Genomic DNA, 46,327 nt, shown 5'->3' with positions numbered 1-46,327 from the left:
ATGCAAATGCAGCTTTGCTTAGTCCTGATCCTTGCCACTTGGTGAACAGCTTGTAATATTCGTCGTTGCTAATCTTTTTCATGACGCAAGATTACAACCCAAACAGAAATCAGAAAATATGGGGTTTATCGGACGGATACGAATTTGGAGGTCATTTTAAATTGACATATCTGTGTGCTAAAGTTAAGGCATGGTAACAAAAGCCTGCTTCATTCGATTGAAGCAGGCTTTTTTGATGATTTACCTTTTTGCAATTGGAGCAGCTATACAGCTTTCAGGGATATCAAAAGCATCGGTAAGTGCCAGTGCATTCTTCCTCACATCCCAGCAAAGTTGATTGACTTCTTTACGAATCGCTTTTGTTTTGATACCTTCCATGTAGCCTTGCTCAAGATACCACCCTCTATTTTTTTCTATGGTGTGCAACGCAAACAATTGACAAAGTTGCTCCAAAGCTTTTTGAGTGCCTTGATCTTTTGTTTCCATCACTACTTTTTGAAATTCTTCCAAAATTACCCTTTCGATGTAGGCTTGGCCAACATTGACCAAATGATGCTGCACCACATTGAAGGCATCAAATGAATCCATTCCTTGATCAATGTGTCTTTTTATACGTTGTGCGGCGCTTGATAAGATGGCTCTTTCTCGATACTTGAATGCACTCAGATGAAAATCCATGTCCAATAGGTGTGTTTGATCTGTACTTCTTACAATCAGCGGATTTTTTTCAGTGATAGTCGTTTTTGCTTGATTAGCTACGTAATTGAAAATTGTGAACATATTGATGTCACTAAACTCCTGTCTAAACTCAGTCAGTCTATTTTTAGCAACTAACTGCATCAAGACTACATTGTCTCCCTCAAAAGTTGTGTAGACATCTGTGTCGTTTTTGAGTGCATCAATTCTGTTTTCGGATAAGTACCCTTTGCCACCGCAAGCTTCCCTGCATTCCTGCAAGGTGGCTGTTGTAAACCAGGTTGTATAGGCTTTCAATCCAGCAGCTAAGGCTTCTATTTCTTGTGCATCTTCTTCAGATCTATCCAGAAATCTCTGCGTAAGGTAGCGTAAGGCAAAATGAAGTGCATAAGTGGTAGCTAAAGGCGGCATAAGCCTGCGTTGGTGCATTCTATAGTTTAGAATAGGTACTTCCTCACCGCCCTCTGGACCAAATTGTTTACGTTTTTCCCCATGTCGGATGGCGATGGTTAAGCCAGTTTTGGAAGCTGAAAGAGCAGACCTAGGAATACCAATTCTACCTCCGACCAAAGTTCCAAGCATGGTAAAAAACCTCCTATTATCAGAACTGATTGGACTTTCAAATTCCCCAGTTTCATTAACTGAGGAAAATCTATCTAGCATGTTTTCTTTAGGGATTTTGACTTGGTCAAAATAGATCACACCATTATCTACACCATTTAGCCCCATTTTTCTTCCACAATCCTCAATTCTTACTCCCGATATCAGGTTTCCTTTACTGTCACGTAAAGGAACAATAAAGGCATTGACACCAAAGTCTTCTCCATCAATGATCAGTTTGGCGAATACGGTGGCCATTTGACCATGCATAGCTGCATTGCCAATATATTCCTTCCTAGCATCTGGATTGGGAGTATGAATGGTGAAGGTTTTTGATTGGTGATTGTAGGTAGCTGTTGTTTCAAGCCCTCTGACATTGGAACCGTGTCCTGTTTCTGTCATTGCAAAGCAGCCAGGTAACTTCAAGCTTCCTACATCTTTGAGATATTTTTGATGGTGTTTTTCTGTACCAAGGAAGAACACACTCATGCCCCACAGCCCAAATTGGACTCCAAATTTGATGACCATACTCAAATCGTGGTAGGAAAGCGTTTCCATTATGGTGAAATATCCTTCCATATCATCCTTTCCATTAGCAAATTTTGGGAAAGCCCATGCGCCAAAGCCCTGTTTCGCCAATTCCTGACACCACAATAAAGTTTGCTCTCGTTGCGCTGTCAAACTTTCAAATTCTTGGAAAGCAAATGAAGGATCCGAAATGACAGTCTTGACCCTTTTGATTAAATCTACCTGTCTTCCATCCAAAATCTTGGTCATTTCCTTGACCTCAAAATTTTGCTCTGCATGATGTGAAGTGGTGATAGTTTGATGGCCAGCTTGGAAACTGTACCTGGCTTCTTTACCCAAGAGACCTAGTAACTCTTCCGTTTTCTCAAAACTTTGAATTGTCTTCGGGATGAAGGAGATATCACTAGCATATTTTGTTGCTAGAGATACCCCAATTTCTGTTAAACTTGTTTCAGAATTGAGCTGAAGAGATTTGATTTCTTTTCTCCATGCTTTCAGCTCTTTAGGCTTTGGAGGATTCTGTGGATCTAATTGCTGAAGCAACCAAGTCTTCTCTTTTTTCTTTAGCCAATTTTGCTTGTTGACTAAGGTTTCCATTTCTTTGATCTCAGTCGGTGTAAGTACACTATCAGCCCATAAGGTGTAGTATATTGGGAGGAAAATTAAAAGTTTTGGGTTTTCCTGAAGAAAATCTGAATGTAGCATAGGAATGTAGTTGGTTCTATTAAATATACTGAAAAATACGTTCAAAGTTGTCTAGGAGTTAATTCATTCTTTTTATAAACAATCAATGGTCAATTGGGTGATAACCTATAATTTTGAGCCAAGATAAACTGAATCAGCATCGTGCCAGATAAATTTATAGCTTTTCAACATGCCATCGAGAGTTACGAAACTCCGGAGATTTTTAACTATCCATTTTATTATGAACCTTCACCTATAGCCAAACTAGCAGCGATTCAACTGCAAGATTATTTGACGCATCAACAGGATTGGAAACATAATTTTGGATTTGATCCAGATGACGAAAGCTTAGCAATTGGTAAGATGTTTGGCGTATTGGTGGTCAAAAAGCCAAATGGGGAGATTGGTTTTCTAGCTGCGTTTTCAGGAAAGTTGGCAGATAGCAATCATCATCAATATTTTGTTCCTCCTGTTTTCGATATGTTGGCAGAAGATGGCTTTTTCAAACAAGAGGAAGCAGTCTTGAATGCCCTAAATACAAAAATTGAGGAAATTGAACTTGACAAAGACTTTTTAGATGCTCTGGATAAATTGAAGCAGCTGAAAATGCAAGCAAATGATGAAATCTTTGCTGGTAGAGATCAAGTGAAGCAGGCACAAAAGAGAAGGAAGGCCCTCCGTACGGAAGCTTCAAAAACACTATCATCCGAGGAATACGAAACCTTGATGGAAGTACAGCGAGAAGAAAGTCTACGCATGCAGTATTTTCAAAGGGTTTTGGAAAAAGAATGGTTGGACAAGATCACTTTAAAGGAAAAGGAAATAGAACCACGTCAAGAATTGATCGCAAGATTGAAATCAGAGAGGAAAGAAAGGTCACAGCAATTACAAGATCAACTTTTTGATCAGTATAAGTTTTTGAATGCGAATCAAAAATGGAAAAGTTTGAAGCAGATATTTAAAGAAGAATTAAATCTCCCCATTCCTGCTGCGGCAGGTGAATGTGCTGCACCTAAGTTACTCCATTATGCTTTCAAACATAGTTTACAACCAATAGCCTTGGCTGAATTTTGGTGGGGGAGACCGCCTAAGTCTGAGGTGAGAAAGCATGGAGAATTTTACCCTGCTTGTAGGTCTAAGTGTGAGCCTATTTTGGGGCATATGCTGCAAGGCTTGCAAGTAGAAGAAAACCCCATGCTTAAAAATCCTGCTGAAGGTAAGCAATTGGAGATCATCTATGAAGATGATGCTTTGATGGTCATCAATAAGCCAGCGGAATTTCTATCTGTACCAGGTAAGCATATCAGCGACTCTGTTCAAAAACGGATTAATGCGCTTCATCCAGGTGCTGTGCTTGTGCATAGACTGGATCAGAGCACTTCAGGGATTATTCTGGTAGCTAAAACAAAAGTAGCCCATACACAGCTCCAAGCACAATTTATCAAAAGAACAGTTACAAAACGTTACATCGCTTTGCTGAATGGCATTGTTTCACCTAAGCAGGGGTTGATTGATTTACCTTTAAGGGTAGATTTAGACAATAGACCCAGACAAATGGTATGTTATCAATATGGTAAATCTGCAAAAACAAAATTTGAAGTAATAGAGATTATAAACGGGCAAACAAGGATTTCCTTTTTTCCAATCACAGGTCGGACGCACCAACTCCGAGTCCACGCAGCACATCCAAGTGGATTGGGAACACCGATCGTTGGTGATGATTTGTATGGGCAAAAAAGCAATAGGCTTCATCTTCATGCAGCTTACCTAGAGTTCACGCACCCCAATTCCAAAGAGCGAGTGAGTTTCCAAGTGGAATCTCCTTTCTGAATTTATCTTCTATTATCCATTAATGTAAAAATCCCTTTTGAATGGGCTTTTATTCCTTATTTTTAACACCTAATCTTAAACGTTAACTATGAAATTCATAAAAATTTATTTGAGTTTGCTCTTGAGCGGAATCATGGGGATTGCTTCTGCCCAAGATGCACCAAATTGGCTGAGGCACTCAGCTATCTCTCCCGATGGTTCCAAGATTGCCTTTACATACAAAGGAGATCTTTATACTGTTCCAACCAATGGGGGAAAAGCTACACAGTTGACCTTCCACGAAGCTCATGACTTCATGCCAGTGTGGAGTAAGGATAGTCAGAAGATTGCATTTGCATCAGACCGATATGGCAATTTTGATGTTTTTATCATGGATGCAGAAGGCGGTTCGGCAAGCAGGTTGACTTATCACTCCAATGACGAAATGCCATATACCTTTTCATCAGATGGCAATCATGTGATTTTTGGGGGAGTCAGACAAGATTTAGCTGAGCATAGACAATACCCTACGGGCTCACAACCCGAATTGTACCAAGTACCTGCCAAGGGTGGTCGCGTAGATCAGGTATGGACGCTACCAGCAGAGTATGTAAAAGTAAGTGCTGATGGCAAGAAGATGATCTACCACGACAAAAAAGGTGGAGAAAATGAATGGAGAAAAAGACATCAGTCTGCAATTACGAGAGATATCTGGGTTTATGATAGTGAAAGCAATACCCATAAAATGTTGACTAGTTTTGGTGGTGAAGACAGAAACCCAGTTTTTGCTCCAGGAGATAAGGATATTTATTACCTCTCTGAAGAAAATGGAAGTTTCAATGTTTTCAAAATGAACTTGGAGAATCCAGCTCAGAAAAAGGCATTGACTGAATTAAAGGATTTTCCAGTGAGATTTTTATCTATTGCAGACAATGGATTGCTATCATTCTCCTATGATGGAGAATTATACACGATGAAGGAAGGTGAGAGTCCTAAGAAGGTTGAAGTAGCTATCAAAACACAGCCAATCAGTAATTCAGACAGCTTTATATCTATCAATGGTGGAGTTAGAGAAATGTCCATCTCACCTGATGGAAAGGAAATTGCCTTTATCGCTCGAGGGGAAGTTTTTGTAACTTCAGTAGATGGTGCATTGACCAAGCGAATTACAAGTACACCAGAGCAGGAACAATTTGTTCAGTTTGCGCCAGACGGTAAGTCCATTGTCTATGCTAGTGAGCGAGATGGCAAGTGGACGATTTATCAAGCCAAGAAAGTTAGAGATAAAGAAGAACCATTTTTCTTTGCGAGTACATTGATCAAAGAAGAGGTCTTGGTGTCAAATGAATTTGATAATTATCAGCCTCAGATTTCTCCTGATGGAAAAAAGTTAGCTTATATCGAAGGCAGAAGGAGCTTGAAAGTAATGGATTTGGCTGATAAATCTACTGTGACCTTGATGGGTCCTGAGCATTTGATGCATATGAGGGATGGTGATCAGTATTTCAATTGGAGTCCAGATAGTAAGTGGTTGCTAGCATCATATAGACCCACCATGGCCAATGGTGAAATCGTATTGTTAGATGCCACAGGTAAGAAACCAATGGAAAACCTGACCAAGAGTGGTTATGGGGATAGAAGTGCCAAATGGGTAAACGGTGGCAAGCAGATGCTGTGGTTCTCTAATAGAGATGGTCTGAAAGGTTTCGCCACAAGCGGAGGTGCACAAAATGATGTTTATACCTTGTTTTTCACCAAAGATGCCTTTGAGAAGTTCAGCCTGAGCAAAGAAGACTATGACCTGATGAAGGAAGTAGAAAAAGCCAATAAAAAAGGTGATGATAAAAAGGATGAGAAGAAAGACGACAAAAAAGTCGAGGATCTGAAATTCGATTGGGAAGACCTCGTAGACCGTAAGGCTAGACTTACCATACATTCATCTTCATTAGGAGATGCAGTATTGGACAAAGATGGTGAGAAGTTATATTATTTGGCGAGATTTGAAAAAGGCATGAACCTATGGAGTACAGACCTGCGCACCAAGGAGACCAAAATGGAGTTGAAGCTTGATGCTGGAGGTGGAAGCTTGGAATGGGATAAAGAGATGAAAAACCTTTACCTGCTCAGTGGTGGAACCATCGCTAAAATCACTAATAACGGCACCAAAAGAGAAGCGATCAGAATTGCAGGTGAAATGAGCATGGATACCGAAGCAGAACGAGCTCATCTTTTTGAACATATCAAGATCAGAACCAAAGGGGTGTTCTACACACCTGATATGCATGGAGTAGATTGGGATGCGCTTACAGCATCCTATGAAAAATATCTCCCTCACATCGGAAATGGATACGAGTTTGCAGAGATGCTTTCCGAATTGATAGGTGAGTTGAATGTATCCCATGCAGGAGCTAGATACAATAGAAGTGTACCTCAATCTGATGCCACTGCATCCTTGGGGATTTTCACAGATTACGCACATAAGGGAGATGGCATCAAGATTACAGAGATCATCAAAGGCTCGCCACTTGATAAGTCAGACTTAAATATCAAAGCTGGAATGATCATCGAAAAAATCGATGGCGAAACAATATCTGCTGATAAGGACGTTGCCCAATACTTCAATAGAAAGGCTAATAAGTTTACTTTATTGGAAGTAGTGGATCCTAGCAACAATAACCGCCAGCAAATAACTGTAAAGCCAATTTCTTTGGGTGAAGAAAACAGGTTATTATACACTCGATGGGTTAAAAAGAATCAAGAAGAAGTGGAGAAGCTTTCAGACGGTAAGTTAGGCTATGTCCATATTCCTGGTATGTCTGATGGACCTTATAGAAACACCTATGAAGAAATGATGGGCAAATTCCACGATAAGGAAGGTGTGATCGTAGATACCAGATTCAATGGTGGTGGCGATTTGGTTGCGGATTTGGCCATGTTCTTTACTGGAGAGAAATTCATTACTTATGCCACTGAAGATAGAGAAGTAGGATACGAGCCTACTTTCAGATGGACTAAGCCAACATTAGCCATGTTCAATGAAGCAAATTATTCAGATGGACATTGTTTCGCTTGTGGTTATACTGATTTGAATATTGGAAAAACAGTAGGAATGCCTACTCCAGGAACATGTTCTTTTGCTGGTTGGGAATCGTTACCTGATGGGACAAGATGGGGTGTAGTGCCTATTTCTGCCAAAAACAAAGCTGGAGAGTGGATGGAAAATAACGAAACTGCCCCTCAGTTTCAAGTAAAAAACATGCCTGGTCAAATAGATAAAGGTGTAGATCAACAATTGGAAAAAGCAGTTGAAGAGTTGCTAAAGGATGTGAAATAAGATGTTTATAATCAATTGTATATGTGATCAGATTTCAATTATTGAATGAATCAAAAAAAAGCCTGATCCACGGATCAGGCTTTTTTATATCATTTCTCAAAAAGTCAATTTGGATTACCTCAAGAAGTTTTCTCAAGTCTATATTTAGAAGCCAATTCACCTTCAATTCTATTACCATCTATATCTAGATGGAAAAGTACATTTTCACCAACAAAGTACTGATTTGGAACATCTTCTTCATTGAGCGTGATGGTGTTGCCATCATCATTCCAAGTAAAGGTGCCACCGCTTTCTATAACTTTTTGATCACCTTTTCCTAGGTATATTACTTTTTTGACATAGGAGTTACCGCTTCCTAATTCTATAATTGTTTCTATACCTTCACAATCTGCACAAGGGAGCACGCCTTTGTAAATCCCCATAAAATCTAATGAATTCATTGCAGTATGATGGTCGATAAAGTCTTCAGGCATTTCACCTGTTTCAAACATTTCGTCATCTATCACAAGATTTTCTGTCTCTTTAGACTTTTGGCAAGCCGTTACGATTAAAGCTAGTAACAAAGCCAATCCGAAATTTAAGAATTGCTTTTTCATAGTTTTTTTATTGTATAAAAAGGTTGTTTGTTATAATCGGTAATTTAATCAATTTTCTTTGGAAAATGTGAATGCTCAATTTCCCTGTTTTTGATCAGTTAGTTATTATTAATCGGATTTTTAAACCTTTCAGCATTTGTTTTAAACCAATAACATAAAGGTAAAGTAAGTGGACATTCTATTTGACTAGTGGTTTGAGTAAGGATGGTGGAAAATCTAATTTTGTAATTGATTCAAACCTAATTCAAAACCTAGAGTTTATCATTCATTCAATTAACAAAATGCTTAAAAGTACTTTTCTCCTTCTCGGCTTTCTTCTATTGCTCTCGTTTACGAGTATCGCACAATCTATCAGTGGTAGGGTAGTCGATAAAAACACCAAAGAGACGCTGCCTGGCGCTTACGTTTTCATCAAATCTGAGTTCAATGAGACTATCGCCTCTACATTCACAGATGGAAATGGTGTGTTTACCTTCAAGAAACCTACAATTAATACTTTCAACATTGAAGTGACTTTTGTTGGGTACACCAAATTCACAAAGAAAATTGACAGTTTAGAAAACAATAATCTTGGTGATATTGAGATATCTGAAGATGGGGAATTGTTAGAGACTTTTGAAATCAAGGCACAGATTCTGACTGGTGAAGTCAAAGGCGATACTGTGGCATTCAATGCCAATGCATTCAAAACACGCCCTCAAGCCAATGCTGATGAATTGATTAGAAAAATGCCTGGTGTGGTCATGCGAGGTGGCACGATTGAAGTTCAAGGGGAAGTAGTCGGAAGGGTATTGGTAGACGGAGAACCTTTCTTTGGGGACAATCCTGCAATGGCTATGGCCAACCTCCCGGTGGAAATCATAGATAAAATTGAATTTCTAGACCAAAGAAGTGACCAAGCTATCCTTACAGGATTCGATGATGGAAATACGATAAAAACCATCAATATCATTACCAAAAAAGAAGTGAAGTCTGGAATGTTTGGAAGAATATCAGGTGGATACGGTACTGATAATAATTACATTGGAAGTGGTGCTTTAAACTTCTTCAATGGTACAAGGCGTACAACAGTTCTTGGTCTTACTAATAATATCAATCAGCAAAATTTCTCTTCTGACGATCTTTCGGGGGCATTTGGAGAAGACGGTGGACAAGCTGGAGGTGGCGGTAGAGGCGGAAATGCACTTCAAACATGGGAGAGGCCAGGTATCACTGTTACCAATGCTCTGGGCGTAAATTTTTCTGATAAATTTGATGAAGGCAAAGCTAAATTTACAGGTTCTTATTTCTTCAATGATAATAGAAATACACTAAATAGAATATCATCTAGAACCTATATACTCCCTAGCGATAGTTTACAATTGTATGACCAAGAGACCAATAATATCAGTAATAGTCGACGCCACAGATTGGACATGAGGGTGGATTATGATATTACTGATAAACATGCGATCATCTGGCGTCCTAGATTCAATTATCAAGAAAGAGACTATATCAATACTACTGTAGCCCAAAACCTTTTTGATAGAGACAATCCAATCAATGAAATTGTTAACACGACTTCAGGTTCTAGTAATTGGTTCAGTTTTGACAATGATTTCACATATAGGTATAAGTTTGCAAAACCGGGAAGAGTACTTTCCACCAGTGCCACTACCAGATTGAATAGTAGTGATAGAGAAAGTAGACTTACTTCTGTCAATAGGGATTTCAGCACCAATCAGATTGACAGCCTGATTCAGAATACCATATTCAATTCTAATAATTTCAATTATAGAGTTAGGTTTGATTACAATGAACCTATTTCTGAAAAATCTCAACTGAGATTACAGTATAGTATTGGAAATGATATAGGAAGAACTGAACAGGATGTAAGGCAAAGAGATGCAGAGTCTATGAACTTTCAATTGGACTCGACCTTATCTAATACCTTTGAAAATACCTATTTGCAGCAACGAAGTGGAATAGGATACCGATTCAATAATGAAAAGTTCAGAATCTTTACATCTGTGGATTACGAGGTTTCAAATTTGGATAGCGATAGGATCTTTCCAGGTTTTGAAAATACCCAAAGAACTTTCAAAAATGTGATTCCAAGAGCAGTGATCAATTTCAATGCTTCTGAAAAAACGAATATCAGACTAGATTATAGAACGAGAACAGATGCACCATCCATAAGACAGTTGCAAGAAGTAATTGATAATAGAAATCCAATCCAGATATTTTCGGGTAATGCCGACCTTGTTCAAGAGTACGAACACAGGCTATTTGCCAGGTTGAGAAAAATAGACACTGAGTCTTCAAGATCGTTCTTTATGTTTGTGTCAGGCTCAACGAGAAATAATTACCTCGGTAATTCTACGCTTGTAGCAGCACGGGATACCTTGATAGATGGGGAAGTACTATTGAGACAAGGGGGACAATTTAACAAGCCCGTCAATTTAGATGGTTATTGGGATGCAAGAACTTACATGTCTTTTGGTTTTCCGTTATCAGCATTGAAAAGTAATATCAATATCAGCACAAGGGTAAATTATTCTAACAGGCCTGGTTTGATCAATGATCAATTAAATATCAACAAAAATTTCGCTGTGGGTCCAGGAGTTGGAATCAGTAGTAATATCAGCGAAAGGGTAGATTTCAACCTATCGACGGAAGGTAGCTTCAATACAATTCGAAGCAGTATTCAGACATCTTTGAATAATAATTTTTATACTCAAAACACAAGACTGGATCTTTATTGGCAGTTTCTTGGTGGTTTATTCATCAGCTCCAATATGAATCATATGGTGTTCCAAGGACTAGGAGATGGTTTTGATAGAACAATCATGCTGATGAATGCTGATATAGGTTATAGGTTTGGGGCCAAGGAACAGCTCGAAGCCAAATTGACCATATTTGATCTTCTCAATCAAAATACTGCCATCTCAAGGGATGTGACCGATGTATTTATCCAAGATCAGAGAACTAATGTGCTAACCAGGTTCGTCATGTTGAGTGTGACTTATAACTTGAGAAGTTTTGGAGGTAGAAACAAAGTAGAGTAGCTATTATTAGCCAATTCGGATATAAAAAGTTAGGCATGTCCGCAATTATACCACTTATCAAATTAAATATGAGCTTTGGTTAGCAGATACTAATAGATATTGGCTTGAAGTCATAGGTTAATTCCACTCTTTAAGTTCCACCGGGAAGAAAGTGGATGATCATGAAATATAAAATGAATGCAAAGCCATTTCCTACCTAACAGGAAATGGCTTTGTGATTTTTTCTCTCACCATTTCTTTAAGTGATTCCCCACAGAGCACCATGCAAGCAATAGCAAGCAGTAAATCCTTGATTACCCTTAAGAATATCATTTGCAACGAAAAACCGTCCCTTATTTCCATAAATGCCAAAATTGCAACTACAATTAGAAAAAAGACAGCTGCTAAGCCAGCTCCAATCGCACCTAGCTTTGGTTGTTTGAAGTGAGTCAAAATAAGACTCCCAATGCACAATCCTAAAAGCATAACAATGCTTCCCATTAATATATTTCCATTTGAACTCAATGCACCCCACAGGTTAATCAAACCGAAATAAATGAAATAGAAGGCTATTCCATATCTCAAAATCATTTTAGCTTTTCTTTCTACGCTGAGTATATTGTCTATCATAGTGTTTGGGGTTTACCAGTCATTTTCTCTTTTGATATGATTCCATTCTGACTTCAGAATGCTGTAATAAATAGTGTCTCTTCTTCTTTCCTTAGTCATCAGTGTATGACTTCTGAGTACACCCTCTTCGATGGCTCCGATGTTTCTTAGCGCTTTTCTTGCTTGTGAATTGAGTACGTCAGTTTTGAATTCTACCCTTTCCATGTAAAGCTTTTCAAATGCGTAAGTAAGCATGATTTGTTTGACTTGGGCATTGATTCCGCTTCCTTGATGTGATTTAGCTAACCATGTCCACCCGATCTCGATTCTGCGATCTCTCAAAGCATAATTGCCAAATGCACTTGAACCCAAAATAGTATTTGTAGCCTTATCTATAATCACAAATTGCAATCTTTCTCTTTTGAAAGCAGGACGAGCCCAGTCGGACAAGGTGTCTATATGGGATAGGTCGTGGGTATAAAATTTCCACATATCAGGCTCTTGAGTCAACTCAAGAAGTTGATTTAAATCATTTTCTAAAAGTGGTCTCAATAACAAATGGTCACTTTCAAGCTTTAAATTAAAGTCAATTTGCATAATTGCTGTTAGGTATAAAGTTCTGTGATAGCCTTATTAAAAAATGAAACTTCCTCCATTGTTCCTGTGCTAATCCTGCACCATTCATTGAATGGAGGAAAAGGTCTGCCTATGATCACTCCTTTTTCTCGCATTTTTTCTGCAAGTTGTACTACATATTGTTTGGCGTCAAAAAACACAAAATTGGCCTGAGAAGGTAAATACTCAAGTCCTAAATGATCAAGTGTAGTTTCAATTGATTTTCTGGCTTCAATATTTTTTTGTAAGCTGAATTGGTAAAACTCATCATCACTCAATGCGGCTTTTGCAGCTTCTATAGCCATGATATTTAGATTGGCTACAACTCGATTCGATAGATCTGCTGCAATCTCAGGCTTGGCGATCAAGTACCCTATTCTGATACCTGCAAGCCCATATATTTTTGATAGGGTTTTGGATACGATGACATTTTTCCCCTTCTTAACTAATTCCACCATGGATGGATAATTGGGATCTTCGATATAATCATAGTAAGCTTCATCGCTGAATATCATAGTCTTATTACTTACTGATTCACAAAAATCCATGACTTGCTGAGCAGGAAGTAGTTTACCAGTTGGATTATTGGGATTGCAGAGAAAGACTAATTTGGTCTTACTACTGATTCTTTTTTCTATTTCCGGAAGGTCAAAATTCATATCCTGATCTAAAGGAACCCAATTGATTGATGCACCCCAGATTTCTGCATATGTCATCAAAGAGAGGAATGTAGGAAGTCCAGAGATAATTTCTCCTCCATTCAGAGCATAGGTAAGGCCAGCTATTTTCAGTCCTTCCGTAGATCCAGCCGTCAGCACAATATGATCTGATGGCACTCCTTCTTTGGCTGCAATCATATCGATCAGAGGTTGATTGTATGCCCATGGGTACCTGCAAGAAAGGTCAAAGCCTTTTTGCATAGCCTCTCGCATTTTTTGAGAAGGGCCATAAGGATTTTCGTTTGATCCTAGACGAATAAGAGGTTCTAGTGGTCTTGGATTAAATTTGCTCTTCTCTTCAGCGGTCAAAGAGCTATATGTGCCTATACCCCCTAAGAATGCCATCCCTGCTGTTAGAGAGGATTTTTTTAACCAATCTCTTCTAGATATATTCATATTCTTTGTTGTTAATTGATCTGTAAAAGGTACTAATATCGCTAACTTTTTCCTAATGCACTTATTTTACTTTTTGATGGAAGTAAAATTAACCAATATAAAGGTTTGTTTTACTAAAATGATTTTTTATAGTCAAAAAAGTTGGTTAAAATTATTAAATACAAAATTTAATTCCTAAATTTTAAAGAAACAACAATGAATTAGAAACGTAAACCCTCAGGCAATGAAAAGATCCATCTTAATGTTACTGCTTTTGACCCTATTGTCAGGAGCAATTTGGGCTCAAGAAACCAGATATTTAGTCTTTGAATTTTTCAAAGTGGAATCGTCAGAAATGTATGATTTTATAGAACATAAGGACTTTATGGAAAAAGTATATCAATCTGCTATCAATGATAAAAAGATCTCCGGATGGGACTTTTGGTCATTACAGTCAGGTGCAGATTCGGGTGAATTTCAATATATCACTATAACTTATTATGATAACCCAGTCTCCATGATGAATGGCTTAAATGAGGAAGATTTGGTCAAGTATGCCATGATTGCTTACCCCCATCTAAATGCTAAAGCGGTAAAGGATAAGTTTTCACTTGCCAACCGTGCTTTTGATCTCAAGCAAAGATCTTACATGCAACAAATTGCCAATAGCAAGGATAGTTTCAAAATGAAAAGGGGGATATTAGCATCTTTTGATTTGATGAAAGCAACGGAGGGAAGATTTCAAGAATATGAAAGGGCAGAAAGAGAAGTGTTTTTACCCATTCATCAGAGCAGAATCGAAAAAGGCTTGATGGGCAGTTGGGTTTTATTGAGAACTGCATTACCCTTTGGAAGTGAAGCAAAGTCCACTCACCTCACCATGAATATGTATAAAGATTATGTGCAGTTTTTCAATGCTCAAGAATATGAAGATATGGAATCAACAGCAGATCAGCGAGCCAAAATTGAACAAGGCCTGAAATCGAGAGATCAAAAATGGGTTTACCTGGCTACGCTAGAAGGGACAGTGAGGTGAATTAATTATCTAAATTAAAATTTAAAAAAAGGGGGCTATATTCAATATAGCCTCTTTTTTTATTTGCCTCTTTGATTTTCAATCAGTTTGGTTACAATCTCATTGATCTGTTCGGGATGATCTTTGACATATTTGATCGCTGCATTTTTCAAGGCATTGAGGTTTTTTGGACTAGCATCATCCATGTCAGGACTGGCCTCATGGAGGTCTGGCTCTACCCTGATAAATCCATTTTGATTATTTCCCGCATCAAATAGCCACTTTAATTGGTGAGATACAGTTTCAGAGTTTCCTGACATCATAATATCGATCAATGGTTTGATCCATTGCACAAGCCCAAATCTTCTAGCTTTCTCGAATGGAAATGATTCTTTTACTGAGCCCGTTCCCAGCGAAATCATCAACATATCTTTGGAGGTAGGATTCTCTATATTCCCAAAAGTACATTTCCTGGCTTCAGCATAAGCACACATGGCTGGGTTATTGGCAAAAACTCCACCATCGATCAGAGGGTATGCGGAGCCAAATCTAGATTTGATTAGAGCCGCTTCAAAATATGTGGGTGCTGCTGCTGTAGCTTGTGCTAAATCTTTGACAAAAAAGTCATGGGATTCATCTTTGCAGGCATAGCCATGTTTGAAAAATTTGGCACTTCTACTTTCTATATCATAGGAAGCAAAGAGACAAGGTTTCATTAATTCACTTAAGTAGACGTTACCAAAATACTTTTCTAAAGCTTGAAGTAAGGCTTTATTAGGGTATTTGGCTTCTTTAATCCCAAATACAGTCCTCAGTTTATGCCCAAATGGCTTTTTAAAAATTGCACCACCATTTTCCATGTAGAGATTGACTACTTCCTCCATGCTGAACTTGGGTCTTGTTGGGTCTGCTTGATCCGGCATCAGCATCCCACAGCCCAAGATACCTCCAGTGCTCGTACCTGCCACAAAATCAAAATAATCAACCAGTCTAGCCTGTGGATTCTGTGTTTTCTCTTGGATCTTTTCTTCTATCAGTTGTAGAATTGTACCTGGTATTACACCTCTGATTCCACCTCCATCAATTGAAAGTATTGCAACTTGTTTCATGCTTTAAAAATTTAAAAGGTTAGAAAATAATACTTTAGACTTTCTTAAAGTTAATGAAATCAGAGACAAATCCGAAAGTAGTAGCTTCTATAAAAGATAAATGCCTAAAATCACAGACAAGGAGGCAATGATGAAAATTACTAAAATTGGCTTCCAAGCATATTGAATCCATTCTTTATAAGAGATCCCTGCAGCTGCTAGTATAGCCATCAGACCCCCATTGCTAGGCGTGACCATGTCCATGATGCCAGCACCATATTGGTAAGCTAAGACAACCACCTGCCGTGACATACCAATCAGATCAGCAAGAGGAGTTAGCAGTGGCATCGTTAATACCGCTTGCCCTGAGGTACTAGGGACAGGAATGTGTAATATGGCTTGAGCGATCATCATTCCAAAAGCAGCCAAACCTAAAGGAAGTCCTTCAAGTGGATTGAATAATGTATAAATGATGGTGTCGATGATTTGACCGTCTTGCATGACTAAATAGATGCTTCTAGCCAACCCAACGATGATTCCTGCAAAAACAAGTTCTGCGAAGCCTTCTGAATAAGCCTTAGCTGTACCATTGATTCCAAGCTTCCCGATGATCCCAACAGCTAAACCCATAGCAAAGAAAATAGCAGACATTTCATTGTAATCCCATTCCCAATTGGTCAGGCCATAAATCATCACTGCAAATGTAAGGGCCACCAATAGCAGTATAATAATATGTGCATTTGAGACTTTGGCTGGTTTATCACTTTTGATTGGTTCCAAATTTTCTTGATCCTTACCAGTTCTGATTACATAAATGATCCAAAATCCCAATGCCAATACCAAGAAAATCATCCTATACAAGCCACCTGAGAACATGGGGACTTCTGCAATGTTTTGAGCGATGATCACGGAAAAAGGGTTTGTAGGACCAAATGACCCACCAATTAAGGCGGCTCCAAGACTTATCGCTACTCCAGCTGTTTTGGTATAACCGATTCGCTGAGTTAAAATCATCAAAACAGGCACCATAGCAATGATCTCTTCCTGAAGCCCGTTGAGTGCACCTGCTGCTGCAAAAAGAACACCTACCAAAGCTAAGAGCCATGCTTTGGCTTTGTCAAATCTAAAGATCAGGCTTTCTAAACCTGACTGAAAAGCACCAGTTTTATCCACTACATAGAATGCGCCACCTATGATTAAAATTAAGACAACTACTTCGGCTCCTTCTATGATCCCCTCAGGTACGCTCAAGAATGTCTTTCCTATATTGACTGGTGTGTTTTCCTTTGGTTGATAGCTGCCTTCCACTACGACTGCTCTTTGAGTCTGCTCGTCCAATACCCGATCATAAGAACCAGCAGGGATGATATAAGTGAGCAATGCTGCTAGACCAACAAAAGCCAGCATAATGATCATAGGATGCGGGAAAGTAAGCTTCATAGGGTAGGGGGATTCAGATTTTTGGTTTTATATAAACTATTTTAAAGTCAAAATTTCCTTAGCCATAATTTGAGTGCCTTCTGTAGCACTAGCACTTATTGATTTTAAATTTGGAATAAAGCTGGTCATAGGAATTTTCACATCGATGATGTATTTAACTGCCTTTTCAGGAGCATATTGAATGAGACTAGCTGCTGGATATACTTGTAAAGAAGTACCAATCACAGCAAAAATATCAGCTTGTAAAGCGTGCTCTATAGCGGGCTCCATCATAGGTACCATTTCTCCAAACCATACAATAAAGGGTCTAAGTTGACTTCCTTTTTCACACTTATCACCGATGTTGATTTCTGTGCCCATCATTTTATAAACAAGTGCAGGATCAAGCGTACTTTGACTTTTAAATAACTCTCCATGGAGGTGAATTATGTTGGTAGAACCGGCACGCTCGTGTAGGTTATCTACATTTTGAGTGATGATTGTAACATCAAAATGTTGCTCAAGCTTAGCTAAGGTTAGATGTGCTTTGTTTGGATTGACTGTTTTTGCTTGTCTTCTGCGTTGATTGTAAAAGTCAAGAACTAGCGCTTTGTTTCTACGCCAGCCTTCAGGAGATGCCACTTCCATCACATCATGTCCTTCCCATAAGCCATTGCTGTCTCTAAAAGTAGCAATACCACTTTCAGCTGATATACCAGCACCAGTTAGGACAACGAGTTTCTTTTTTTGCATCTGGCTAATTTAATTAAATGCATAAAAAAAGCAGGAATTTCTTCCTGCCATTTCATTACTTTTTCTTGGCGAATCTACCTTTTTTCTTTTCAGGTTGATTTTCTATGATTTCTATGGTTTCGGCATAAGTCAATTCGGCTGCTTCTTTATCTTTTGGAATTTTGAAATTGTTTTTTCCAAACTTGATGTATGGCCCCCATCTACCATTGAGTATTTGAATTTCTTCATTTTCTTCAAAGGTTTTGATGTGCTTCTCTGCATCTGCTTTACGCTTTGCTTTGATTAACTCAATCGCCTCCTCTTCGGAAATGCTGAGAGGATCGTGCTCCTTTCCTAAAGATACAAACTTACTATCATGTCTTAAGTAAGGTCCGAATCTACCAATAGCAGCTACAATTTTCTTATCCTCAAATTGCCCCACATCTCTTGGAAGTTTGAAAAGTTCTAATGCGTCTTCAAGGGTGATATTTTCAATAAACTGTCCCCTTTTCAAACTTGCAAATTGTTTTTCTTCGTCTTCTTGTTCCCCAATTTGGGCAAGAGGGCCAAACTTCCCTAGTCTCACGATAACTTTCTTGCCTGTTTTTGGATCTACTCCTAATTCCCGAGCACTATTGACATCTGCACGAGCGACATTGGCAGTTTCTTCTACACGGGTATGGAATGCTCCATAGAAGTTTTGGATCATATCCTCCCAGTTTTGACCACCCTGGGCAATATCATCAAATTCCTTTTCAACCCTTGCGGTAAAAGTAAAATCGATGACATTAGGGAAATGCTCGACCAAGAAGTCATTGACCACCATGGCAATATTTGTAGGAAAAAGCTTATTTTTATCAGCTCCAGCTATTTCTGTTTTGTTCTCTTTTTTGAAGGTACCTTTAGAGATTTTCATCTCTGTATATTTTCTCTCAGTTCCTTCACGAGATTCTTTGATTACATAATTCCGTTTTTGAATCGTGGAAATAGTCGGTGCATAAGTGGATGGTCTTCCTATACCCATTTCCTCCAATTTTTTCACTAAGGATGCTTCAGTATACCTTGGTGCAGGTCTACTGAAGGTTTCTCTTCCTTTCATTTCTACTAGCTCAAGAACTTGTCCAATTTTCAAAGGAGGTAGCAAACCCTTCTCAGTTGATTCATCATCTTCAGGTTCTTCGTCAGTGCTTTCTAAATAGACTTTAAGGAATCCTTCAAATTTGATCACTTCCCCAGTAGCGGTAAGGGTCTGTGGAAGTGTGGAAATACCTATGGTGACATTGGTTTTTTCCAATTCGGCATCAGCCATTTGAGAAGCGATAGCTCTTTTCCAAATGAGTTCATAGAGTCTTTGCTCGTTTCTATCGCCACTGGTATCATGTTTAGAAAAATCAGTAGGTCTGATTGCTTCGTGTGCTTCTTGAGCGCCTTCGCTTTTGGTACTGTATTTTCTTGATTTATGATACTCCGAACCGTAAGCTGAAGTAATTTCATCTTTTGCAGCAGCCATAGCATCTTCCGAGAGATTGGTGCTGTCTGTTCTCATGTAGGTGATTTTCCCAGCTTCATAAAGCTTTTGGGCAACTGACATGGTTTGTGCTACTGAAAAGCTCAACTTTCTACTTGCTTCTTGTTGTAAAGTAGAAGTAGTGAAAGGTGCAGCAGGTGTTTTCTTACCTGGTTTTTTCTCTAGATTTTGAATGTTGAATTCAGCACCTATGCATTTCTTCAGAAAATCCTCGGCCTCTTCTTGCGAATCAAATTTCTTAGGTAATTCAGCTGCAAGTGACTTTCCTTCTACATCAAAAATCGCAGTGATTCTATAGGCTGACTTTGATTTGAACTTTTCAATTTCCCGCTCACGCTCCACAATCAATCTTACGGCTACTGATTGAACCCTTCCAGCAGATAGACCTGCTTTTATTTTTTTCCAAAGTATAGGAGATAATTCAAATCCAACCAAACGATCCAAGATACGTCTTGCCTGTTGGGCATTGACAAGGTCATAGTCAATAGTTCTTGGATTTTCTATTGCTTTGGTAATGGCATTTTTAGTGATTTCTCTGAATACGATTCTTTTGGTATTCTCGTCTTTCAGTTTTAAAACCTCTTTGAGGTGCCAGCTGATAGCTTCTCCTTCGCGGTCATCATCACTCGCTAGGTAGACTGTTTCAGCATTTTTGACCAAGCTTTTGAGTTGTTTGATGACTTCTTTCTTGTCAGGAGTGACTTCATAAGTAGGTTTGAATCTATTTTGAATGTCAATTGCTTTGTCTCCTTTAGGCAAATCCCGCACGTGACCATAGCTTGAAGCTACTTTGAAATCTTTCCCTAAGTACCCCTCAATGGTTTTTGCCTTGGCAGGTGACTCTACAATAACTAGATTTTTTGACATAACTTTTTTTGCATTAAAACAATGGACTCTATATTTCTAGAATCAATTAAAATCTAAAAATAGATTTGATTATCATGTATTCCAAATTATCCAAGATAACATCTTATTTTTGGCATGATTATTTCAGATTTGTAATCATTCTAACAATACAATATCATAATGCAAAGCAATAAAATTTTGGCGGTGTTGAGACATGGAGAGGCGGATTTTAATTTCCCAAGTGATTTTGAAAGACAGCTGAGTTCAAAAGGGAAGTCTCAACTTATAAGATTGAGAGAGTTACTTAAAAAATCAAGTTTGAAACCTGAAAAAATTCTTTCAAGTGCTGCTGTACGGACCACACAAACCACTGAAATCGTCGCTGAGATTTTTGACAATGTAAAAGTAGCGTTTGATAGAAAAATCTATGAAGCAGAGCCTGGAGTGATTTTTGAATCGATTGCAGAGACTGAATCAGATGTCAGTACATTATTACTAGTAGGGCATAATCCAGGCATTAGTGCTTTGGTGTCTGCTATTGCAGATCAAGGATATCTGAGTATGCAACCTGGAATGTTGGTTATCATAGAAGTTCAAGTTGATGATTGGAAGCACCTGGGTATAGGAACAGGTATCGTAAGGGAAGTATTACAGTAATTATAGATTATATTTTGAAATTTAAGCAGGAAATTATTCTACAGGTTTTTCTGTTTAATTATCGTCAGGATTTTGTTTTTTTACGTAACAAATCCATATCACCTCAAATTATTTTATAAACTAAAATTGATAATACATGTCATTAAAACATCAGATTATTGAAAAATTTGATCCTAATGGGATCAGTACATACGAAAATCTTTTTGGATTACCTTTTGACGAAAGCACTGCTGATTTGATTATCATCCCTGTGCCATGGGAAGTGACAGTTTCTTATTCTCCAGGAACTGCTCAAGGTCCTGAAGCTATCATGAATGCCTCTTTGCAGGTAGATTTATTTCAAGATGACATCAAAGATGCATGGAAAATGGGTGTTTACATGCTCCCAATTCCAGAAGAAATCAAGGAAAAAAGCGATAATTTTAGAATTTTGGCAGCAAATTATATCAATTGGCTCAGCCAAGGATCGCCAAAAGAGGATTTGGAAAGATTTGGAGCTGTCCCTGGGCTAGTCAATAAAGCTTCGGAAGAAATGAATGCTTGGGTTTACGAACAAGCAAAAAAGTATAGAGCACAAGGCAAACTTGTAGCTTTATTGGGTGGAGACCACAGTACCCCGCTTGGTTTGATCAAAGCTCTTGCAGAAGAGCACGATAATTTTGGAATTCTCCAGATTGATGCGCACGCAGACTTGAGAATGGCTTATGAAAACTTTGAATTCTCTCACGCTTCAATAGCCTATAATGCCTTAAAACTTCCTCAAATCAGTAAATTGGTGCAGGTAGGTATCAGAGATTATTGCGAGGCTGAAGCGATTATGGCCAAGGAAAACAACAGAATCACAACTTTCTATGATAAGGATATCAAAAAAGAAGGCTACGAAGGGAAAGCATGGAAAATCATCTGTGATGAAATTGTAGACCAATTACCTCAAGAAGTCTACGTGACTATTGATATAGATGGGTTTGACCCTAAGTTATGTCCAAATACTGGCACACCTGTCGCTGGTGGATTTGAATTGGAGCAGATCATGTACCTGATGAAGGAGGTTGTGAAGTCAGGAAGAAAGCTGATCGGCTTTGACTTGGTAGAAGTAGCCCCAGGAGCTGAAGGTGACGAGTGGGATGGCAATGTAGGAGCTAGAGTTCTTTACAGAATGGCTAATCTATATGGCGCTTCTCAAGGTAGGTTGAATTTGAAATAAAATAATTTTAGCAAATAAAAAATCCCTGCTATATGTTATAGTAGGGATTTTTGTAAAGATATTTTTAGGCCAATTACAACTCACTTTTTGGTTTGAACATTGATAATACTTTCCGATGCACCGTTTCCAAATTTGCTCATTTCATTTGGACTAGAATTTTTGACAACTTGAATGTGAATGATATCCTCAATTTTGATATTGTTCAAAACTTCTTTTTAATGTGTTTGACCATCTTCAATCATAAGCAAGTCATTGCTGTCTAATCTTTTGATTTCTTGCACAGGGAAAGCAGTTTTATATTCAAAAGTTTTTTCCTTACTCGCATTTCCAGAATAACCAACGACCACTACTTCATGTGGAAGGTTGTGAGTAGGAGGATTTTTGATATTATCTATTCTGAAAGTAATTGGAAGTAAGACCTCATATTCTCCTGCGACATAAACATTCCAATTGGGAGCTTTTTCAAGGACCCTAAGAACTTCCTCATTCAATTCTTTTGAAATGCCTTTAGAAATCGCTGATTTGATAATATTCCCATCTTTATCCAAAGTTAGTCTGGCAATCACCGAACCCGATTCATTATTTCTTCGAGCTTCAGTTGGGTATTTGATATTTTTTCTCAAATATTCATTGAACTGAGCGGTTGGCTTTGGTACAATTCCACTGGTACTTTTTTCTAAATCAAAACGAATTGGCAACCTCAATCTGCTTTCTACCGCTTCACCATCTTTTTCGCCAGGCTTCCATTTTGGTGAGTTTTCTACTAGTCTGAGTGCCTCTTCATCGCAATATGCTCCTATACCTCTTAGAATTTCTGGCTCTTTGATGTTACCATCCTTATCTACAATAAAGGTAAGGTAAACCACACCCTCAACCCCTTTGATTTTTGCTTCTTGGGGATATTTGAGGTTGTTTTTGAGATAGGTATTCCAAGCATCCATACCACCTTGAGGTTCTGCTTGTTGATCTACCATATCTGCAGGGATTGTACTTGGCTTGTTATCGTTACTTGAACTTTGCTTGAATCTAATTGGCAAGCGCATTCTCACATTGACTTCTCTTCCCCTCTGTTTGCCTGGTGTCCAATCTGCGCCGTTGGCAACTACCCTCAAAGCTTCTTGATCTATACTAGGAGAGACACCTCTAATAATTTCTGGTTGTTCGATTTTCCCTTCTTTGGTAACAACAAATACTACATATGCTGTACCTTCTATGCCAGCCCTTTTTGCATCTTCTGGGTATTCAAGATTTGCTCTCAGGTATTCATTCCATCCTTCCATGCCTCCTGGAGGAACAGGTGCATTTTCTACTACATCAAAGATTTCGTCTCCATTGTAAGTTCTTGCACTTTGTCCAATTGGAACTTCTATAACCTGAGGGAAATTGTGAAGCGATTCTTGAATTTGATTATCAGCTGAATACGTGATAGCAAAACTAGCAGCATGCACAAGATCCACTTTCTTACCATCAATTTCACCTGCTGTCCATTTTGGAGCATTTGCAGATTGAATAGCTTCCAGTAATTTTTCATCAACACCTCCACCAAAACTTTGCTTGATGACAGGATTAGTGATTTTCCCATCTTTTGAAAGGATAAATTCTATTTGAATTGATGACCGGATATTCAGCTCCCTGTCCTTTTCAGACATTTCTTTGCTGATGACATCTAAAACGAATTTGGACCAAGCAGTAGCATCTTCTGGCGCTGGCCGTTTTTTCGCTACATACGAATAAGGGATCTCACCATAGTTTTTACTGATAGTAGAGTTCCTTCTGAGCGTGTTGATGAGACTCCTGACTTTCAGATACTCTTCATCTGAAGTGATGTCTGCAAAATCATATACCAATTCACCAAGTTGAGCAGTGAGTTGATCACCTTTAAGCGGCCCTATCAGCTCATAATGCTTTGGATTGTTGATTTTTTTAACTTTGATTGCTATTTCAATTGAGTCTTGAGAAGCAATCAGTTGCTCTTTGATGAATTCGATCTTTTCAGTATTGCTACTGAGAAGGAATCCAACACCTACCTTTGTCTTCATGGAAATCAATGCCATCAACATTACAGTCAATGGTATTACCATGGTCAATTTAAACCAATTTGGTTTTGCAGTTTTCTTAATCATTAGAATTCTTTTAAGGGTTGTTGATCTGATGAAATAATTACCAATAGGAAGATCCATTCCCTTAAATGCAATTTTTGCGATTAACTTCGGATAGCTTTCTTTATTTTCAGTTTGTTTGAGGACATTTTCGTCAGCAAGGTATTCATGCACATCCACCAATGCTGATCGCATCAAGTGTATAGCTGGATTAAACCAGAATATAATACTCAATACTTGATAATATAGCACATCCCAAGAGTGATGCTGCCTGATGTGTTCAATTTCGTGTTTGATGATTTGATCCTTCTCTTCTAGACTCAGATCCTGTGTTTCATCCCAAAAAAGCTTGTTGAAATAAGAAAAAATGGGGGCAAGACCGAAAGTTGGGATTAGGAAATAGTTGCCTTTTAACTTAAAACTCGTTTGGTACCAACCTTTTTCTTGCAGCAATCTTAATTGGATCATTTGCCAAAATAGCCTGATTGCTAATAAGGATATGATAATTAAATAGCCAATTAAAAAATAATCTTTTAATTCAAGTAAAACAGGAAGCTTGGTGCTCTGAACTGTGAATTCAGGTAGTCCAAAAGTTCCTGCAACTTCTTCGGGCATCGACTCTATAGTCAATGCCCGAAATAGTTGGGACTGTTCTAATGATATATCTGGCTTATAAAACTCTACCGGTATTTGCATCAATGGAAAGAGCAATGCCAGGATGGGAGTGATTAATATATAAACTCTTGTGAAGACAAATGCTTTTTCATTTCTAAGGAAAACCCAGTAGATTCCAAAGAAGAAAAACAGGCAGAATGTACTTTGCCAGATATAATCAATTAGAATAGCCATAAGAGGTCATTATTTCACCTCATCTTTGACTTCATTCAAGATTTTTTCAACCTCTTTCACGTCTAGATTTTCATCTTTTGCAAAGAATGAAGCTAGTTTTGTAAATGATCCATTGAAATAACCTGATAATAAGTTCTTGATAGAATGGCTTCTGTAAGCATCTTTGGACACGATAGGGTAGTATTCGTGTGATTTCCCATAAGCTTTGTGCTGTACAAAACCTTTTCTCTCAAGAATTCTGATAATTGTAGATACAGTGTTGTAAGCCGGCTTTGGCTCTTCCATCTTTTCCAAAAGGTCTTTCACGAATCCCTTTTCTGCTTCCCATAGGATTTGCATTACCTGCTCTTCTGCTCTTGTTAAATTTCTCATAATTGTGTTAAGTTTTAAATGATGCCTCAAATTATTCAGTTAGTTTTAAAAAAACAAATAAATGGAACGAATCTTTTCTATTGGTATCTATAAAATTAGTAATTAAAATTTAGTTAAAAAAGAATTATTTAGTTTTTTTTCCAAAAAAAAGAACTCCACATTCGGGAGTTCTTAAAATTTTAAAGCCTTGAAGATGCTAGGCAGTTCTTAATTTGATGATTCCCGTAGCGTGAAGTAGCTTCACGATAGGGTAGGTTGGATCAAATTCATACCACTTAACAGCAAAATTTGGTCTGTTAGGAAGTTTGTGATGATTGTTCTGAAATAATTCACCTAACATTAAAACATCCAAGAGGAGACTATTCTTTGATTTATCATTGTTATCAAAGTTAGCATAGCCATATTTATGTCCGCTCCAATTGACAATAGCTCCGTGAACTGGCCCCATCAAGAAATGAATTGGAAGTAAAAAGTACATCCACCAGTGTGTACCGGGTAACTCAAATACAGAAATTGATAGAATGTAAACGGCTGCGTAAAACAAACCCCATCCCAATCTAGCCATCATAGAATCTGCGAACAAGTCAAATCTATTCCAATCTGGTACATCTTTAGAAAAACGTTCTTCAGGCTTAAGCTTGAAACTGAAGTAATCATTATAAATGTTTTTTGTTTTCCACATCATGGTAAATAGATTTTCTGTATGATGTGGGCTATGTGGATCCTTGGGCGTATCGCTGTATGCATGGTGCATTCTGTGCAATATAGCGTAGGCTCTCGGGGATAAGTAGCTGCTGCCCTGAGTTATCCAAGTAAAGATGTAAAAGAATCTTTCCCAGAATTTTGACATGTAAAACATTTGGTGTGCTGCATAACGATGCAAGAAGAAGCTTTGGCAGAATAAAGAGAAATACCAATGCAATAGGAAGAAGACAATTAAAATCACTCTTGTTACTTAATTTGATAATATCACAAAGATAATAGCTATCCCGCGGAAATGTTTTAAACTTTATTTTTTTTTGATGAATGAATGATAAAAATCAATTTTTCTTAAATTGTCACTAATAATGTTTTTAGCAATAACTTAATCCCAAAACTATGAGCAAAGCAAAAGACACATGGGGCATCATTGTCCAATTGATTTTAGGAGGTATCGCCGTTCTGATCACAAGTTATCTACTTCCAGGTGTTAGCGTTGAAGATTTCTTTACAGGTGTGGTAATAGCAGCATTGATAGCACTTCTCAATATTACCATCAAACCCATTCTGATATTATTGACGATTCCTATTACCGTGGTGACATTAGGGTTGTTTTTGATAGTCATCAATGCACTCCTAATTCTATTAGCAGCTTACATTGTACCTGGGTTTTCTGTAGATGGTTTTTGGTGGGCAGTTTTATTTGGTCTGATCTTAGGTTTGATCAATTCCCTTCTTGGTGTTTCTTTGGGTGGCAGTACGCATTCCGAAAGATAAATTATCATGAAGGATTAATCTCAGGTAAGCTTTCGTCTTTATCTCTGATATAAGAGATGAGTTTACCTGATTTTTCTTTTAAATAATGTTTGAACTGAGCTTTCGGGACTGTTATTAATACGATAGAAATTTCTTCGTCTAATTGCTCCTCTTCAAGATAATCTATTTCATACACTTCAATTGAATAAGCTATTTGGGGGTGGCAATACTCTCTTGACGCTTTTTCAATCATAAAGATTTCTTCTTCAGGATCCACTCCAGTAATCTTTTTTTGATCACTGATACCAATTGCAATAACACCACCTGATGTGTTGGCAAAAGCGACTAAGGTTTTTGCAATTTTGTAGCAATCCGAAATGGTTTTTTTAAAATCCAGTGTTTGACCTTCCTCCTTTTTTAAAAGTTCTTTGATAAAGTCATCGTTTTTTATAGGTAGAAACATTTTTTTCAATCTAAAATATTGTATATTAATTACTTAATTTTATATTAGTCAAATGATATGAAAATATTGCTTTTATATTAACGCGTTCCGTATTAAGTTGTCCACTGAAACCTAAAATTTTTAAATATGAAATACCGTAATGAAGGATTTGACCCAGAAATCATCGAAGCGCTAAAAAAAGAATTGGCGTCTTCAGGCAAGTCATTTAAAGTAATCGAAGGAGAGGAAGAAAATTCAGATGAATTTGTTAATTTTCTTTTCATTGGCATGTATGAAGGTAAGGAAGTTATTTATGATGCTGCACTTTACACCTTAAGGTTACATCATTCTTCAGAAGTTTATGAACTTGCTGAGCACGAGGCAGCTAAAAAATTCCCTAATTTCAATGGAATCAAATATGAAGAAGATGAAAATGGGAATTTGAAACCACTGAGTAGTGAGGATGAAGAAATTGGTTGGTTTATTACCGAAATCATCATGGAAATAGAAGAAGAAGAGACTGTGAAAGTTCAAGAATTCATAGACATTGATACCCATCACGATTATGGAATAGGACTTGATGCTTCTTTGAATGTGGAATACATCGATGATAAGGTCATCGAAAAATTTATCAAAGAATTCAATGATGATACAATCCAATTAGATGAAACATTTTACGCTTTTCAGTCCGAAGAAGAAGAGGATCTTGAAGAATAATTCATACATTTTGTCCAACAATCAATCAAATTCGCTTGTTAATCAACAAGCGTTTTTTTGTGATGTTAAAAATAGCCTACTCCTCAATATATAGTCATCCACTTCCAGACGGACATCGGTTCCCCATGGAAAAGTATGACCTGCTTCCTGAGCAATTGCTCTATGAGGGTACTGTTACAGCAAGCAATTTTTTTGAACCTCAGGTGCTTGATGAAAAGTGGATTTTGAATACACATGAATCAAGTTATTTCGAAAAACTTCGAAATCTTCAACTCAGTAAATCTGAAATCAGGAAAACTGGATTTCCACTGAGTAAGCAACTCGTAGATAGAGAAATTCATATCATGCATGGCTCTGTACAAGCAAGCCTATATGCACTGGATTATGGAATAGCCATGAATATAGCTGGTGGTACCCATCATGCTTTTACTGATAGAGGAGAAGCCTTTTGTTTGTTGAATGATATAGCGATTTCCGCTAACTACCTGTTAGAAAATAGACTAGTTAAAAAAATCCTTGTGGTCGATTTGGACGTTCATCAGGGCTATGGAACTGCTGAAATATTCCAAAATCAAGAAAACGTTTTTACATTTAGTATGCATGGAGCTTCCAACTATCCAATGCATAAAGAAAGATCAGATCTTGATATAGGTTTACCTGACGGAATAGGTGATGATGGCTACCTCAAAATTCTGAATCAAAACCTAGAACCATTGATTGATAAAGTAGCACCAGATTTTATCATATATCAGTGTGGGGTAGATGTGTTAGCATCTGATAAATTGGGGAGGTTGGGCATGAGCATCCTAGGATGCAAAGAACGTGATCGAATTGTATTAGAATCAGCTAAGCGCCACCAAATTCCAGTCATGTGCTGTATGGGAGGTGGTTATTCTCCTAAAATAGCTGACATCATAGAAGCACATGCCAATACTTATCGCTTGGCACAAGACATATATTTCTAACATGGGCAAGAAAAAAGATTTGAAGAAGAAGTGGCTATATCATGCAGTATTTGGAATTCTACTTATGGGCTTTGGTCTTAGTCTATTTGGAGACGCTGTTATCTTGAAATCATCGGGTCAAGACTGGGTTTCTTGGTTTTTGATGGGTACTTGTGCTTTGGTGTTTTTTTTTGCAGGTCTTTCAATCTTCGGTAAAGCCACAGTCTACAAAAACAAGCTATCTTCAAAGGGAAAAAAGAAGAATAAAAGAAGTAAAAAATAGTTTTAACTGAAATTAACAAACTCAATTTGGAGATTGATTTGAACAAAAAATTCTTTGTTTATATTTGCGCCAATCTAAAACAACAAATAATCAACGTGAAGAAATTATCAAAAGTATTAGGCGTATTGGGATTTGCGACAATTGTATTTTCCGCCTGTAACAATTCAGGAACCACCACTCCAAGTAATTCAGAAGCTGAAGCTAACTCAGAAGTAAGCATTTCAGATCTTAAAATCGCTTACATACTAACGGACAGTGTGATAGCTAATTTCGATTTGTTCAAGGAAAAATCGGGTGAAATCACTGAGAAGGGAAGAAAATTTGAGTCTGAATTAGGTAGCAGAGCTAGAGGATTTGAACAAGAGGTTCAAAACTTTGAACAAACTGCAGGCACCATGACCCCTAACCAAGCTAGAGCCAAGCAGGAGGATTTGATGAAGAAAGAAAGAAACTTGGTGACGTACAGAGATAATTTGATGCAGGAATTACAGTCTGACGAATCTCAACTATATAGTGATGTGATCGACAGAATCCAGGAGTATTTGACGGAGTATGCCGAAGAGAATGATTTAGAAATGATCCTTTCCTATACAAGGGGTGGTGCTGTATGGTATTCTAAAAAATCACTTGATATTACTGATAAAGTAACTGCGGGCTTAAATGCTAAATATGCTGCTTCTAAATCAGCTGGCAATAAATAAGAAATAAATGCTTATATAGTATCAAAAGCCCAGTTATAGCTGGGCTTTTTTCATGTTGTATAAATTGATACTTTTGTACTCCTTTAAATCAAACTAGTAACAAATGAAAATCACAGAATTTTTAAAACATAATTACAGGCATTTCAACGCAGCAGCTCTTATTGATGCAGCAGAAGGCTACAAAGCACATATTGATAATGGTGGTAAAATGATGGTGACACTTGCAGGCGCTATGTCAACTGCCGAGCTTGGTATTTCTTTGGCCGAAATGATCCGTCAAGATAAAGTGCAAATCATTACCTGTACTGGTGCAAACTTAGAAGAAGATGTCTTTAATCTAGTGGCACACGACTATTATGAACGTATACCAAATTATAGAGACCTTTCTCCAGAACAAGAAAATGACTTGCTCGAGCGTCACATGAATCGCGTGACAGATACTTGCATTCCAGAAATGGAAGCCATGAGAAGGATTGAAAATGTCATCTTAGAAGAATGGATGAAAGCAGATCAAGCTGGTGAAGCTTACTTCCCTCACGAGTTTTTCTATAAAATATTACTTTCTGGAAAATTGGATAAGTCATTCCAAATTGATCCAAAAAATAGCTGGTTGCTTGAAGCTGCTAAGAAAAATCTCCCAATCATTGTTCCTGGATGGGAAGATTCTACGCTAGGAAATATGTATGCAGGTCACGTAATCTCTGGTGACATCAAAGATGTACATACAGTTAAAGGAGGTATTCAATACATGATGTTTTTGGCGGATTGGTATCAGAAAAATGCAACAGAGCAAAGTACCGTAGGCTTCTTCCAAATCGGAGGTGGTATTGCCGGTGACTTCCCTATTTGTGTGGTTCCTATGCTGCATCAAGATTTGCAAAAAGATAATGTTCCATTGTGGGGCTATTTCTGTCAGATTTCTGACTCCACTACTTCCTATGGTTCTTATTCAGGTGCAGTTCCAAACGAAAAAATCACGTGGGGTAAATTAGGGATTGATACGCCAAAATATATCATCGAATCAGATGCAACAATCGTTGCACCATTGGTTTTTGCGATTGTTTTGGATCAATAATTGATGTTGATCAATTATGATTAAAATGATGAATAAATACATTTTTGGAGCAAGCAGTTTTTTACTGCTTGCTTTTTCATTTAGTACTAGTTTGATAGGCCAAGAGATTTCATCTTTGACTTCAATCAATACACCCTATGACGAACAACACCCCGTAATTTCTCCTAATGGAGAATTATTTTTCTCTGTAGGTTTTCATCCTGAGAATTTAGGAGGTGCTACAGATTTTGGAGATATATGGATGGCTAAGCAAGCCACTTCTGGAGCGTGGGAAAAACCCATGCATGTCAAAAGCTTATCTACTTCTGGTAATGATGTGCTACTGGGGTTTCCCGATGCATTGACTGCTTATGTCTACCATAGTGGAGATGGCATCAAAATGCGACAAGGCATCCATCAATACGCTAGATTCGGTTCAGAATGGAATTATGTAAGACCTTTAGAAATGGGGAATTTCAGGAATCAAGGAACGCATTTCAGTGGTAGATTGAGTCAAGACAAAAAAGTGATCATCATGGCCATGAATTCATTTGGCTCGTATGGTAATGAAGACATTTATATTTCTGAAGAAATTAGAGAGGGCGTTTGGTCTTCACCAATCAATTTGGGTTCGGATGTCAATACCTTTTCTCAAGAATTGACACCTTCTATTTCCTCAGATTTGAAGAGGATCTATTTTGCTTCAAACTCAAACATCTCTGGTAGGGGTAGAGATATTTACACTGCACAAAGATTAGATGCAGATTCATGGACTTCCTGGTCTGAACCCGAGCCATTAGGACAAATCAATACCGAAGGTGCAGAATTGAGCTATGTGATATTTGATCAAGATAAGAGTCTTGCTTTTTATACAAGTACTCAAAATTCCGAAGGTTTTGGAGATATATTGATGATTACGCATCAACAAGAAAATTGGGAATCTGTTGCTAAAGTTTTAGATAAAGTAGACGATGGTAAAGATTTGAAAATTAATCAGCTAGAAGTATCAAATGATTCGATTATTGATAAAGAATCACTTTCAAAAGCCAGTACAGTCGTAGTGGGTGACACACAAGCCATCATACCAGTGGATAGCATAAAGCCTGTGATTGTCGAAGAAATAAAACCGGAAAAACAGAGATTTTTAAAAGTAATCGATCAACAAACCAAAGAGATTTTACCTTTCACACTAGTCTATACGAATGCGCAAGGTTTCAAAAAGACTGCTGCCAATCAAGAAGAGTTATGGGCAGCTCTAGATGCTGGACAAGTAGTATCGTTTTCCGTAAGTAGTGAAAATTATATTCCATCCTTAGTAGCAGATCCTAACAGCATTGATAATGAATTGATCATTGCACTTCAACCTTTAGCTTCGGGTTCTACGATTGTTTTAGATAACATTCAATTTAATAGGGGAACCTCCGATTTTGCTGATGCCAAATCTATTTCCCAATTAGATGAATTAGTGGATTTCTTAAGAGGCAATGCAAATGTCAGGATCAGACTAGAAGGGCATACAGACAATGTAGGTGATCCCCAATTAAATAAAGAGCTCTCTATGCAGAGAGCTTCCAAGATTAGAGGCTACCTGACTCTGAAAGGGATAGACTTTGAGCGAATTCGTATAGCGGGCTGGGGAGGAAGTAGACCAGTAGCCGATAATGCTACAGAAGATGGCAAAGCCCAAAATAGAAGAGTGGAAATGATCATAGACAGATTAAACTAGCTAGAAATGTTTGAATATAACCCAGAAAAGCATTATCCAAAAGAGACAGAAAGTAGGGTTGTAATCCGCTTTCAAGATTGTGACCCTTTGCAGCATTTGAATAATGCGAAGTATTTTGATTACTTCTTCAATGCCAGAGAGGATCAAGTTCCAAAACTGTATGGCGTAGAAATGATTGATTTTATTCAAAAATATAAAGCCGCCTGGGTAGTTTACAATCATAATATCTCTTATGTCCGGCCAGCAAAAGTTGGGGAATGGGTAAGGATCAGAAGCCGTATTTTATGGCACAATCACAATACAGTAGTGGTAGAGTATTACATGACAGATGATACGAAAAGGGAGTTGAAAACTTTATTGTGGACTACCATGCGCTACGTGACAGTTAAGGAAGGTAAATCTACAGACCATAGTGGGGCAGTCTTAGAATTTCTAAAAGCAACCTCAGAGAATTTTGATATTGCTAATTTGAGTATTTCAGAAAGAGTAAAGCAGCTGAAAATCAAGCTACAAGGTTTGTGATATTTATTCGAAATTGATCGTTTTTAGAAAAAACCTGTTCAATTATGGACAGGTTTTTTTAGTATTTAATTTAGATAATAGCAAAGAAAATTTTTTTAAATAAATATTTTCAAATTTTTAAACTTTTGAATGCAACCTTTTAAAAAGTTTAAATTTAAGCTTAGGTGTGATTTTTTGTATCAGATGCGTACAGTTGGACAGCAACTTGACTTGAAAATGAAACAGTATTTAGGATATTTGATAGCTCCGAATTTTAATTTTGACTCTATTTATTAACCGTCTGTTTACTCAAATTCGCTTTTCATTCTAATGTCTGAAAATTTATTGGTACAGAACATGGCTATACCATACCGACAAACAAAACCAATAAATGATAAAATTATGAAAACACTATTCACAATCGCACTAGCCCTTAGTTTAGTAACAAGTGGCTTTGCCAATGAAGGAACAATGAATGTAAAAGCTGCTTCACATGTAAAAGTCTCCGAAAAATCCATAGTGGTCTCTCTGGATGAATCATTAGGAAAAGTTCGCTTGGCCATTGAAGATGAAAAAGGCAAAAGACTTCATTCTCAGACACTCTTCCTAAAAAGTTCCACTCGAGTTCCTTTCGACCTTTCTAACTTACCCGCTGGAAACTACACGGTTGAAATAGCTAGTTTGGAAAAGAAAAATACTGTTGGAAAGGCAGTGTACAAAGTGGTAACCAAAGAAGCAGATCAGCCGATTGCCTTACCTTTGATGGCATCAGGTAAAGTGCTAGCATCAAACAAAGTGAAATTAACAGTTTTCGGATTGGAAGAACCTGGAATTGATGTGAAGATTAAAAATCAATTTGGGAGAACTCTATTCCAAGAGAGAATCAATGAAAACGAGGGTTTTCAAAAGGTATATCACCTCAAAGACATCAACCCTAAGTCTATTGTGATGGAGGTCACAGACATCAAGGGAAGACAAAAGAACCTGTATTTTTAACTATCACACAAAATAAGGTCTTGGAGTCATCTGAGACCTTTTTTGTTTGCTTTTTTTACACTGACGGTTATTTAGACCGTTATTTTTTTTACATTTTTGACATTCAATTATTCAAAAACAATCCCAGTATATAACAAAAATTAATCAGCAATGAGGCTAAAACACCAAATTTCATTACTTGTATTAGCATTATTTGTATGGTCATCTGCTGCTGTAGCTCAGGAGCAAGTAGACCTAGAGATGATGTACAAAATCAAAAATGAAGGCTTGAGAAATTCTCAAATCCAAGACCTTTCTTTTCATCTTACTGACTTGATGGGGCCTAGGCTTTCTGGTTCATCAAACTTAAGAAGGGCACGTCAGTGGACAGCAGATAAATTCAAAGAATGGGGTCTTGAAAATGTGCGTATTGACTCTTACGGAGATTTTGGTAGAGGATGGGACGTGAAGAAATCTTACATCGCTATGAAAGATCCTTATTATGCATCTATCATAGGCCACCCAAAAGCTTGGACAGATGGTACAAATGGATTGGTGTCTTCTGAAGTGGTTTTGGTAGATATTCAGTCAGAAGCTGATATTGAAAAGTATAAAGGGAAGTTAGCAGGAAAGGTGATCATTGTACCTACTACATTGTCTATTTCACCAGCATTTGAAGCAGAAGCAAGAAGACTAACCGACGAAGAACTTGAAGCTAGAAAAGTAATTGCTATCGGCGGTGGAGGTGGTGCAAGATGGACTCCTCAACAAATGGAGCAAATGAGAGCTACAAGAGCCTTAGATGCGAAAGTAAACGAATTCTTGATGGAAGAAGGAATTGCCCTTAGACTTACGGGTACTAGAGGTAACTTCGGAACTGTATTCCATACCAGAGCAGGTTCTTACAGTACAGATAAGAGAAAAACGATGCCAGAAATGGAGATCGCATTAGAGCATTTTGGTAGAATTGAGCGATTAATTAAGAATGGTCACAAGGTTACTATCGATGCTGAAATCGAAGTAGAATGGCTAGATGATGATTACAAGGGCTATAATGTCTTAGCTGAAATTCCAGGAACTGATAAGACTTTGAAGCCTGAGTTGGTCATGCTAGGAGCACATTTAGATAGCTGGCATGCAGGAACAGGCGCTAATGACAATGCTGCTGGTGTTGCTGTAATGATGGAAGCCATCAGAATATTAAAAACTCTTGGCGTGCAGCCAAAAAGAACCATTAGAATTGCGCTTTGGGGTGAAGAAGAGCAAGGGCTCTATGGCTCTAGAGGATATGTACAGAAATATGTAGCAGACAGACAGACCAAAGATAAAAAAGGTGAGTGGGATAAAATTTCTGCTTATTACAATGTAGATAATGGTTCTGGAAAAATCAGAGGCATCTACTTGGAAGGTAATGATCAACTGGTTCCTGTATTTGAAAAATGGTTTGAGCCTTTCCATGAAATGGGAGCAAAAACCATTACAAGAAGAAATACCGGTTCTACAGACCACGTGGCATTTGATGCAGTGGGTGTACCTGGTTTTCAGTTTATTCAAGACCCGATCGACTATGGTAGAGGATACCATACAAACATGGATCTATATGAAAGAATGCAACAAGGTGATATGACTCAGGCTGCAATTATCGTAGCAGCGATGGTTTATAACACAGCACAAAGAGATCAGAAATTACCAAGGAAACCTTGGAACTAAAAAGAAGAGGGAGGTTGAAGAATCTCCCTTTTTTTTATAAGGCTTTTTTAAAAATCAAAACTATTCAAATCTCTTGATTGGAAAATTTAAATTTCACTTCATGTTAATAAGGATAAAGCTTTTGAAAAGATTAAAAATTTGGTTTGAGCCAGTATTTTTTGTTAAAACAAAATATTCTAAAAGAGATTACTATTTGTGGAAGCTTAGAATATTGGTATATTCGAACTCTCTTTTAAACTGAATCAGAATTAACCCAATAATAACATGCAAGGATTGCCAAGAACGATATTTACAGAAGAACATGAGATGTTCAGACAGTCTGTAAGAGATTACATAGCCAAAGAAATCACTCCCCATAATGCAGAGTGGGAAAAAAATAAAATGGTATCCAAAGAGTCTTGGAAAGGATTAGGTGAAAATGGTTTTTTATGTCTCTCTGCTCCAGAAGAGTTTGGAGGTATGGGCATTGAAGATTTCAGGTATGCTGCCTTATTTATTGAAGAACTTGGATTAAGTGGATGTTCTGGACCTGCGATCGGTTATCCTTTGCATAGCGAGATTGTATTCCCGTACGTTCATCACTATGGTACTGAGGTTGCCAAAAGCAAATACATCCCTAAAATGATTTCTGGAGAAATGATCTCTGCGGTGGCCATGACTGAGCCTGGCGCTGGTAGTGATTTGCAAAATATCAAAGCCACTGCTCAAGATATGGGTGATCACTATTTGATCAATGGATCCAAAACTTTTATTACCAATGGCTATCTCTGTGACTTGGTAGTAGTGGCTGCCAAGACTGATTCAAGCTTAGGTGCTAAAGGTATCAGTTTGTTTTTGGTAGATACCACCATGGAGGGATTTAGTAAAGGAGTTCCTTTCGAAAAAGTAGGGTTACATGCGCAAGACACTTGTGAATTGTTTTTCGAAGATGTGAAAGTACCTAAAGAAAATCTCCTTGGTAAAGTAGGTGAGGGTTTCAAATACCTGATGACAGAACTTGCACAAGAAAGATTGGTGGTAGCCCTTGCAGCCTTGGCATTGGCAGAGAGTACCTATCAAGCGACGATTGATTACGTGAAACAAAGACCTGCTTTCGGTAAGACGGTTGCGGATTTTCAGAATACCAGATTCAAGTTGGCAGAGATGTCCGCGAAGTTAGAAATGGCTAGAATCTACATGGATCAATTGGTGCTCTTGCACAATGACAAAAAAGTGGACTCTGCAATGGCCTCCGCTGCCAAATACACGATGACAGAATTACAATGTGAAGTAGCGGACGAATGTGTACAATTGCATGGAGGATATGGTTATATGTGGGAATATCCAGTAGCTAGGGCATATGCTGATGCTCGTGTGCAGCGAATCTATGCTGGCACCAACGAAATCATGAAAGAATTGATCGCTAGAAAGATCTTGAGTTGATCAATATAAATTCAGCTATGAAAAAGCCACTTTGTTTGATGCAAAGTGGCTTTAATTTTTTCTGAGAAACATAATTCTTTTATATTTAGTAGCTAAACCCAAAATATGCAATAGAGTTTCTATTTCGAACCCTAATGCATCATTCGGGTTAAATTGTTTAAATCATTCATTGACCCAAAATATAAGATAACTTATGCAAGATTTTCCTTGGTACAAATTTTATCCTTCGGCGGTAGATAAGGATATTGATGTCAAAGCCTATTCCTCTGTTGTAGATTTATTTGAAGAAAGTGTCAAAAAATATGGTAATTCAATTGCTTATGAATGTATGGGCAAGACCATTACATTCAATGAAGTTGACCAACTTTCAAAAACCTTTGCAGCTTATCTTCAGAACAATCTGATGATGAAAAAAGGTGATCGCGTGGCCATTCAAATGCCAAATTGTCTACAGTATCCTGTAGCCATGTTTGGTGTATTGAGAGCGGGTATGGTGGTGGTGAATACCAATCCACTGTATACAGCCAGCGAAATGAAGCATCAGTTCAATGATGCTGGTGCTGATGCAATTGTGATACTGGCCAATTTTGCTTTTAATTTAGAAAAAATTCAAAAGGACATCTCTGCAAAACATGTCATAGTCACAGAACTTGGAGATATGCTTGGAGGCTTAAAAGGTGGTATTGTGAATTTTGTAGTAAAATACATTAAAAAGATGGTACCTGCTTTTAATTTACCAAAAGCAATCAAATGGAAGGAGGTCATGTCAGCAGCCAACCCTGCAAGTTTCAAAAGGGAAGAAATGACTTTGGGAGATGCAGCCTATTTGCAATATACTGGTGGCACCACAGGTGTATCCAAAGGTGCAGAATTGACGCATGGCAATATAGTAGCTAATATGCAACAGATCTCAGCTTGGATGAAGCCAAAACTAAGAGAAAGAGAAGAAGTCGTCATTACTGCTTTGCCATTGTATCATATTTTTGCTTTGACTGTAAATTGTCTTGCAATGATGAAGATTGGCGCTCACAATGTATTGATCACCAATCCAAGAGATATGCCTGGATTCATCAAAGAATTGTCCAAGCATAAATTCACTGTATTCACTGGCGTAAATACACTTTTCAATGGATTATTAAATCAAGATGCATTCACTAAGCTTGATTTTTCTTCTCTGAAGATCGCTGTAGGAGGGGGGATGGCTGTGCAAAAAGCTACAGCAGAAAAATGGCAAAAAGTGACGGGCACTCCACTTGCAGAGGGTTATGGGTTGACGGAGACCTCTCCAGTGGCCACTTGTAATGCTATAGACGGTACAGAAAGAATTGGTACCATTGGAGTTCCTCTTCCACACACCAATGTCAAGGTCATAGATGATGATGGAAAAGTCTTGGGAGTTGGTGAAAAGGGGGAGTTGTGCATTCAAGGTCCTCAAGTCATGAAGGGCTATTGGAATAGACCGGACGAGACCGAGAAAGTCATGGATGGAGATTGGTTCAAGACTGGTGATATTGCAGTTATTGACGAAGATGGATTTGTGAAAATCGTAGATCGGAAGAAGGAAATGATCCTTGTCTCTGGATTCAATGTCTATCCAAATGAAGTAGAAAATGTAATCGCTTCGCATCCAAAAGTATTGGAAGTAGGAGTAATAGGCATGCCAGATGATAAGTCTACAGAAAAAGTAGTGGCCTATGTGGTGCCTAAAGATAAATCCATCACAGAAGAAGAAATCATCACTTATACCAAGGAAAACCTGACCAATTATAAAGTACCTCGTGAAGTCTATTTTGCTGATGAGCTACCCAAGACCAATGTAGGGAAGATATTGAGAAGAAAGATCAAAGAAAATCACGAGAAGACATTAGGTTAATATTGATCTAATCTAGTTCATGGTATTTTGATATTTATTGATATTAAAGTGTATTTATCCCCCTTCTTGTGCTTAGCCAAACAAAAGATTGTTTGCTGTACAATTTTAAGTTTGATTGACTATAGGCTACGCCACGGCGCAAGAGTTGTCGTCTGTTGACGGGTATTCGCAAAATGTAACGCATCTTCTTACCTAAAATACAACATAGCGAATACTCAGATATTTAAAAGTAAAAAGCCCAGCTGAGATGATCAGCTGGGTTTTTATTATGAATTTTAGAATTTATTCTGTTGGAGGAGCAGGAAATTGTGGTGCCAAGACTTTGTCAATAAAGTGGGTTACACTATTGGTTGCTTTGAAGTCTGTTCTGATGATATTGGCACTTTGACCAAATACATCATGTAAGACCAATTGACCGTTTTCATCTTGCACTGTTAAGCTAGTAGGTGCATCATAAAGAAATGACAATAAATTTGCTTCACCTTGAATTTCGAGTAATTGATTACCCGAAAATTTCTTTCCAGAGATCACTTGATTACCAATGGCGGCCATTACCAAATCAAGGTTTTGGTTTACATTTCTTGGGGTAATATCCATTAATGCATAGGCCTCGTCTGTTGCCATAAAGACTGTTGCTCTGTCCTTTACTGCTGGAACCCAATTGTCTGTAGCTCTCAAAGCTGCTAAGGTTACCTGCACTGAAGGCATGGCATTGTTCGCTCTTGCATTTGGATCAGTTGGGAATTGGAGGTTTTCTAGTTCTTCCAAAAATGCCTTCTTAAAGAGAGCATTTTCGTCTAAGGTAGGTTGTTCTTCAACTGAGGTACAGGAGAACGTGACCGCAATCACAGCGGCGAAGACCAAAGCCATCCCGGCTCTGAGTCTTTTGGTTAGGGTGTTGTGCATTATTCAAATGGATTTGGTAGTAATAAAACTGATGAAAGATAATATAAAAATGCATTTCAAAAAATATTTATTCAAAATCTTTTGAGAAATGACCAAATAATCCTTTGTTTTTAGGGAGATTTACCTAAAAAAGTAAATTATTTGATAAATGATTGTGCTTGAGTCTTCAGATTATCCTTAATCAACTCAATCTTTGGAAAGGCTAATCAGAATCAATACCTTCGTATTTTAATTGGAAAACAAGAATTATCAATGGATTTAAAGAAATTAGACCAAGACCTCACTGCCATAGTGGAGAAGAGAATCGAGTTGAGTAAAATCACCTATGCAGACGAGCGCTATGATGATATTGAAGAGGAGCTTCATGATTTGGAGGATGATTTCAATGAAGAGTATGGAGATGAATTGGAATCTGAATTAGAGAAAATATACAAATTGCTTCAATCTGACAATGATGTATTATTGCCTTCTGCTTATTTGGCGAATTCGTATGTGCCCATGTTGCCAGATGCAAATGGGGTGATCTCCTACGAGGTAAAAGGCCCTCAAGGAGTCCCTGTAGAGTCTGATCAGTTTGAAAACCAAGATGTAAGAATCGTAATTATTCCTAATCCTACTAGATTTGTGATGCAAATCAATGGTGTGTCTCTCAAAGATCTTTGGAGAGCTAGATAGGTTTAGTTATTAAGTTAATTGGATAACAATATTGGATAACAGTAATTGAGTTAATTTGTGATTAGTGAATGAGCATTCAATAGTTAATCAATTGTAACCCTTCACCAAATTAAAAATGCCTGAAGTGATTGACTTCAGGCATTTTTGATTAGAAACCTAATTTTCCCCTAATTTGCTCTAAGATTTTTTGAGCTTCGGTTCTCGCCTTGGCTTCACCTGCTGCCAATTTTGCTTCCAATTCCTTTGGATTGGACATGTAGTAATCGAAAGCTTCTCTTTCTTTTTGAAACTTGCTGAGGATTAGGTCTAGAAACTCCTTCTTTGCATGACCATAACCAAAATTACCAGCAAGGTATTTTTCTCTTAATGCCAAAGTAGCTGTCTCATCTGCTATCAAGCTATAAAGCTTATAGACATTACAAGTATCAGGGTCTTTTGGCTCCTCTAGAGGTGTGCTATCTGTGACAATGCTATTGATATTTTTCTTCAATTGCTTTTCTGGAAGAAAGATATCTATGTAATTGTTATAAGACTTGCTCATCTTTTGACCATCGGTTCCAGGAATGATCATCACAGATTCACTGATTCTCGCTTCTGGAATGGTAAATATTTCTGCTTCCAATTGCCTGTTTACCGTGCTCGCAATGTCCCTGGTAATTTCCAAGTGTTGCAATTGATCTTTTCCGACAGGGACCAAATTGGCACTATAGAGCAAAATGTCCGCAGCCATCAATACTGGATAAGTAAAAAGTCCAGCATTTACATCCGCTAGCCTATCAGACTTATCCTTGAAACTGTGTGCATTGGCCAACATCGGAAAAGGAGTGAAGCAGCTCAAATACCAGGTCAACTCAGCAACTTCTGGAATTTGTGATTGTCTATAGAAAACTGTTTTGGAAATATCCAAGCCAAAAGCCAACCAAGCTGCCGCCACTGCCAAGGTGTTTTCCTTTCTCAGGGCTCCATCTTTGATGGTAGTGAGAGAATGAAAATCTGCAATAAATATAAAAGACTCTCCTTTTTCTTTCTTAGTGAGTTCGATAGCAGGGACTATAGCCCCGAGGATATTGCCTAGGTGAGGCCTTCCCGAACTTTGTATACCTGTCAATACTCTAGCCATTTCTCAGAATTTTGGCGCAAATTAAATAAATATGGGTACAATTCGTGTGAATTTTGCCGTTATTTGCCTACATGAATACACATAAGTTTTATCTGCTTTTCGCTTTATTCCTAATGATCAATGCATTGCCCATTGAGGCACAGGTGATTGAGCGTCAGCTTTTGTTTTGGGAAAATAGAACAATTGATATAGGGACAGTTTTCGAGGAAAATGGTAAAATCGAAGTAGAGTTTTTGGGTTTGAATCAATCAGATTCTTTGATTTTGATCTCTGATGTAATTACAGATTGTGGTTGTACTACAGTAGAGTTTTCTCAAGACACCATTTTTCAAAGTAAAGTAGGAAGTGTCAAGATCAGTTATGAGCCTGACCATAGGGGTGGTCCCTTTACAAAGTTGATTGTGGTCAGAACTAACCAAGACATCTATGGAGATACGCTTTACCTTCAAGGGAATAATATACCCTTGCCAGATGATCTGATGGCTGCATATGCACATCAAGTGAAAAATGTTGGCTTTAGACTTCCCGCTATCAATATGGGGAATGTGTATACCAATGAAGCAAAGATAAAATTGGTGGAGATATATAATTTCGGAGTCGATAGTCTCAGACTGATGTCAAATGCTTCAAGCAGTGATTTTATTGATTTGAGCTTGTTCCCAGAAGTAATAGGCCCAGATCAGAGAGGTTTAATTGAAATAGCTTATAATGGAGCTGATAGGGCTGATTTTGGTTTTGTATCAGATGACTTAATTTTGAATTTTGAAGGGATGGATGAACCTGTTTCAATTAAATTGCTAGCAAATATTTTTGAGTACTTTGAACCCATTCCAAAGAGCATGATGCAAAATGTACCCCGCTTGGGAATTCAAGATGTAGAAATTGACCTCAAGGATATCCGAGCCAATCAAATTGTCAAAAGGAAGGTTAAATTAACTAATCAAGGAGGAGAGCCTTTGCAGATTAGAAAAGTAGTGGGTAATTGTGATTGCGTATTAATCAACTTGGAGTCTTTACTCATTCAACCCAATGAATCTACAGACTTGGAATTTACCTTTGATCCTAAGGGTAGGAGAGGGATAGATCATAAGCATATTACGATTTTTTCCAATGACCCTGTCAACCCTGTGAGAACCATCATAGTGAAAAGTACCATCAAATAAAGAAATGCTAGACAAGGAACTTTGTGGCATAGTTTTCGTTTGTTTAAATATGGTCATTTAGCAGGAAAAAGATCTTGCAGACCGCTTTTAATTTTCTTTTCACTCAAAACAAATAATGATATGAGTTCTACAAAATTTCTTTTAGGAGCACTTCTTGGTGCTGCAGTCGGTGTACAGGTTGGTATTTTGATCGCTCCAGACAAGGGTGTCAATACAAGAAAAAAATTAGGCAAGAAAGGCAGTGCGTATCTTGATGAAGTAAATGGTAAAGTGAGTGGCTTCATTGATGGTCTTAACAAAAAAGTAAATGAAGCGAGTCAAGAAGTAGACAAACTGGCCAAGAAAGCAAAAGCCGAAGCTGAGAAACTTGCCAAGTGAAAATGTCTTATACTTGTAAAGTATGAAGGTAGTCTTGAAATAGACTACCTTATTTTTTTTATATTATTTATCCAAAATAATCTATATAGTCTTAAAATAAGTTTAAAAGTATTATATATAGTTTTTTATATGTTAAAAATATTCCAAAAAATAAAATATTATTTCAATAAATAGCATTCCGTCTATATAAAATTTTGATATTTTAGGTAAAATAATTTTTAAAAAGCTTTTTTATAAATGTGAAATACATTTAATTTACCATGTAATACATTTTATTGGTTAAAAACATCATTTAAAGGCTAATAAACTGCTTTACACTTTAAAAAGTATTTTAAACTTTTAACACCCAAGATATGAAATCAAAACTTCTACTCTTAATCTTTACTTTGGTTGGATATTTATATCATCCAGTTCAAGCTCAAGAAACCTATGGAGGTAACCCTCCCATAGTGACCCCTTACACAGCTTCGACGCTTCCAAGCGTTACCACGGATAAAGATGATTATTTGCCAGGTGAGACTGCTATCATTACTGGTACAGGATGGATTTATGATTCAGTTGTCGATCTTCATTTTATAGAGGATCCATTTGTTGATCATATTCATGATTACCATGATATCGCAGTAGATGAAGATGGAAATTTCACCATTCTTTTTCCTATTCTTGAACGGCATTTGGGTGTAGCTTTCACTCTGCATGCTAAGGGAATGACAACAGGACAAGTGGCTTTGGCTTATTTTACTGATGGTAATTTTACTTTCTCCACCTCAGGATTACCTAACGGCCAATTGGTTGATGTTGAATGGACAGTTAGCGGAAATCTTCCACAAGGAGGTGATAAAGATGGCCAAATCGTTGTCGGTATTTCAAATACAAGTGGAGGTGCTAATAGTAGAGAAGTAGATTTCACCTACATTACTAATCCTTTAACTAATGGAGGAATCAAGTACCAAATTCTTAATTATAGTACAACAGGCGGTGCTCAAGTGACGTCCAAAACAGACACGTTGACAATTTTTAATAGTGGAGCAGCTAATGTAGCTAATGATAGAACAATTACTGCCAATTACGGGGCTTTAATTTCAAGCAATGAATCAGCGATTTATGGTAGTTCTGTGACACTTACATCTACTTTTTATTCCAATTACCAAACATCGACAAGTATTTCAGGTAAAACCATTACATTTTATTTGGATGGTACTGCTGTAGGTACGGGAGTTACCAATGCAAGTGGTGTAGCTTCTTTGACCCTTGATTTGACTAGTGTACCTATACTAGGGAAATTGAATGTTGGGACTTATGATATTACTACGTCATTTGCTGGTGATACTGGTTTGTTGGCAGTTCCTAAGGAAAATAGTACAGGATCGGTGTTGACTGTTGAACAGAAAGAAATCACAGGTAATTTCACGGCTGATAATAAGGTTTACGATGGAAATAATGAAGCTATTATATCTAATAGAGCATTAATTGGGATTGTTTCTGGCGATATTGTAACTCTTGATGGAGGAACTGCTACTTTTTCGGATGCAAATGCAGGAGACAATAAAGTTGTAACCTTATCGGGAGCAACTCTTACTGGAGTGGATGCGGGAAATTATATTCTTACATCGGTCGAGACTTCATTAGCAAATATAGAAAAGGCACCGTCCACTACAGTAGTAACTATCAACGGCGGACCATTCACATATACAGGTTCAGCGATTGAGCCAGCAACAGTAAGTGTAACCGGCCCGGGCGGATTGAATCTGACACCTGATGCGGTTTACTCCAACAATATCAATGCAGGAACTGCGACAGCTAGCTACGACTACGAAGGAGATGACAACTATCTTCCAAGCAGCGACAGCGAAGACTTTGAAATCGGCAAAGCCACAACAGTTACCACGGTAACCATCAACGGCGGACCGTTTACCTACACCGGATCTGCCATCGAGCCTGCCACGGTAAGTGTGACCGGACCGGGCGGATTGGACTTGACTCCAGCCGCTGACTATGCAAACAACATCAATGCTGGCACAGCCACGGCAAGCTACAGCTATGCAGGAGATGACAATTATCTGCCAAGCAGCGACAGCGAGGACTTTGAAATCGGCAAAGCCACAACAGTTACCACGGTAACCATCAACGGTGGACCGTTTACTTATACAGGATCTACCATCGAGCCTGCCACGGTAAGTGTAACCGGCCCGGGCGGATTGGATCTGACTCCAACTGCTGATTATGCAAACAACATCAATGCTGGCACGGCCACGGCTAGCTACAGCTATGCAGGAGATGCTAATTACCTACCAAGCAGCGACAGCGAAGACTTTACGATTGACAAGGCTGCAACGACAACAGTTGTGACGATCAACGGTGGACCGTTTACTTATACAGGATCTGCCATCGAGCCTGCCACGGTAAGTGTAACCGGCCCGGGCGGATTGGATCTGACTCCAACTGCTGATTATGCAAACAACATCAATGCAGGCACGGCCACGGCTAGCTACAGCTATGCAGGAGATGACAATTATCTGCCAAGCAGCGACAGCGAAGACTTTACGATTGACAAGGCTGCAACGACAACAGTTGTGACGATCAACGGCGGACCGTTTACTTATACAGGTTCGGCGATTGAACCGGCAACTGTAAGTGTTACTGGACCGGGCGGATTGAATCTGACACCTGATGCGGTTTACTCCAACAATATCAATGCAGGAACTGCGACAGCTAGCTACGACTACGAAGGAGATGACAACTATCTTCCAAGCAGTGATAGTGAAGACTTCGAGATTGGTAAAGCATCTACGACCACAGTAGTGACTATCAACGGCGGACCATTCACATATACAGGTTCAGCGATTGAGCCAGCAACAGTAAGTGTAACAGGACCGGGTGGA

At 38.0% G+C, this 46,327-nt stretch carries 37 protein-coding genes; 22 read left to right on the top strand and 15 right to left on the bottom strand.

Features of this window, described 5'->3' with window-relative positions:
• Positions 1–240 precede the first annotated feature (240 nt).
• Positions 241–2,529: an acyl-CoA dehydrogenase family protein gene (locus BW935_RS17360; RefSeq protein ID WP_076503051.1), complete on the bottom strand. Its 2,289-nt coding sequence runs from the start codon at positions 2,527–2,529 to the stop codon at positions 241–243.
• A 141-nt stretch (positions 2,530–2,670) separates the two neighbouring features.
• Between BW935_RS17360 and BW935_RS17355 the strand changes: the two genes are divergently transcribed.
• Both BW935_RS17355 and BW935_RS17350 read left to right on the top strand, forming a co-directional pair.
• Positions 2,671–4,338, top strand: a complete 1,668-nt coding sequence (locus BW935_RS17355) for an RluA family pseudouridine synthase (RefSeq protein ID WP_076503050.1) — start codon at positions 2,671–2,673, stop codon at positions 4,336–4,338.
• Between the two features lie 88 nt (positions 4,339–4,426).
• Positions 4,427–7,651 carry a S41 family peptidase gene (locus tag BW935_RS17350; RefSeq protein ID WP_076503049.1) on the top strand — a complete coding sequence of 1,075 codons (3,225 nt, stop codon included), beginning with the start codon at positions 4,427–4,429 and terminating at the stop codon, positions 7,649–7,651.
• Between the two features lie 119 nt (positions 7,652–7,770).
• Here the strand turns inward: BW935_RS17350 and BW935_RS17345 are convergent, their stop codons facing one another.
• Positions 7,771–8,247 (bottom strand): copper resistance protein NlpE, encoded by a 477-nt coding sequence (locus tag BW935_RS17345; protein WP_076503048.1) that lies wholly within the window; start codon positions 8,245–8,247, stop codon positions 7,771–7,773.
• 281 nt (positions 8,248–8,528) lie between these two features.
• Here BW935_RS17345 and BW935_RS17340 point away from each other — a divergent pair, with 281 nt between their 5' ends.
• A complete protein-coding gene (locus BW935_RS17340; protein WP_076503054.1) occupies positions 8,529–11,294 on the top strand; it encodes a TonB-dependent receptor in 2,766 nt (921 codons plus the stop codon).
• Between the two features lie 192 nt (positions 11,295–11,486).
• Here BW935_RS17340 and BW935_RS17335 read toward each other — a convergent pair whose 3' ends face one another.
• From BW935_RS17335 to BW935_RS17325, 3 genes are read right to left on the bottom strand one after another with little or no spacing between them, the layout of a single operon-like run.
• A complete protein-coding gene (locus tag BW935_RS17335) occupies positions 11,487–11,903 on the bottom strand; it encodes a hypothetical protein (protein WP_076503047.1) in 417 nt (138 codons plus the stop codon).
• A 12-nt stretch (positions 11,904–11,915) separates the two neighbouring features.
• Positions 11,916–12,479, bottom strand: coding sequence for a GNAT family N-acetyltransferase (locus tag BW935_RS17330; RefSeq protein WP_076503046.1), 564 nt, complete (start codon positions 12,477–12,479; stop codon positions 11,916–11,918).
• Between the two features lie 8 nt (positions 12,480–12,487).
• Entirely contained in the window at positions 12,488–13,612 is a 1,125-nt protein-coding gene (locus BW935_RS17325) for a pyridoxal phosphate-dependent aminotransferase (RefSeq protein WP_076503045.1), read from the bottom strand.
• 223 nt (positions 13,613–13,835) lie between these two features.
• On the opposite strand from BW935_RS17325, the gene BW935_RS17320 reads away from it, so the two are divergent.
• Positions 13,836–14,627, top strand: coding sequence for a hypothetical protein (locus BW935_RS17320; protein WP_076503044.1), 792 nt, complete (start codon positions 13,836–13,838; stop codon positions 14,625–14,627).
• Positions 14,628–14,686: 59 nt separating this feature from the next.
• Here the strand turns inward: BW935_RS17320 and BW935_RS17315 are convergent, their stop codons facing one another.
• From BW935_RS17315 to topA, 4 genes are all read right to left on the bottom strand, one after another.
• Complete coding sequence (locus tag BW935_RS17315) at positions 14,687–15,715, bottom strand: patatin-like phospholipase family protein (RefSeq protein ID WP_076503043.1); 1,029 nt, start codon at positions 15,713–15,715, stop codon at positions 14,687–14,689.
• A gap of 87 nt (positions 15,716–15,802) precedes the next feature.
• On the bottom strand, positions 15,803–17,134 hold the full coding sequence (locus BW935_RS17310; RefSeq protein ID WP_076503042.1) for a YfcC family protein: 1,332 nt from the start codon (positions 17,132–17,134) through the stop codon (positions 15,803–15,805).
• A 36-nt stretch (positions 17,135–17,170) separates the two neighbouring features.
• A complete protein-coding gene (locus tag BW935_RS17305) occupies positions 17,171–17,866 on the bottom strand; it encodes an SIR2 family NAD-dependent protein deacylase (protein ID WP_076503041.1) in 696 nt (231 codons plus the stop codon).
• A gap of 55 nt (positions 17,867–17,921) precedes the next feature.
• Positions 17,922–20,240, bottom strand: coding sequence for a type I DNA topoisomerase (topA, locus tag BW935_RS17300; RefSeq protein WP_076503040.1), 2,319 nt, complete (start codon positions 20,238–20,240; stop codon positions 17,922–17,924).
• 159 nt (positions 20,241–20,399) lie between these two features.
• Between topA and BW935_RS17295 the strand changes: the two genes are divergently transcribed.
• Positions 20,400–20,876 (top strand): SixA phosphatase family protein, encoded by a 477-nt coding sequence (locus BW935_RS17295; RefSeq protein ID WP_076503039.1) that lies wholly within the window; start codon positions 20,400–20,402, stop codon positions 20,874–20,876.
• Between the two features lie 136 nt (positions 20,877–21,012).
• Entirely contained in the window at positions 21,013–22,080 is a 1,068-nt protein-coding gene (locus BW935_RS17290) for an agmatinase family protein (protein ID WP_076503038.1), read from the top strand.
• Between the two features lie 215 nt (positions 22,081–22,295).
• Here BW935_RS17290 and BW935_RS17285 read toward each other — a convergent pair whose 3' ends face one another.
• The 3 genes from BW935_RS17285 to BW935_RS17275 form a co-directional block, all read right to left on the bottom strand.
• On the bottom strand, positions 22,296–25,028 hold the full coding sequence (locus BW935_RS17285; RefSeq protein WP_076503037.1) for a M56 family metallopeptidase: 2,733 nt from the start codon (positions 25,026–25,028) through the stop codon (positions 22,296–22,298).
• 9 nt (positions 25,029–25,037) lie between these two features.
• On the bottom strand, positions 25,038–25,400 hold the full coding sequence (locus tag BW935_RS17280; RefSeq protein ID WP_076503036.1) for a BlaI/MecI/CopY family transcriptional regulator: 363 nt from the start codon (positions 25,398–25,400) through the stop codon (positions 25,038–25,040).
• Between the two features lie 196 nt (positions 25,401–25,596).
• Entirely contained in the window at positions 25,597–26,346 is a 750-nt protein-coding gene (locus tag BW935_RS17275; RefSeq protein WP_076503035.1) for an acyl-CoA desaturase, read from the bottom strand.
• 152 nt (positions 26,347–26,498) lie between these two features.
• Here BW935_RS17275 and BW935_RS17270 point away from each other — a divergent pair, with 152 nt between their 5' ends.
• A complete protein-coding gene (locus tag BW935_RS17270) occupies positions 26,499–26,876 on the top strand; it encodes a phage holin family protein (protein WP_076503034.1) in 378 nt (125 codons plus the stop codon).
• 4 nt (positions 26,877–26,880) lie between these two features.
• On the opposite strand, the gene BW935_RS17265 is transcribed toward BW935_RS17270, so the two are convergent.
• Entirely contained in the window at positions 26,881–27,318 is a 438-nt protein-coding gene (locus BW935_RS17265; protein ID WP_076503033.1) for an AlbA family DNA-binding domain-containing protein, read from the bottom strand.
• A gap of 126 nt (positions 27,319–27,444) precedes the next feature.
• Between BW935_RS17265 and BW935_RS17260 the strand changes: the two genes are divergently transcribed.
• From BW935_RS17260 to BW935_RS17210, 11 genes are all read left to right on the top strand, one after another.
• Positions 27,445–28,014, top strand: coding sequence for a hypothetical protein (locus BW935_RS17260; protein WP_076503032.1), 570 nt, complete (start codon positions 27,445–27,447; stop codon positions 28,012–28,014).
• Positions 28,015–28,076: 62 nt separating this feature from the next.
• A complete protein-coding gene (locus BW935_RS17255; protein ID WP_076503031.1) occupies positions 28,077–28,979 on the top strand; it encodes a histone deacetylase family protein in 903 nt (300 codons plus the stop codon).
• Position 28,980: 1 nt separating this feature from the next.
• A complete protein-coding gene (locus BW935_RS17250) occupies positions 28,981–29,241 on the top strand; it encodes a hypothetical protein (RefSeq protein ID WP_076503030.1) in 261 nt (86 codons plus the stop codon).
• Between the two features lie 95 nt (positions 29,242–29,336).
• Entirely contained in the window at positions 29,337–29,942 is a 606-nt protein-coding gene (locus BW935_RS17245; RefSeq protein ID WP_076503053.1) for an OmpH/Skp family outer membrane protein, read from the top strand.
• 103 nt (positions 29,943–30,045) lie between these two features.
• Entirely contained in the window at positions 30,046–31,017 is a 972-nt protein-coding gene (locus tag BW935_RS17240; protein WP_076503029.1) for a deoxyhypusine synthase family protein, read from the top strand.
• A 25-nt stretch (positions 31,018–31,042) separates the two neighbouring features.
• On the top strand, positions 31,043–32,722 hold the full coding sequence (locus BW935_RS17235) for an OmpA family protein (RefSeq protein ID WP_245802735.1): 1,680 nt from the start codon (positions 31,043–31,045) through the stop codon (positions 32,720–32,722).
• A gap of 6 nt (positions 32,723–32,728) precedes the next feature.
• Complete coding sequence (locus BW935_RS17230; RefSeq protein WP_076503027.1) at positions 32,729–33,244, top strand: acyl-CoA thioesterase; 516 nt, start codon at positions 32,729–32,731, stop codon at positions 33,242–33,244.
• A 381-nt stretch (positions 33,245–33,625) separates the two neighbouring features.
• Positions 33,626–34,219, top strand: a complete 594-nt coding sequence (locus BW935_RS17225; protein ID WP_076503052.1) for a DUF3244 domain-containing protein — start codon at positions 33,626–33,628, stop codon at positions 34,217–34,219.
• A 150-nt stretch (positions 34,220–34,369) separates the two neighbouring features.
• A complete protein-coding gene (locus BW935_RS17220) occupies positions 34,370–35,908 on the top strand; it encodes a M20/M25/M40 family metallo-hydrolase (RefSeq protein ID WP_076503026.1) in 1,539 nt (512 codons plus the stop codon).
• Positions 35,909–36,172: 264 nt separating this feature from the next.
• Positions 36,173–37,330 (top strand): acyl-CoA dehydrogenase family protein, encoded by a 1,158-nt coding sequence (locus BW935_RS17215; RefSeq protein ID WP_076503025.1) that lies wholly within the window; start codon positions 36,173–36,175, stop codon positions 37,328–37,330.
• Between the two features lie 193 nt (positions 37,331–37,523).
• Positions 37,524–39,203 carry an AMP-binding protein gene (locus BW935_RS17210; RefSeq protein ID WP_076503024.1) on the top strand — a complete coding sequence of 560 codons (1,680 nt, stop codon included), beginning with the start codon at positions 37,524–37,526 and terminating at the stop codon, positions 39,201–39,203.
• Between the two features lie 282 nt (positions 39,204–39,485).
• On the opposite strand, the gene BW935_RS17205 is transcribed toward BW935_RS17210, so the two are convergent.
• Positions 39,486–40,109: a fasciclin domain-containing protein gene (locus BW935_RS17205; protein WP_076503023.1), complete on the bottom strand. Its 624-nt coding sequence runs from the start codon at positions 40,107–40,109 to the stop codon at positions 39,486–39,488.
• Positions 40,110–40,361: 252 nt separating this feature from the next.
• Here BW935_RS17205 and BW935_RS17200 point away from each other — a divergent pair, with 252 nt between their 5' ends.
• Entirely contained in the window at positions 40,362–40,784 is a 423-nt protein-coding gene (locus BW935_RS17200; RefSeq protein WP_076503022.1) for a hypothetical protein, read from the top strand.
• Positions 40,785–40,932: 148 nt separating this feature from the next.
• Here the strand turns inward: BW935_RS17200 and trpS are convergent, their stop codons facing one another.
• Positions 40,933–41,904 (bottom strand): tryptophan--tRNA ligase, encoded by a 972-nt coding sequence (gene trpS / locus BW935_RS17195; protein WP_076503021.1) that lies wholly within the window; start codon positions 41,902–41,904, stop codon positions 40,933–40,935.
• A 71-nt stretch (positions 41,905–41,975) separates the two neighbouring features.
• On the opposite strand from trpS, the gene BW935_RS17190 reads away from it, so the two are divergent.
• From BW935_RS17190 to BW935_RS17180, 3 genes are all read left to right on the top strand, one after another.
• Positions 41,976–43,067 carry a DUF1573 domain-containing protein gene (locus BW935_RS17190; RefSeq protein WP_076503020.1) on the top strand — a complete coding sequence of 364 codons (1,092 nt, stop codon included), beginning with the start codon at positions 41,976–41,978 and terminating at the stop codon, positions 43,065–43,067.
• A gap of 120 nt (positions 43,068–43,187) precedes the next feature.
• A complete protein-coding gene (locus BW935_RS17185; RefSeq protein WP_076503019.1) occupies positions 43,188–43,445 on the top strand; it encodes a YtxH domain-containing protein in 258 nt (85 codons plus the stop codon).
• Positions 43,446–43,798: 353 nt separating this feature from the next.
• Positions 43,799–46,327, top strand: a 2,529-nt coding sequence (locus BW935_RS17180; RefSeq protein ID WP_139325570.1) for a beta strand repeat-containing protein, incomplete at its 3' end; no start/stop codon positions are given.

It is taken from the genome of Belliella pelovolcani, from assembly GCF_900156785.1.
Lineage (GTDB): Bacteria > Bacteroidota > Bacteroidia > Cytophagales > Cyclobacteriaceae > Belliella > Belliella pelovolcani.
This window is presented reverse-complemented; position numbering and strand designations above follow the sequence as displayed.

Bases quoted from the DNA above. Each gene is read 5' to 3' on its own strand.
- BW935_RS17280 (WP_076503036.1), bottom strand. From the start codon at position 25,400: ATGAGAAATTTAACAAGAGCAGAAGAGCAGGTAATGCAAATCCTATGG.
- BW935_RS17330 (WP_076503046.1), bottom strand. From the start codon at position 12,479: ATGCAAATTGACTTTAATTTAAAGCTTGAAAGTGACCATTTGTTATTG.
- BW935_RS17210 (WP_076503024.1), top strand. From the start codon at position 37,524: ATGCAAGATTTTCCTTGGTACAAATTTTATCCTTCGGCGGTAGATAAG.
- BW935_RS17185 (WP_076503019.1), top strand. From the start codon at position 43,188: ATGAGTTCTACAAAATTTCTTTTAGGAGCACTTCTTGGTGCTGCAGTC.
- BW935_RS17260 (WP_076503032.1), top strand. From the start codon at position 27,445: ATGAAATACCGTAATGAAGGATTTGACCCAGAAATCATCGAAGCGCTA.
- BW935_RS17265 (WP_076503033.1), bottom strand. From the start codon at position 27,318: ATGTTTCTACCTATAAAAAACGATGACTTTATCAAAGAACTTTTAAAA.
- BW935_RS17270 (WP_076503034.1), top strand. From the start codon at position 26,499: ATGAGCAAAGCAAAAGACACATGGGGCATCATTGTCCAATTGATTTTA.
- BW935_RS17340 (WP_076503054.1), top strand. From the start codon at position 8,529: ATGCTTAAAAGTACTTTTCTCCTTCTCGGCTTTCTTCTATTGCTCTCG.
- BW935_RS17315 (WP_076503043.1), bottom strand. From the start codon at position 15,715: ATGAAACAAGTTGCAATACTTTCAATTGATGGAGGTGGAATCAGAGGT.
- BW935_RS17335 (WP_076503047.1), bottom strand. From the start codon at position 11,903: ATGATAGACAATATACTCAGCGTAGAAAGAAAAGCTAAAATGATTTTG.
- BW935_RS17285 (WP_076503037.1), bottom strand. From the start codon at position 25,028: ATGGCTATTCTAATTGATTATATCTGGCAAAGTACATTCTGCCTGTTT.
- BW935_RS17360 (WP_076503051.1), bottom strand. From the start codon at position 2,529: ATGCTACATTCAGATTTTCTTCAGGAAAACCCAAAACTTTTAATTTTC.
- BW935_RS17240 (WP_076503029.1), top strand. From the start codon at position 30,046: ATGAAAATCACAGAATTTTTAAAACATAATTACAGGCATTTCAACGCA.
- BW935_RS17215 (WP_076503025.1), top strand. From the start codon at position 36,173: ATGCAAGGATTGCCAAGAACGATATTTACAGAAGAACATGAGATGTTC.
- BW935_RS17230 (WP_076503027.1), top strand. From the start codon at position 32,729: ATGTTTGAATATAACCCAGAAAAGCATTATCCAAAAGAGACAGAAAGT.
- BW935_RS17290 (WP_076503038.1), top strand. From the start codon at position 21,013: ATGTCATTAAAACATCAGATTATTGAAAAATTTGATCCTAATGGGATC.
- BW935_RS17295 (WP_076503039.1), top strand. From the start codon at position 20,400: ATGCAAAGCAATAAAATTTTGGCGGTGTTGAGACATGGAGAGGCGGAT.
- topA (WP_076503040.1), bottom strand. From the start codon at position 20,240: ATGTCAAAAAATCTAGTTATTGTAGAGTCACCTGCCAAGGCAAAAACC.
- BW935_RS17350 (WP_076503049.1), top strand. From the start codon at position 4,427: ATGAAATTCATAAAAATTTATTTGAGTTTGCTCTTGAGCGGAATCATG.
- BW935_RS17305 (WP_076503041.1), bottom strand. From the start codon at position 17,866: ATGCAAAAAAAGAAACTCGTTGTCCTAACTGGTGCTGGTATATCAGCT.
- BW935_RS17325 (WP_076503045.1), bottom strand. From the start codon at position 13,612: ATGAATATATCTAGAAGAGATTGGTTAAAAAAATCCTCTCTAACAGCA.
- BW935_RS17190 (WP_076503020.1), top strand. From the start codon at position 41,976: ATGAATACACATAAGTTTTATCTGCTTTTCGCTTTATTCCTAATGATC.
- BW935_RS17225 (WP_076503052.1), top strand. From the start codon at position 33,626: ATGAAAACACTATTCACAATCGCACTAGCCCTTAGTTTAGTAACAAGT.
- BW935_RS17310 (WP_076503042.1), bottom strand. From the start codon at position 17,134: ATGAAGCTTACTTTCCCGCATCCTATGATCATTATGCTGGCTTTTGTT.
- trpS (WP_076503021.1), bottom strand. From the start codon at position 41,904: ATGGCTAGAGTATTGACAGGTATACAAAGTTCGGGAAGGCCTCACCTA.
- BW935_RS17235 (WP_245802735.1), top strand. From the start codon at position 31,043: ATGATGAATAAATACATTTTTGGAGCAAGCAGTTTTTTACTGCTTGCT.
- BW935_RS17250 (WP_076503030.1), top strand. From the start codon at position 28,981: ATGGGCAAGAAAAAAGATTTGAAGAAGAAGTGGCTATATCATGCAGTA.
- BW935_RS17220 (WP_076503026.1), top strand. From the start codon at position 34,370: ATGAGGCTAAAACACCAAATTTCATTACTTGTATTAGCATTATTTGTA.
- BW935_RS17205 (WP_076503023.1), bottom strand. From the start codon at position 40,109: ATGCACAACACCCTAACCAAAAGACTCAGAGCCGGGATGGCTTTGGTC.
- BW935_RS17345 (WP_076503048.1), bottom strand. From the start codon at position 8,247: ATGAAAAAGCAATTCTTAAATTTCGGATTGGCTTTGTTACTAGCTTTA.
- BW935_RS17255 (WP_076503031.1), top strand. From the start codon at position 28,077: ATGTTAAAAATAGCCTACTCCTCAATATATAGTCATCCACTTCCAGAC.
- BW935_RS17200 (WP_076503022.1), top strand. From the start codon at position 40,362: ATGGATTTAAAGAAATTAGACCAAGACCTCACTGCCATAGTGGAGAAG.
- BW935_RS17320 (WP_076503044.1), top strand. From the start codon at position 13,836: ATGAAAAGATCCATCTTAATGTTACTGCTTTTGACCCTATTGTCAGGA.